The following is a 55,147-nucleotide window of genomic DNA, read 5'->3' as shown; positions in this document are numbered from 1 at the left end:
ATTGGTAGCGGGTTGCGCACTGGCCAGCATCTTGAGCTTGCAAATGGCAAAGGCCAGAACACCAGCCACAAGAACCACTCCGAACGAGACACTCAAGTAGGTTGCGACGCCCTGCCAGACAGATGCGCCCAGAAAGACCATGCGCCCAATAGCGGAAAGAATTCCGATGATACTGCCAAGAAAGATTACTATCAGCGCCATTCCCATGCACTCTCATAAGTGGTTCGATCATGGAAGCAGTAAAATTGGGCGGAGATGTGGCGCGCATTGGGCAAAGCCGCGTTGCGCTGAATTTTGCTTATCAGCTTCCGCGAAACCGGCAGGAAAACTCTCAACACCGTGAAATCAGGGGCGGATAAGCCTGACGCCTTCAGGCATTTGCCTCGCTACTCAGCTTTGTCGCAGCAAGCAGCCCCTCAAGGACCGCTTCTTCGCAGCTACGGGCCATCTGACAATCACCGACTGATAAAACGGAACCTGAATATTCCGACAGTGTTTCCTCAAGCTCGACATTTGGGCGATGCCCCATTGCAAGAACCAGAGTGTCCACATCTTCCAGAACGATCGCAGATCCACTCGCGGTGTGCTGAAAAAAGGCGCTGTCCGCATCGCGACCGAACACCCTTGCATAAGGTATGATTTCGACGCCAAGCGCGTGCAGACGTGCAACTGTTGCGTCACGCACGTAGGATTGCAGCCCCTCGCCCGCGTGCAGCCCGTTGACGGCAAGCCTGACGTGACACCCGGCCTGGGCCAGCATCTCGGCCACGCCCAGACCGATCCAGTCCCCTTTCCAATCCGCGACTACAACACGGCTGCCGGGGTTGACCTCGTTGGTCAGAACCTGCCAGGCGGTACAGGTTTGGCCCTCACCATCATCATGAAAGTTCTCCGGCCAATACGGTTCCGCACCGGTGGCCAGGATCACGGCATCCGGCGCTTCGGCCCGAACAAACTCTGCATCCACGCGGATACCCGTTCTGACCCGCGCGCCCGAGTTTCCAAGCTCTCGTTCCAGATTGGTGATGATACCACCGAATTCTGCCCGGTGCGGTATCAGCTGCGCCAGCCGAACCTGCCCGCCCAGATGCCGCTCGGCCTCGTACAGTGTTACATCGTGACCGCGCAGGGCCGCCGCTGCCGCCGCCTTCATTCCGCCCGGGCCACCGCCGATGACCATCACCTTTTTTGGGCTGGGCGCGGCACTGACGGTGGAGTATTCCAGTTCCCTCCCGCTTTCGGGATGCTGGATGCAGGATATCGCATGCCCCTTGTGAAAGTGTCCAATGCACGCCTGATTGCAGCCGATGCAGGCGCGGATCTCGTCAGAATGGCCTGACTGCGCCTTGGATGGCATCTGAGGATCGCAGATCATCGCGCGCGTCATGCCACACATGTCCGCCGCACCGGACGACAGGATGCCCTCGGCTTCCTGCGGCTGGTTGATGCGCCCGGTCACGATCACCGGCAAATCGACCGCGGCCTTCACCCGGGCCGAAAACGGCGCAACATAACCGGGTTCGTAGAACATCGGCGGTACGATATGCACCGCTCCACCCAATGTTGCCGACGTTCCATCGACAACCGATACATAGTCGATCTGATCCGCAGCTGCCCGGATCGTGCCTAGGGAAATCTCGGCGTCGGATCCATCTTCGTACTGCTCGTCGCCAGAGATACGCAGACCGACGACAAAATCCGCGCTGGTTGCAGCGCGCGCACTTGCAATGGCTTCGGTCAGGAACCGGCGGCGGTTTTCTTCGGTTCCGCCCCAACGGTCCGTACGCCGGTTCACGTTGGGGTTCAGGAATTGCGCAGGCAGGTATCCGTGGCTTGCGACGATTTCGACACCATCAGCCCCGGCCCGCTCCATCCGGGCGGCGGCTGCGCCGTAACCCGCGATCACCTCTTCGACCATCTCGCTGGTCATGGCGCGCGGGATCACATGGAACCGTTCGCTGGGGGATACCGATGGCGCCCAGGCGACCGGGGCTGTACCGTCCAGACTTTCGGTCATTTCCCGCCCGGGATGAAACAACTGCACAAACAGCTTTGCACCTTCGGCATGCACCGCGTTGGCCAGACGGGCGAACCCCTCGATACAGTCATCGTCCGTACCCATCAGGACATGGCTGGTATAGCGGGCACTTTCGTGAACCCCGACAACCTGCGTCACGATCAGCCCGACACCACCTGCCGCGCGGGCGCGGTGATATGCAATCAGCCTGTCATTGACCTTGCCATCGGTGGGCATGGTCGTGTCATGGCCGGTCGATACGATCCGGTTGCGAATGCGGGTCGCGCTGATGTTCAGCGGTGTGAACAGATGCGGAAAGGGCTGGCTCATGCTGGCGTACTATTCTTTCAGGTTTCGGATCGAACGTCCCGCGCCATTCGGGCGGGGCAAATGGGCGTGTTCCTTCTCCAACTTCTTCAACGCTTCGGCAACATGCGGAAGCGGTTCGCAAACCTGCCGGCTGCGCAGATCGACATGAAGGATCATCATCTCCACGGTGGCCGACAGCACTCCATCGGGGCCCAGAATGCGGTGAAACAGGTGCGTTTTCCTGCCGCTGCCATGCAGCACCTGCGTCTGCACCGTGATCATGTCGCCCTCGTGCAGCTCGGCCAGATACCGAATGTGGGTTTCCCCGGTGAAATGGCTGTTGCCGTTTGCGATATATTCGGCGGTCACACCACAGCTTTCCGTCAACGCGTCCGCCGCGTTTGAAGCCACCTCGATATAATGCGCCTCGTTCATATGGCCGTTGGCATCGGTCCAGCTTGGCGGGATCACACGTTGCGCGGTTACCGGCAGATCGGCGCTCTGGGGAATTGGCAGATGGGTTTCCTGTATGCGGATCGTCCGGCCCGCGCCGCAGTTTCGGTGCTTCAACGCCCGGATAAGAGCCACCAGATTGGCATCGCGGGCCTTTTCCATTTCCCGAATGCTAAGATGCCCGGATTGCGCATCGGACTGGTCCGCCACGCGCGCCACAAGCGCCTCGTCAAGGTCGGGGACATCCATCAAATGGGTCAACGGCTCTTTCAGTGAGGGTCCGAACTGCGCCAAAAAATGGCGCATCCCTGCCTCTCCTCCGGCAAGACGATAGGTGTCGAACTGCCCCATCTGCGCCCATCTCAGGCCAAAACCATAAAGGATCGCTTCGTCGATCTGCCCGGTGGTGGCAACTCCGTCTTTCACCATCCACAGCGTTTCGCGCCAGACAGCTTCCTGCAGGCGATTGCCAATAAAGCCATCCACCTCACGGCCCATCACCAGCGGATGCATCCCTATCGAACGCAAGGTGTCGGCCGCACGGGTTTTCAGTATGTCCGGAGTGATATCCGACCCGACGATTTCCACCAGTGGCATCAGGTAGACCGGGTTGAACGGATGCGCGACGATCAGGCGTTCTGGCCGCTTCAGCAGGTCCTGCAAGCGACTGGGCCGATAGCCTGACGTCGAAGAGGCCAGCACCGTTTCCGGACCAAGATGAGGTTCGATTTCGGCATAAAGCGACTGCTTGATTTCCAGCCGTTCGGGCGCGCTTTCCTGCACCCAGTCCGCGTTTGCAACTGCCTCGGCCAGAGTAGGCGCGAAGGTAAGTTTGCCCTCGGGCGGCAAGGGGCGGTCATACAGCGCAGGCAAGCTGGCACGGGCGTTGTCCAGCACTTCGGCAAGTTTGCGTGGTGCATCCGGCGAGGGGTCGAAAACAGAAACGTCGTGACCGTTCAGCAGAAACCGGGCAGCCCAGCCACCACCGATGACGCCGACACCAACAATCGCGACCTTCATTCCGCCGCCTCTTGCGCGGTGCGCTGCGCGGGAACAATCAGGGCATCCACTGCCATCGCCCCTGTCGGTGTCACCATCACGGGGTTCACGTCGATTTCAGATATCTGGCTGGCAAGGGCCGCACAGGCGACGGAAAAGGCACTCAGAGCTCTGGCCGCGCCTGCCATATCGCTGGGTGCTTCGCCCCTGACCCCGTCGATCAGTCGCGAGATACGCAGTTTGCGGATCATCGCCTCGGCCTTGTCTGCGCCAAACGGGGCCCGCGCAAACTGGCGCTCGTCGAACAGCTCGACCAGTGTGCCTCCGGGCGCGACCATGACCAGCGGTCCAAAATCCGGATCCATCACGCAGCCAAAGGCAAGCTCCACGCCTTTTTCAGCCTGCCTCTGCACAACCACGCGCGGGCCCAGACGGGTTGAGAGGCGGGCATAGGCCGCATCCAGATCAGTAGCATTCCAAAGGTTCAGGACCACACCACCCAGATCGCTTTTGTGGTCAATTCCCGCTTCGGCAGTCTTCAGCACTACCGGATACCCCAGTTCCGCCCCCGCTTCGGCAACGGCACCTGCATCCTGACAAATCCTGCTGGTGGCACCGGGCACGCCGAAACGCGCCAGCACCTCAAGGCTTGCGGCCTCATCAAGATGGTCGGGCAGATCGCAATCACTCTCTGGTACCTCCGGCACCTCGGCCAATGCCCCACGCCGTGCATCCGCCCAGTTCTGAAACGCCCGAACGGCCTGCATCGCGTTTTCCGCCCCGTTCAGACAGGGAACGCCCAGCTCCGCCAGTTCGTCTCCGATCCCGCGGTTATGGGTCTGACCGAAACTTGCATAGAAAAAGACCGGTTTTTCGGTGCGATCAACCAGCCGTTTGGCATGGGTCAGCAAATCAGGTTCATAAACATAGTCATCGCGCAGGTCGGCCTCAAAGCCCAGCATCGACACTTCGGGCGCGGTGGCCAGAATATCCAGTCCTCGGTCAAAGACCTTGGGAAACTCATCAGTCAGGTCCGCAGCGCAATCAAGCGGGTTTGAGGGCTCCAGTTCCGGCGGCAGGGCATCGCGCAGCCGGGCGCGCGTCGTGTCGCTGAGCCGGGCCAAAGGTGTGCCGGTTTCCTCGGCCAGATCAACCTGCATTTCCCGCAGACCCCCGCTATCCGTCACCAGCCCTGCCCCGCCCGGTCCGGGGATGCGCCCTGTCGAACACAAAAGCGCGGTGTTCATCAAGGCATCCACCGACGAGACCGAGATCGCATCGCATTCCTCGAACACCGCCTCGTAGGCCGTGTGGCTGCCCGCCAGTGCCCCGGTATGCGAACGGGCCAGCCGCGCGCTTTCCTCGGTCCGGCCAACCTTGCAGATCACCACCGGCTTGCCCGCATCACGCGCGCGTTTCAGGCTTTGGACCAAACCTTCGGGGTTGCGTGCACTTTCCATGAAAACTGCGATGGCCTTTGTCGTATCCCGGCCTGCGGCATAATCGATGTATTCGTCTACAGTCGCGCCGATCTCCTGCCCGGGTGAGGCGACAAGATCAAAACGAAACCGGGGGTCGTTCATTCCCAGCACGGTGAATACACTGCCGGAATGGGCAATCAGTGAAATTCCTCCGGGTTTCATGTGATCCGCAGGATAGAAACTGCCCGTCAGCCCTGTCCGGATGTTGAGAACCCCCATGCCAGCCCCGCCGCAAATCGGCAGACCGGCCTCTGCGGCAATATCCCTGAGCCGGGCCAGAATCGAGGTGCCATCCGGCGTTTCTCCGTGGCACGCATCGAACAAAACCGCTGATTTCACGCCAAGGTCGATGGCGTCCACCAACGCAGCCTCAAGGTTCGGACCGCCAATGCCAAGAACGGCCAAATCCGGTACGTGATCCAGATCACGGATCGAGGTCACAGCCCTGCGCCCCTGAATTTCACCCCCGCGCGGATTGATAAAGTCGATCCGCCCGGAAAAGCCACCGGACAAGGTGGCCTTTGCCAGCCGCTCACCAAATGAACCGGGCCGGGCAGACGCGCCCACCACGGCCATCGATCGGGCCTCGAATAATGGGGATAACCGATGCGTCATGTTCTCAGCCCTTGAAACTCGGATCACGCTTTTCGGCAAAGGCGACAGAACCTTCAGTGAAATCGTCCGACTGGATCATCCGTTCGTATAGCGGCATGTCGCTGCGCCCGACCCAGGCGCGGCGGACGGCAGCATGGCTTTCCTCGACTGAGCGGTGCCCATACCTGCGCATGTATTCCTTGAGCGCCCCGGCCACCAATGGTGCGCCCTGCGCAATTGTTTCAGCGACCCCGCGCGCATGTGGCAGCAACTGATCCACTGGCACCACATCCCGCACAAGACCCCAGTGCTTGGCCTCGTCCGCATACATCTTGCGCCCCGTCAGGATCAGATCCATCGCGACATTCCATGGAATGCGGTGATGCAGCTTCTGGATCGCACCACCATCGGGCAGGAAACCGCGCTGCATCTCGGGCAGCCAGAAATAGGCATCCTCTGCACAGATGATCACATCGCCACCCAGCGCCAGCTCGAACCCGCCGCCAATTGCGCCACCGGCCAGGGCCACGACCACGGGTTTGTAAAGATCGAAAAACTCCGGCAACCCACCCAGCCCGCCGGGGCCAAGGTCAAAGCCGTTTTCGTCGTCAGCACTTTCACCGGCTGCAAACGCCTTAAGATCCCAGCCCGCCGAAAAAATGTTCTTGTCATTGCCGAGGCTGGACAGCAGCCCGACGCGCAGATCCTCGTTATCATTCAGTCGCTTGAACGCAGCGTACATCTGCGTGCTGAGATCAAGGTTGATCGCGTTCACCGGCGGCCGATTCATCGCAACCTCCAGAACGTGCTTATGTTCAGTTACCTGAATCAGCCCGGTCATGACTTCCTCCTGCAATCATGATGAGACGGCAGAATCCGACCTGCCATCCGCCTAATTTCCTTGATTTCTGTAGAGAACCAGCATGATTGATAGGGGGAAAGAGATCATTATATCATGAAGGGAATTCATGATGCAGTATTGGAAGACCATCCCACCGCTGAAGGCGCTGCTGGCGGTCGAGGCCACGGCGCGCCTGCGCAGTTTCACACGCGCCGGGGAAGAACTGAACACAAGCCAATCGGCCGTAAGCCATGCGGTTACGGTGGCCGAGAGTTTCGTTGAAACGAAACTGTTCGACCGCTCTGCCCGTCCGATCAGCCTGACCCGCGAGGGGCGCGAATATGTCGCCTCTCTCACCGGCTGTCTGGCGCAACTCTCTGCCGAGACGGAATCGCTGCGCAGCCGTCAAACCGGCAATATCCTGACGATTTCCTGCAATCTTGCCTACGGAAACTACTGGCTTTTGCCGCGGCTTAAAAACTTCCACGAAACGCATCCGGACATACAGGTCAACATGGTGACGGCCTATCACGGGATGGCGACTCTTGATCCGGGCATTGATGTGGCGATCAGATTCGGCATGGGCGACTGGCCGGGTTTACAGGCGCATCTGTTGTTCAGGGAACAGATTCTGCCCGTGGCCTCGCCCGGATACCGGGACCGGTCAGAGACGGTTTCCAGCCCTGCGGATCTGATCGGCCATACGTTGCTGCATGCCCATTCCAATGACAAATCATGGTACGACTGGCCGCAATGGTTCGAACATTTCGGCACCAAACCAAAGGGGTCGCTATTAGGACCGACCTTCGACAACCACCTGCTGATGATGCAGGCCGCGCTCAGCGGGCGCGGTGTCGCGCTGGGTTGGATCGGAACAGCCACCGATTTCCTCAGAGAAGGCCAGCTGGTTCCGTTGCTCGATACGCCCATTGCGCTACAGCAAGGATTGTTTGCAGTAGTCCGGGACCAGCAGAACGCAAATGTTGCGGCTTTTCTGAATTGGATATGCCAACACACAAACGAACAGTTCAAAACCCTGTCAGCTCAGTTTTGGTCCGATCAGGTCAGTTAGGTCAACGCGCAGGTGGTCCGCTGTCCGGCCTCATCACCTGCCGGGCCACAGCACACTGATCGGGTCTGTACAGCAGGCGTTGTCCCCGCATAATGTCGCCCGGAATGCGCATTCGGAGACGCCCCCATGAAAGTTGCCACCGCCGCCTACCCGCTCGACTGGCTCGACAGCTGGGCGCAGTACGAAGACAAGCTGAACGCCTGGGTGTCTGAAGCCGCCGGGAATGGCGCTGACCTTCTGGTGTTCCCCGAATACGGTGCGATGGAACTGTCGACGCTGGACGGTGCAGACGTTGCCGGGGATCTGGAGCGGTCGATTCACGCCGTTTCCGACCGGATGGAAGATGTACAAAACGTACATAAGCGCCTCGCAGCCGAGTACAAATTGCACATTTTGGGTGCATCAGCGCCCGTCAACACAGGTCAGGGCCGTCCGGTGAACCGGGCCGACCTCTACACCCCTAATGGTGGCCACGACCATCAGGACAAACAGATCATGACCCGGTTCGAGCGTGAGGACTGGGACATCGCCCCCGGCGGTCCGCTCAAGCTGTTCGATACCGATCTGGGCAAGATCGGTATCCTGATCTGTTATGACAGCGAGTTTCCCCTGCTGGGCCGCGCATTAAGCGAAGCGGATCTGATCCTTGTGCCCTCGTGCACCGAGGCTCTGTCGGGATATTGGCGTGTTCGCATTGGCGCCATGTCGAGAGCGCTGGAAAATCAATGTGTTACCGTCATGTCATCGCTCGTGGGCAGCAACGACTGGTCCGAAGCGGTGGATATGAACACGGGCGTGGGCGGGGTTTTCGGGCCTCCTGACACCGGGTTTCCTGAAACCGGTGTTCTGGCCGAGGGCACACTGAACCAGCCCGGCTGGACCTATGCCGATATCGATCTGAAGGCAATTGCTCATGTCCGTGCGGATGGCAGGGTATTGAACCGCACCCACTGGGCCGAGCAGGATCCCCGCGCCCAATCCGTCACAATGTGTTGCCTTTAGGCAATTCCACCCTTGAAATAAGGCCAAAATAGGCTCATTTAAGCGCACATACTGCAGATTCTGCAGGTGCAACGTAATGATGGAGACAACATGGCCAAGGAAGATACGCTCGAATTTCCCGGTGTCGTGAAGGAACTCCTGCCTAATGCGACGTTTCGGGTCGAGCTGGAAAACGGCCATGAGATCATCGCACACACGGCAGGCAAGATGCGCAAGAACCGCATCCGTGTTCTGGCCGGCGACAAGGTTCAGGTCGAGATGACCCCTTATGATCTGACCAAGGGTCGGATCAACTACCGCTTCAAGTAACGCCAGTCACATGGCGTTTATCCTCGGATCGGGCAGCCCGCGGCGGCTGGACCTGCTGGCTCAGCTTGGCGTGCAGCCCGATGCGGTTCGTCCCCCCGATATCGACGAAACGCCGCTGAAAGGCGAGTTGCCGCGCCCGTATTGCCTTCGCATTGCGCGCGAAAAAGTTCAGGCTGTTCAGGCAGATAGCGATGACATCGTGCTTTGCGCCGACACAACCGTGGCACTGGGGCGCCGCATCCTGGGAAAGCCTGCGGATGCAGCCGAAGCAGCCGAGTTCCTTTATGCATTGTCCGGACGCCGCCACAGGGTGATCACAGCCGTCGCCGTCCGGCGCGGTGACCGGGTGTATGAGCGCGACGTCGTGAGTCAGGTCAAGGTCAAACGGCTATCGGATTCCGAGATCAACGCCTATCTTGCGACCAAAGACTGGCAAGGCAAAGCAGGCGCTTATGCCATACAGGGACCCGCCGGGGCCCTTATTCCCTGGATAAGCGGATCGTTCACAGGCATCGTCGGCTTGCCACTTTCAGAGACGGCGTCACTTTTGCAGGCGGTACGGTATCCGCTGTATCAGGAGGCTTCATGAAAGGTCGAACCATCGTCCTGGATCACATTCAGGGTCGCGAGGCCGCTGCCCTGATGGTTGATGGAAAACTGCACGATTTTCTGATTGCCGGAGATGCCCCGCCTCCCGGCACTATCTATCGCGCCCGTGCCGACCGTCCGGTCAAAGGTCAGGGCGGAATGTTCCTCTCGACACCGGATGGCCCGGCATTTCTGCGTCAGGTCAAAGGCTTGGCTCCGGGCGCATCGCTGTTGGTTCAGGTCACGGGCTATCCCGAGCCGGGCAAGGCAATTCCGGTTACTGCCCGCCTGCTATTCAAAAGCCGCTATGCAATCGTGACACCGGATGCACCGGGCCTGAACATATCACGCAGCATTCACGACGATGAAGAACGTGACAGATTACTTGAAATCGCGCACGATCACATGAGCGACTGCGCACATGGCCTCATACTGCGGTCCTGTTGTCAGAATGCGGATGCCGACGAGGTCGCCGAGGACATCTCTGCGATGCGGGCTCTGGCCGATCAGGTTCTGAATGATGCGGGAACTGAACCCGAAGTGCTGAGCGAGGGCGACGGCCCGCACGTTCTGGCCTGGCGCGACTGGACTGAACCTGCGGAAATCGCGACCAAGGCTGGCGACTTTGAAGTGCACGGCGTTCTGGACGCGCTTGAAACTGCCCAGAGTCAAGATGAGCCCCTGCCCGGCGGCGGGCTGTTACACATCCAGCCAACTCGCGCACTGGTGGCCGTCGATGTGAACACCAAGGGTGATACGTCTCTGGCAGCCGGTACCAAGGCCAATTTCGCATGTGCCAAGGCTTTGCCTCGCGCATTGCGAATCCGCGGACTTGGTGGCCAGATCACGCTCGATCTGGCCCCGATGCCCAAGAAAGATCGCCGGGGGTTCGAGTCTACGCTGCGCGCGGCCTTCCGAAGCGATCCCGAAGAGACGATACTTGCCGGTTGGACCCCTTTGGGCCATTTCGAATTGCAGCGAAAACGCGGGCGGGTTCCGCTGGTCGAGGCACTGAAATGAGCTGCCCGATCTGCGAAGAAGCGACGGACAATAAGTACCGCCCGTTCTGCTCGAAACGCTGCGCGGATATCGATCTGGCAAAGTGGCTGAACGGCTCGTATGCGGTTCCGTCGCAGCGAGAAGACGATACCGATACCATAGAAAACCCCGAGGCTGGCGGATCGGATCGACCGCACTAAAAAAATGTCAAAAAGCCTCTGGACACTGCGTGGTGCAAGTCATAGAACGCGTCCACCCAACGGCAAACGCCGTTCCCGTGCCCGGGTAGCTCAGGGGTAGAGCAGTGGATTGAAAATCCTCGTGTCGGTGGTTCGATTCCGCCCCCGGGCACCACATACATTTTATATCCAATTGATTGCTATGCTAAATCCAGATCGCAAGCGAAGTATATCCACCTAAATATCCACCCACTAGTCTAAGCTGCTCGCGTTCATGTCTATAGCGCGGCGGCAGCTTTCGGACAATTTGGCACGATTTCCCGGACAACTCGACGTGAACATTTGGTCGGCTCGGCCACACAACCGACATTCGCTGCAAGCGAGTGATCTGTTATGGCGCGGCGCGGCTATTGGCAGACAGAGGCGGGGTTATTGGCAGTGGCTATGCGCGGGGCGCAAAAGCAAGATGACCACTTAGCCGCCATTCGCTGCGTTTGTAGCATCCAGCACATCGAACGGCAGCATTGAGCAACAAAGCATACCCTGCAATTGTTTGTCGCTGCAAAATCTCTCTGTTCCAATCTTCAACAGACAATAAGAGTCTGCGGGCCCCGCAAACTACCGCTTCTTATTGGTGTTCGTAACTGCGTTCCAATCTTCCGGTGGCGGATTCTCCAATAAAACTTGGGCGCGGGACATCATGACCACCGAGGTGGGATCTCCGTTTCGTTCTTGATCAGCGGCCTTAAAAGCACCAACAGCTTTTTCAAACTGCCCTGCTCGATAATGTGCAAGGCCTTGTTCGTAGGGTTCAATCCACGCAAGCGATCCGTCAATCCCATCCGCCATCGCGATCAGTTCGTAGACCACCAACTCCTTTGTGCGCCCAAATACTGTTAACGTGTCTAGTTCGCGCACCAAGATCTTATTAGCCGCTTGGCGTCGGGTTTCTGGACCAATCAGGATCAATGTGTCGTAATCCTTGTTGGCTCCCTCTAATCGGCTGGCAACGTTCACCACATCGCCAATTGCAGTGTAATTCAAACGCTGCTCTGACCCAATGTTGCCGACCAGAGCTTCGCCACTATTTATCCCGATCCTGACGCGCAGGGGGTTACCAGAGTCGTCTTCAATTCCGGCCTCCTCTACAGCGGCGACAAGGTCCAGTGCCGCGCGACAGGCGTTTTCGGCGTGGTTGGTATCCTTGCGCGGCGCGCCCCAGAAGGCCATCACAGCATCGCCCATGAATTTGTCGATAGTTCCCCCATTACGAGCGATGGCCGCAGAGGACGCGTTGAAGAAAGGCTCCATCATTTGGACGATTTTGGGGCCAAGTTTTTCAGACAGACCTGTGAAACCCGTGACATCGCAAAATAGCACGGAAATCTGCTTTATGTCTCCGCCCGGCTGAGTCTTGATGCCCTCGGCAACTAGCATGCGCACCAAATCGGTAGGTACATACTTGCGGAATGCTGATAGACCTGCAGCCATACTTGCGGTCGCAGCAGAGAGGTTTTCAAGCTCAGAGAGTTTGGAGGGCCTGCGCGAAATGCGTTCGACGTCAAAGCGTTCTATTTTGCTCAGGTCTTCGGCGATATATGCCAACGGATTTGCGACGACTGTGCGAACCAACCAGATAGCCAATCCGGCGGCAACAACAACCACACCGATCAGAATATAGATCAGGTTTATCAGCGTCTTGTCGATCTCCGAAAGAAAGGCAGCTTCGGGGGTGACAGTGGCAACGCGCCAGCCGTAGAACCCCAATGGCGTCAGAGCAACCGCGTAGGGCACACCATCGATGACAACACGCTTAGACAACGAACCGGAGGCGTTCGCTGTGGGGTCACCCAACAGCTTTTCACCGGCGATCTTGGCGACCTCATAAAGCTTACCCTCACCCATGCGTGCGGGTGTGACCTCATCTGCTTCCGCATCGGGTACCGCGATCACTTTACCATCGGCATCCAGAACAAACGCTGCGCCGAACTCGCCGGGCGTAAGAGTCGCCAGAAAGCGCGAAAGTCGATCCGTTTCGATCGCCACGGCCAGAACGCCCTGCCGCTCTCGGTTGACGTCTATCGGACCAGCAAATGTGTAGACAGTTTTGTTACTCTCCGGGAGGTCGCGTGCTTCAATCCATCCCGTGGACTCAAGGCCCATATAGTTTTTGAACCACGCATGTTCGCGTGGATCGTAGGATGTTTCGGTAAAGGTTCGCTCTTCGAACTGGATGTCTCCTGGAATGAAGATATAGCGATCCTTTCGCAACATCCTTTCACGGATATCCTTGTCGATTTCAATCATCTCAAGCCCGCCGTCACCTAAACGATGTGACGCGAAAAAGTTCCCATCGGGCCAACCGAAGAAAATCCATGAAATATTCGGTTGTGCCTGCAATTGGGATAAAAACACGAACTCTCTCTTGTCGGCTTGTCTCGTCGCGATAACGTTCTGGACAAATATCGTGCGTACGGCTGCCCAGGCGGCTTCAGCCGACCTGAGCGTTACGCCCACCTCGATACGAACGGTGTTTGCAATTTGACTGTTGATCTCGGCTGCGAGCATGCGGCTATTGTCGTGCGCTGTTTTCCACCACAGGGAGTGAACTATAACCGTCGACACGCCGATGGACATAGCAACTAGTATTGATACAGCGATGCCTACACTAATTCGCACTAAAACTCCGCAAGTAGCGACATGTGCTTTAGTATTGAGTTGAGACAGTTCGAAGAGCAAAGCTTACTTCGCTTTAATGCTGAAAACTCACGCAACTGTTAAATTCAACAAAAAGATCTGCTTGTGAAGCGATAACCGGAGCAAGTATTCGGCTTTAGTTAATTGCCCACACCGAAACAAGAAAATACACATGAAGCTGTTGCAACGTTTCGACCATTGACCTTCGCGGCTTTAGCGCCTGTTTGGCGAGCGGGACCACAAAGCGGACCTTCGCTGCGATTGCAGCACCGACCATCACTAATGGCAGCTTTTTCTGCGAAGCGGACATTGATCCAGACTGAGTAAGAGCGGTTGGGAATGCTGACGAGCTTGTTTGATGGCGCCATGGCGAACTCATCCAAGCAGTTCTCGTATCTCACCATTTTCGAGTACGGCACTATCACGAGGATCGCGCATGGCTGTTTCCAGCATTGCACGAGCCAGTTCTTCGGAGGTCACTCCGATTGTCGGCATAAGCCTTTGGAGCGGCTTGAAGACATAATCTGCTGGTTTCCAACTGCTCCTCGGCCCGGAAGGCGCAATGTAACCCGGACGGAAAGCGAACCTCCGTTCGAGGACGGAGGCGAACAGTGCGCTCTCTGCCTCGCCCTTGATCTTCAATGCAAACGACATGCCGCCACCGTCGGGTCGAGCACCTTGGGCCGAAAACAAACAGAACGTGGCATTTGGGGAGACCTTTTCGCAGGCGAAGAGCAAAGCACGTAACCATTCAACGGTGATTTCCTCGTATTCCGCACGGCTGACGCGCGAGGAATAGGTGGCTAGGCAATGGAAGACCGTATCGATACCAATCAAGTGAGTTTCGATTGCCTGAGCATCGCCGAACGATGAGAAATTTGTTTCGCTCAGCTTGACGTGATCTCGGCCCGACGGTCTGCGCCCAAGCGACACAACCTCTTGCGTGCTATCCTCGTTCAGTAAGGCAGAGAGAACCGATGACCCCACCATCCCGGTCGCACCGGTCAGCAGAACCCGCTCAAGTGGTCGCGTTGTCTTTTCAGATGGATTGGGCACGACGTTCTGCCTCAGCCTTCAAGCCGCGATTGAAGGCCTTGTAGCCGCCCACGTACATCTTTGCCAAACGACCGCCCATCAGGAACGTGATGCCCCCCATAATCTCGTCGGATTGCACGAAGCGGGTTGTCCCATCTTCTAGAGGCTCGACCTGGAAATGATGGTTGTCGCGAATGCCGCCTGGTCCCTTCTCGGCCCAATAGAACTGCGTTCCGTCCACGACTGTGATTGTGTGATCCAACGTAGTCAGATTCTCCTTTGACGCATCAAGTTGAAAGTCGACGGTGATCTTCGAACCGTCCTTGATCTCACCCTTGATACCGACGAGAAACGCAGCCCAGTTCCCGTAGTTGGCCGTGTCAGTCAGTACCGACCATACCACCTCTGGCGGCGCATCGATCACGATGTCGGTGTGAATCCTGTGATGCGAGAAGCTCACCTTTTTCGATGATCCGTTTTCCATGGCTTTCTTCCTTACGTCTCAGGCACTGATTGGCGACGGGCCATCCCTGCCCTGAACTGTGATCCTCCCGAACCGATCCCGCATGCGCTTGGATCGGAAGAGATAGATCGAGATGATGATGTAGTTGATGCACTCCTGAATAAAGTTCCGGTAGCGATCCGGGCTTTCCAGCATATCGAATGTCTGTACCGCACACATGGTGGCAAGCGCGGTGAACATGACCAGCATGACAATCGGCGTGAAGCTCCAGCGCAGGGCGTATCCCAAGAGAAACAAAGCGCCGGAGGCGGTGATCAATATCCAATGAAGAGTCTGCATGCCCACTGGGAAGGTTTCGTTTTGCAGCGGCATGAGCGGGGCCAGTCCGGTGAAATACTCAAGTAAGCCAAGCAGTCCCCAGCCGAGCATGACAACCGATGCCAGCACGATCAGATACTCGAAGCCTTGCGAGATACGGTCCATGATTGTCGTCATCGCCGTCACCCCAACATCCGCATCATGAACCGATCGAACATGCGGTCGCTCAGGATGCGACGGAAGAAAATGGCCTGCCTGACGCCGACACCGGCGGCGTAGCGGGTTTTGGGCTTCGGAGCCTGGATTGCACCAACGATGACGTTGGCAATCACGCTGGGGGAAGAGGCCGTGCCTTTCTCCACGCCCATGTTGCGGAACCAATCCGCCATCTTGTTCGCAATGGCGCTATATGGGCCGTTGCCAGAGGTCTCCAGTAGCGGATCGATGAACCCGCTCGTGATCTCCGTATCGATGGCACCTGGCCGAACGACGGCAACGTCGATCCCGAATTGCGAGGTCTCCGTTCGGAGGCAATCGCTGAACCCTTCGAGGGCAAATTTACTTGAGACGTACCAGGCTGCCAAAGGTGCGTGCACCTTGCCCTCGCCGGACGACACATTGATGATTTTGCCCCACCCCTGCTGGCGCATATGCGGCAGGACCAATTGGGTCAGGCGGCCAAGCCCGAAGAAATTGACGTCGAACTGATAGCGAGCCTTGTCGATGTCCGTTTCCTCGACCGACCCATAGACAGACAGGCCGGCATTGTTGACGAGGATGTCGACGCCGCCATGGTCGCGCTCGATCTGTTCGACTACAGCGACAACGTCCTCCTCCTTGGTCACGTCCATCTTGATCGGGATGCATCCAAGCGCTTTCAGGTCGTCCATGATCTCGACCCGGCGCGCAACTGGATAGACCACATGCCCTTTCTTGACGAGCGCTTCTGCGGTGGCCTTGCCGATACCGCTGGACGCGCCGGTCACAAGGGCAACTCTCTTTTCATTGTTGTTCATGGCTTCGCCCTCAAACAGCAAATGTTTGACCGGTCATCTTTTCCGAGAGCAACCAGAGACGCTTGGCCACATCATGATCGTCGCAGATCGGATTGCGGATCGCGACGCCGGTCACCCCGCTCATCTCCTCAGGGCCCGTAGGTCCGTAGTAATCCCCACCCTCGACCTCCTCAGACAGGGCGGCGAACAGAGACGGTTTGGCAGCGTCTTCGTTGGAATGCAGCAGTTGTTCGACTTGCGCCTTCATCGCCTCACGCGAGGCGTCATCTAGGTCCTGGAACAGGCCGGAATCGGAACCGCCCGGGTGCACCGTCAGCGACTTCAGAACCTTGCTGGACGCCCGAAGGTGGCGGTCCAGCTCGTCGCCGAACAAAAGGCAGGCAAGCTTCGACTGTCCATAGGCCAAACCAGGGTCTTGGCCACAGGTCAGATCATCGAAGTGAATGCTCGCGCCCTTGTGCGCAATGCTCGACAGCGAAACGATCCGCGATGCTGGGTTATCCGTGATCAGGTCGATCAGAAGAGCGGTGAGAAGGAAATGCCCGAGATGGTTGGTGGCGAATTGGAGATCGACGCCTTCCACGTTTGATTGCACTGAGTAAAGCAGAATACCTGCGTTGTTTATCAGCACGTCGAGTTTTGCATAGCGGGCACGAAACGCCTCAGCAAAAGCACGGACCGAAGCGAGATCGCTCAGGTCCAGCAAGATGATGTCGAGTGATGCAGATGGAACTCGCGCGAGGACCCCCACTTTGGCAGCTTCGGCTTTATCCTGGCTACGGCAGGCCATGACGACGTGAAAATCGGCCTTGGCCATGCCGACAGATGTTTCAAATCCAATGCCGTTGCTTGCACCGGTGACGATAGCGATTCTTCGAGATTGTGCAGACATATCAGCTCCTGACGGGTTGACAGCTGGTGTATGATTGTCATCATATTGACACTCAGCGTTCATTTGTCAATATGTAAATCATGGAAGATCGCTACGCATACATCATCGAGGCCGCGAAAGGCCTGTTTCTCCGCTACGGGGTGAAGCGAACCGGCATGAACGATATTGCCGAGGCCGCGGGCATTTCTCGCCAGACACTCTACAAAGCATTTGCCAATAAGGATGAAGTGTTACAGGCTACGATACGGTCCCTGGCGGACAAGGTTGTCCTGGATATCGAGGCCGGACTGGACAAGGTCTCCGGTCTTGGCGCGCAACTGGATCTCATTTTCAAACACACCGTCATTGAGCACTATGACTTCCTGCAGTCCTCGCCCAATGCCGAGGACATCATTGCGGGCGTGACAGCCTCCAGTCAGGAAGAGCTTGAGGCAGGCGCACAGAGAAACACCGAGATCATTGCAGGTGTTCTGGAACCCTTCTCCGGAAGTATCGAGAAGTGCGATCTGACCGTCAGCCAGTTTGCCGATTTCGTTCAACGATCAGCGACAGCCGCAAAATACGCCGCCAAGAGCAGAAGGCACCTGCTCGAGCTTCTGGCGGCGCTTCGAGCGTCCGCACTAATGGTAACGGGCGCCGATTAAGGCGCATAAAGCGACCCACACTAGTGTCGTGGGATGTTATGGTAGATTTTACCAGTCAATGTCGGGTTGTCGTGTGAGAGGGCATGGCGGATCGGAGGATCAGTCATGGAACCTGCACCAAACTTACCAGCAATACGTGCACTTCGCCCAGCCTGGAACAAAGGCCGCATAGTCGGCCAAAAGAGACCGCTGAAGCCTAAGCATGTCTGGGCAATTCGCGTACGGCTTGAATTGGCCGAAAACCATCGAGACCTTGCTCTGTTCAATATGGCGATCGACAGCAAACTGCGCGGTTGTGATTTGGTCAAAATGAAGGTCGCCGATGTCATGGCATCGGGGCAGATCAAAGAGCGTGCTTCGGTTCTGCAAAGCAAGACGCAGAAGCCAGTACGGTTCGAAATCTCCGAAGGCACACGTGCATCTGTTGAGAAATGGATGGAAGACGAGCTTATGGTCGGCTCAGAGTACCTCTGGCCAGGTCGGTTTCATGAGCACTTGTACATCTCTACACGGGAATATGCGCGGATCGTCCGGGACTGGGTTACATCGATCGGGCTCGAGGCAAGTGCCTACGGTACGCACTCAGTGAGGCGAACGAAGGTTACTCATATCTACAAGAAAACTGGGAACTTACGAGCCGTTCAGCTTATACTCGGCCACACAAAGATGGACAGCACCGTCCGATACCTTGGTGTGGAACTCGAGGATGCCCTGGCTATCACCGAAGCCATTGAAATCTAGGTCGTGGGGCCGTCCAAGAGGGGCGGCCCATAGTGGACTCTCAGCACACTTTCTCAATGCTGCGGTTGCAGCCTGCATTGCGGACGTTCGTAGTCGTTGCAATATCCAAGGGACTATGCATCGTGTCGCAATGACCTTGCGCTCTGCAACGCCAGCGTTTCGATGATAGCACGTGACTGCGGGCATTCAGACAGACTAGGTCGCGTAATGAAGTAAACATCTTTACAGGTAGTTCTTAGTCTTCGATCCAATCGAGAAGGTGAGATCTCTACAGATTTCGCCTTGGAATATATTTGGAGATCAGGCCTATTTGGATTTCAATGCCTAACAACGGTTGGGAGAGGTCAGATGCCGAAAGCTACACTATTTTCTGACTGGGCCGTCTGGATCAGAGTCGCTGCTGCATTCGTGCTTGTGTTTTGTACCTCTGTTAAGGCTGCCGGAGAGGCGGATGTCGCAGCCTCTGAGAATCAAAAATTCGTTTCGTATGATGAAAATTGGGCCGAAGTCGAATCGATCTTGAACGCCCGCTGTGTCGTCTGCCACAGCTGCTATGACGCACCATGCCAGCTGAAACTCACGTCGCCGGAGGGGCTGTTGCGCGGTGCGAGCAAACAAGCTGTTTACCACACTAAGCGATTGAATGACGCACGACCCACCCGGCTTGGTGTTGATGCTAAAACCCCCGCCGAGTGGCGAGCGCTTGGGTTCTTTTCGGTTGTTCGCGATCCCGGGCAACCTGCAGCTTCTCTGAGCTTGCTTGAACGATACCTTGACCTTTCACATCAGAACCCATTGCCGGAAAACGCGCCTGTTCCAGATGAGCTTGGTCTAGCCATTGATCGCCCTCTCGTCTGTCCTACGTCACAGGAGTTCAGGGCGTTTCGCAATGACCATCCACTAGCAGGCATGCCATATGCGACAGCGCCGCTTAGCGACACTGAGTATCAGACATTGACGTCCTGGGCGCGCGGCGGCGCGACAGTTTCTTTATTACCGGCTGAAATTCCTGAAGAAATCAAGCGGCAGATCGCAGATTGGGAATCGTTCTTGAACAGCGATGACATTCGAAGCCGTTTGATGAGCCGGTATCTTTATGAGCACCTGTTTCTGGCACGGCTACACTTTCTGGGGGATACTTCTAGGCGGTTCTTTCAACTCGTACGTTCGACCACGCCGCAAGGTGAAGCCATCGACATCATCGCGACACGACGCCCGTTCGACGACCCAGGCGACAAGCCGTTTTTCTACCGTTTGCAGCTGGTCGAAGAGACCATCGTACACAAAGAACACCTTGTATACGAACTTGGGCCTGAGCGTATGGCGCGATACGAGGAACTGTTTCTCACCCCGAACTGGAGCCTGTCAGACTTACCCGATTACGGAGACGCGGAAGGCGGTAATCCGTTCAGCACGTTTGGGCAGATGCCGGCCAAGGGCCGCTATCAGTTTCTTTTGGACGATGCGCTGTTTTTCGTCCGCAGTTTCATACGTGGTCCAGTCTGCCACGGGCAGACTGCCGTCGATGTGATCGAAGACCGGTTCTGGGTCAGCTTCCTGGATCCAGATTTGGATTTGTCGATGACCGATCCGAGCTATCTTGAAGATGGAGCCGATTTTCTGGAATTGCCGGTTTCGCAAGTCAACCAAGGTACACTAGGAGATTTGCAGGCGTTTTCGCACGAAAACCAGGTCAAATACCTTGAGTTTCGCGATGCAAAATACCGAAATAGCCCGGTGCACCAAACCGGTTTCGGGTATGAGGCCATCTGGGATGGCAACGGCACCAATCCGAATGCGCTAATCACTGTTTTCCGACATTTTGATAACGCTTCCGCAATGACTGGATTTCATGGCGGGATTCCTGAAACAGCCTGGGTTATCGACTATCCGATTTTTGAACGTATCTTTTACAATCTGGTGGCGGCATATGATGTCTTCGGGCGCGTCGAACATCAGTTGGCAACACGGTTGTACATGGACGAACTGCGTATGGAAAGTGAGGATATCTTTCTCAATTTCATGCCAAGAGACGTCCGCCTGCAGATGCACAGGAACTGGTACCAAGGCTCTCTTGCTGAAATTCATACATACTGGCATCGACGCCGTGTCGATGACGACGTTCCTACGGGTATTGATTATGTATCAACTCAGCCCAAACAGGAATTCCATATGACATTGCTGAACCGTGGCGAAGGGCTGTGGTCAGTTTCAGATCCAATTAACAGGTGTTCGGACGGGAGTTGTTCCCGATTTAGGGATCAAGATACCGCTTCTATACTTCGTGATCTGGCAAACCAGACTGGTGACTGGATAAAGTTCTTGCCTGACCTTTCCATTCTGGTGATTGAACAGCAGGGTGGGATGACAGATATTTTCACGCTTGTGCACGACAAGGCGCATTACAATGTAGCTTTCTTATTTGATGAAAAGGCGCGCCGGGAACCGGACGCGGACGTTTTGACAATCGTTCCTGATTTGATCGGAAGCTATCCCAATTTTTACTTCAAGGTACAGCCGGTCCAGTTGGGCATGTTCATTGATACCTTAAAGTCTATTCGAAATCCGAACGATTATTTGGAGTTTGTGGCGGAATATGGTGTGCGCCGGACGAGCAAGGATTTCTGGCCGTTAAGCGACCGGATTCATGAATCTTTCTTCAGTCGACACCCGGTTCAAGCGGGTATCCTAGACCTGAACAGGTATATAGATCCAAATTCGGACGATACGCCAAACTGAGTCTGTGGCTTTGATTGCCATAAAGATTTGTTAACTTGGCGTGTCACCATTCGACGCCTAAATTCTAAGACATGCGTTACCTTGCACATATTCGCCCGGCCTACAGCCGAGCCGAGCGTGTCAGCGACGGAATTGTGCATATTTTAGGCGTAACATCGGCGCTTGTTGCGGTCCCGGCGCTCATTTCGATGACCCTCATGAATCGCGCCGACTTCACTGCTGTTCTGGGTGTTTCAATCTACGGTACCACCCTTCTGTTGATGTTGTCCTTTTCTGCCCTGTACAACATGGTAGAAAGTGAAAGATGGTCTGAGCTTCTCTGCCGTCTCGACCACTCTGGCATTTACGTCAAAATTGCGGGCACTTATACACCGTTCATTCTGCTATCAGGCACTCCGGCCACCGGGCTCCTCATTGGACTGTGGTCATCGGCAACGCTTGGATCAGTTCTGAAAATGACGGATCCCATTCGGTTTCGATGGTTTGGGCTTGTGTTGTATCTGGTGATGGGCTGGGCGATCGTCTGGACAAACCACTCTATGCTTGCCGAACTCTCGCACACTGTTCTGACGCTAATGATTGCTGGCGGTTTGGCTTACACTTTTGGTGTCGGGTTTTATCTCGCGTACCACCTGCCGTTCCACAACACGATCTGGCACGTGTTGGTATTGACCGGAAGCGCCCTGTTCTTCGTTGCTGTGACCGTCCATGTTTTGCACATGCCCCATGTCACGCGCTAGTTTTTCGTTAGTTTATTTTTTTGAACGGCAACGTTATAGCTTGGGCGGACTTAATAGAGCGCCGCTTTCAGGCTCAGAGCAGATCTCGGATGCGTCACAACGCTCGATTGAGCTAAACGCGTGACCAAATTCGATCACGGCCCATTGCTGGCATCCAGCAGCCAACCGAAACGCTGCTACCGCACCCGTTTTCCGGAAATTCGCCGCGGGTACAAAACCTCGAAATCAGCGGACCCACTTTTTGCGGGACGACGCCTACTATTACTATTGGTTTAACTGTTCAACCGAACCGACGCCTGACTTCTCCGCTCGCAGAATTGTGCGCTTTATCAACGCTGTCACCTGGTCCGGTGTTTCAATCGAGGAGGAATGGCCTGCCCCCTTGAACACGACCAATTCTGAGTTTGCGATTGCACGGTGCATTCGGTCAGATTTTTCTGGGACCGTTGCTGCATCTTCGTCACCAACGCCGATACCAACAGGAATCTCTATCTTTCTAAGCAATTCGGTGCAGCCTTCCCGGTTGATCACCCCACTGACAGCGCGTGTAATCCCGATCCGATGGTTGCTCGTGATGGCCTTTGACCACCTCATCCTTTCTTCAGCTCGTTTAGGATCGTTGAGGAATGTGCGCCCGAACATTATGGGCATGACCTGATTGATGGCGACCCACAACCCGATCCAACGCGCTACAAAGTTCAGCAATCGATATTTGGCGGCGTTTTTTGGCTCTTCCGGATCGGCGCTGGTTTCGAGCAGTGTCAGCGATTTAAGAGGACTTGGTTCTCGGGACGCCAATCTCATGCCCACAAATCCGCCCATGCTTAGGCCGACAAAATGGCAAGGTGCCGCGTCCAGGATCCTGATCAGTTCTGTGGCGTCGGACGTCAGTGTGTCGATATCATAACCATCTTCAGTCACACTGCTTTGACCCTGGCCCCTGTGGTCGTAGGTGATGCAACGAAAGCGGTCCCTCAATTGCGCCACCTGTTTTTCGAACATGGTCCCGCTAAACAGAAGGCCATGAGCGAACACGACCGGCTCGCCACCACCACCAGTATCTTCGAAATGAAGCTCTACTCCGTTCAGGTTGACCGTCGGCATGAATTCCCTCGATTATCAAGAGGATCAATTTTAGCACAATTCCGACGCCAATGCATGATACTCAAGCTGACTGCCGCTGGTGTCTCGAAACTGATATCGGATGCATTGCTGCGCACCCCTTCCCCTCCACAACTGAGTATCGCGGCCCAAAGCGGACATTTCTTAAGCAGCGCTCCGCTGAGTTGCAGCTTCCCCAAAGCGGCCCTTCGGCAAGCCCCGTCTTATGCCCCCTCTTCATAGCGCTTACGTTCTGCATCCGTCGCATTGCGCCACTCCGCGCGAAGTAGGTCCATTCGCCGAGGAATACTGTCTTCGAGGACCTCCGCCTCAATGATCCGTTCTGTCCGAAAGTAACGAAAGCCTTCTCGCATCTCGCACCATGCGGCGATGATGCGGCTGGTGTCCCGATAACCCAACAGTATGGGCCAGATCACACGACGGGTCTTTTGGCCTGAATTGTCCGAATACTTCAAGGCTATCTTCTTGCGGCGCCGAATGGCCAGACGAATGACCGCGGCGCCGAGTACTTCATCCGGCTGAGCGACAGGTGCGACGCTTACGACCGGCTGAAGGAAAGACGTCCGGTACTTGTCAGGTGCGACAGCTTTCAGCTTGGTGATCAGCTTCTCAGCCGCCAGCGCAAGCTCGGGTTCGCCTCGGGTCTGGACCCACAGCACGCCAAGTGTAACGGCCTCTATCTCGTCCGGGGTCAGCATCAGCGGTGGCATATGAAAGCCGGGCTCCAACACATAGCCGACCCCGGCCTCGCCATTGATTGGTACACCCTGACCGATCAGCGCAGCAACATCGCGATACACCGTGCGCTTGGTCACGCCCAGTTCTTCGCCAATGGACTGGGCAGAGATCGGCCCTTTGGCACGTCTCAGGATCTCGATGACTTCAAATAGCCTGTCGCCGCGCCTCATGTGATCTCCTTTCGATGAAACAGATCATACTGACACAATGCTGACAACACGCTGTCAGCATAGGCGCTGTAGAAGCAGGAAAGACATCAAAAAAGGAGATCGGAAAATGAGACATTTCGTTGCTCTAACCCTCACCGCTGTTATGCCAACAGCACTCGTCGCGGATTCGGCGGAGCAGCGGGGAACCGCGCCGATCATGGCCATGGGCGCCTATGTGCCGACCGAAAACATTGAGGAATCGGAGGCCTTCTACCGTGCCCTGTTCGACAGTGAACCGATAATCGGGCTACCTGAATTCGTGGCGTTCGACGTGGCTGGTGGCTGGTTCGCGATCGTGTCACGGGACAAGTACGCACCGGAGTCCGAGGCAGGTTCGGGCGCGGTTCCCTACCTGCAATCCGCCGATCTGGAAGTCATGCACGCTCGCTCCACCGCCGCCGGTGTGACCGCGCCGGAGGTCATTGAAGAGCCGGGCATCCACTTGCTCAAGATCACCGACCCCAACGGTCAGCTGATCGAGTTCTTCAGACTGACCGGTCAGTGAAGTTCACAATACTCAGCGCAATCTCAAAGGACATCGCCCCATGCAGATGAACTATTTCGTCGTCGGTACCAACGACATGGCCGCCGCAACCCACTTCTATGACCAGCTTTTTGGTCAATTGGGCGTGGAACGCATCTCGCCCACCGACAGAATGACCTACTGGCTCGGACCTGGCTTTGCCTTTGCAGCCGCCATACCGTTCGACGAAAACCCCGCCACGAATGGCAACGGAACCATGATCGGCTTCAGCGTCGGGTCGGCTGAAGAGGTCGAAAGGCTGCACGCATTGGCCATCGAGCTTGGTGGCATGAACGAAGGCGAACCAAACCAACGTGGACCGCGCTTCTCGGCCTACGTCAGGGATCTGGACAGCAACAAGATTTGCCTTTCCGCCTGAGGCAGGTCGTAAACGCACTTTCCGATTGAAAGGAGAAGACTTTGAAACTTATTCTTTTGGGTGCGAATGGGCGGACAGGCAAGCTTGTGCTCGAAGCTGTGCTCGCAAAAGATATAGACGTCACAGCAGTCGTTCGTTCTGCAGACAAAGCACCCGATCTCCAACACAAAAGACTGCAAGTGATGGCAGGTGATCCCTGTGACCCTGTGTTCCTCACATCAGTGTTTCGCAACCATGACGCCGTTATTTCAGCGTTGGGCGATCGGCTGCCTTCGAAAGTCGCGACATCGGTGTACTACTGATCTGCGGTCGCCATCGTCGAAGCTGCGTCCGTGACGGGCCTCAAACGGGCTCTGGTGACCTCGACGGCTTTGCTATTTCCCGACCAAACGCTGCTGGGAAAGCTCCTTCTTTTCGTTGTGCCGAACGTTGCGCGCAGCGCCGATCGCATGGAGGATATATTGAAGAGGTCTGGCCTAGACTGGACCTCGGTCCGCGCGGGATTCCTCAATGACGCCAGCGTGGCGACATACCGTGCCCAAAGAGATACTCTCCCCGACAACGGAACAACAGTTTCCCGGTTGGCACTTGCGCAATTCCTGATCGATGCCATTTCGGACTCTGAGACCCAAGGGGTGGCATACGGCGTGCCGCAAACGAACACATGACAAAAATAACCTTCACGCGCCTACCCGAGATTGCGGTCGAGGATATTGCGGAACATATGTCCGATCCAGCTATTGCTCTGCACATGCCTTTGCTCCAAGGCAACTGGGATGAGCGGCGCACAGCTGACTTCGTGGCAATGAAGGAAGCCAAGTGGGCGCAGGACGGGTTGGGCCATTGGGCAGTCCTGGCGGACGGCGCGTATGTGGGATGGGGCGGCTTTCAACGCGAAGGTCCTGACTGGGACTTCGGCCTCGTGCTGAAACCCTCGGCCTTCGGGTTGGGGATGAGGATAACCGCTCAAGCGCTGGAGTTTGCGCACTACGAAGATCGTATCCCATCCGTGACGCTCCTGCTTCCTCCTAGCCGCACAAAATTGGGGGCTTTGAAGCGCATGGGCGCAGAGTTTGAGGGCGAGATGACATACGATGGATCGCTGTTCCGAAAGTACCGCCTTGTAACCAGAGCCCCTTGAGACCGGCCCTGAGCGGACCTTGGAGATGCACTGGTAATGCTGCGGTTGCGTTCACTTATCTGCCATTCGCTGCACTCGCGAATTAAACCGCAGTGCAAATTCGCTCAACGCGTTTTGGAGCAATCAAGTTAGTTACAATTAGCCAGGGGAAAAACCATCAATCGGAGTGCCGATCCGGCAGCCCAGCAGCACGTAAATCATCAATAAAGCCGTCAGGGATGCTTTGATCTAAGAACTTTCCGCTGAGACTGTGTCGTTGATCCTCAATCGTGTAGTCAGGTTGGTTTTCCAGTAACTTGTCTATCGAGTCTTTGGCTTCCTCAAGACGCCCCAAACGTACGTACAGTGCCGCCTGCGTACGGCGTGCCAGGTTAGGTATGTTTGTCATAAGATCGATCGCTTCTAATCCAGCTTCATATTCACCGGTGAAATATAGCGCCCAGGCCAGACTCCAAAGATACCAATCTGGATGATGGGGATTCAGGCGGATTGCGGTTTGGAGTCTTTCGACAGACTCATTCGCGCGGCCAAGATAAACTAGCGTTTCGACGGAGCCCGCCAATACACCTGCCGAGTTGGGGTTGAGCGCAATGGCCCGGTTGTACTCTTTTTCGGCTTGCTCAAGGTCGTTGGCCTGCATGAACGTGTGAGCGAGAACCCAGTGCGCCAAAGAACTGTCAGGATCAAGCTCTACAGCTTTTCGAGCCGCCGCGAAGGCGAGGCCGAGGGCTTGTTCTCGCGGTCGGTCGGCACACCATCCCCAGCGATCACAATTGATATGCACCCAGGCGAGGCTGAAATACGCAACCGAATAAGCCGGATCCAGCTCGATAGCTTCTTCAGCCAGCCGCTTGGCTTCTTGATTGCCTGCCGGCGTGAACTTGAAGCGTTCCGCGCGGCTCAGATAAACAAGTTCATACGCCCCTGGGCTTTGGGTGGGTTGACGCATCAACCGATCGTACTCGGCGAGGTCGATGTTTTGCTCCAGGGTCGCAACGATCGTACGGGTGATTTCATCCTGCAGCACAAAGATATCCACCATTTCGCGATCATACGTGTCAGTCCAAATCGCATTCCCGGCCGTTGCGTCTATGAGGGTCGCATTCACTCGTAACTTGTCACCTGACTTTTGCTGACTGCCTTCCAGTACATAGCGCACGCCCAGTTCTTTTGCGATATCGCGAATGTCTGCCGACTTGTCTCTATAGAAGAAGCTTGAGTTTCGAGCGATTACAAAGAACTCAGGAAACCTGGAAAGTTTGGCAATGATCTCTTCACTGATGGCATCGCTGAGGTAACCCTTGTCGGCGCCCTGGCTCAGGTCACTGAATGGCAACACCGCAATAGATGGCTTTTCCGGCAGCGGATGTTGCATTTCTGCTGCCTTCACCGGCTGAAAATCCGGTGCAGTGAAGTGCCACACGACGAGTCCAACAACAAGAATGAGAGCAACGCCAACCGCCCGCGCGGCGACCGGAATTCGGTTTGGCTTCGCGATCTTGACAGAAGATACAAGCTTCATCGCCTTGTCATTCAGTTCCACGTTAAAGACTGGTATAGGCTGCTCAATATTCTTGACGTCCACTCCGCCCAAATCCTCGAAATCCAGATCCAGTTTTCCGCGAACCTGACTATAGACGTTGCGGTGAACACAAACTCCGCCGGCTTGAGCAAGGCCTTCGATCCTTGCGGCAAGGTTTACACCGTCTCCGAAAATGTCCCCGCCTTCATCGATCACGTCGCCAACGTTTATTCCGATGCGAAATTCAATTCGGTCACCAGCGGGAATACCCGAGTTCCTTTCGGACATGCCGAATTGTATTTCGACAGCAAAATGAACCGCATCCACAACGCTGGTAAATTCCATCAACGCCCCGTCGCCCATCAGTTTGATGGTTCGCCCTCTGTACTGAACGGTTTTGGGGTCAATTAGTTCAGCACGATGCGTTTTGAGAACTCTTAGTGTTCCAGCCTCGTCTTTTGCCATAAGGCGGGAATAGCCAACTACATCGATAGCAAGTATGACCGTGAGTCTACGTTTCACCAAATGCTCCCCCCCTAAGGGAGGTTAGGGAAGAACGATAATAATTTCCACATGGATCAACTATGTTCAAACTGAGGAATTGCCCGGCTTCAAAGCATGTGTTCGGCCCAAAGCGGACACACAGAGGACATTCCAGATGCTGCATTCGCGACCCGCATAGCCGCCGTTCGCTGCACCTGCTCATATCCCATTCCGGCCGAGGGTTCGTTCGCGGACGAAGCAGACATCGAGCGACTAGCAAATCACATAGGTCACGACGCCTGTATACAGCACCACCAAAAGGCGAATGACATTGGAGTTGGTTTTGAGATACTTGAATGGCGATCTTCATTTCATAGAGTAAATGCTACGAAAGCCCCTGCCCGCCTCAACCCAAGTTCTTCTAAAAAGATCCCACCTTTTGTCATTTACAAATTATTACATTCATTTTATTGATTGTGTATGTATGAAAAAGCATTTTCTCGACGCAGATTCTTGTACGGTGCCGCTTGTATCACAGCGCTTGGAGCGCAATCCAAAGTCGCTTGGGCAGAGCTACAACTCGGTTCTTCGGCTCGGATTGCAACCATTTCAGACGGGTACCTGTCATTGCCTCCGGAAATGGTCTTCGGCGCCATGCCGAAGGAAGAACTCAGGCAACTTCTGGAAAGCTACAAGGCGGACGCGACCAAGTACGAGCCAGAGTGCAATGTGGCGCTTTATCGAGATGATCAAAACACGGTGCTGTTCGATGTGGGAGCTGGGCCCGATTTCATGCCAACATCTGGCAAGCTTCTGGAAACTCTTGAAACTATCGACCTGTCGCCCGAAGACATTTCGCACGTGATCTTCACCCATGCGCACCCGGATCACATCTGGGGCGTTTTAGATGACTTCGACGACCTTCTGTTCCCAAACGCGACGCATCACTTTGGCCGCAATGAGTGGGACTATTGGTGGAACCCTTCGACCGTGGGTTCGATAGGGGAAGATCGCGCTGCGTTCGCTGTAGGCGCGAAGCGGCGTATGGCAGCAATTGAGGATCAGGTCGCGTTCATTGACGACGGGCAAGAGATCCTTCCCGGTATTGCCGCACGCGCAAGCTTTGGACACACGCCCGGTCACATGGCGTTTGAAATTCGCAGCGGCAGTGAATCCGTGATGGTTGTCGGCGACGCGTTGGGAAATCCACACGTAGCCTTTGAACGCCCCGACTGGTCCAGCGGCACGGATCAGGATCCACAGGTGGCCGCAGCAGCTCGGAATTCGCTGCTGGATCAGATTTCCCACGAGCAAATGAAAATAATTGGCTTCCACCTGCCGAATGGTGGAATCGGCCGGGTCGAGAAGACTGGGTCTGCTTATAAGTTCATTGGAGAACCATAATGATGCGATCGCTGGCGATTTTCTTGGCCCTGGCCACACCAGCTTGGGCAAGCGAGGATATTGCAGACCAATACCCGCAAAGTGTGCTGTATTCCAAACCGGTCGAATACATCCCCAACGTCTATTCCGCCATTGGCGCAACCGCTCCACCGACCTACGAAAACTCTGGTCACAACAATAATCTCAGCTTCATCGTAACCGGAGAGGGCGTGATCGTCATTAACGGCGGCGCGGCTTATGTGCTTGCCGAAGCGCTTCACCAGGAAATTCAGGCAATCACGGATCAACCGGTTAAGCTTGTCTTCAACGAGAATGGTCAGGGGCACGCGATGCTTGGCAACGCTTACTGGTCTGACCTCGGTGTTCCAATCATCGCACATTCGGACGCAGCTGCTGAATTCGAGGAATATGGCCCTCAAATTCTGGAGGGAATGCAGCGATACAATCAGGACAAGGCAGAAAAAACCGTCCTGGCTGGCCCAACCGAGACATTCGATGATGAATACGTTGTTGAGATGGGTGAATTCCGGATTGAGGCAAAATACCTCGGGCCCGCCCATAGTCCTGGAGATATCTCGATCTGGCTGCCGAACCAAAGCCTTGTCATCGCGGGTGACATGGCGTTTCACGAGCGCATGCTGCCAATCTTTCAGGAGACTTATACTGCGGATTGGCTTGAAACCTGGGACAACGAGTTCGAAGCTTTGGGAGCCACGTATGTCATCCCCGGACACGGTCATCCGACGAACATGGATCAGGTGCGCCGTTATACACGCGACTACCTGATCTATCTGCGCGGCAAGATTCAAGAGCATATGGATGCCGGCGGCGATCTCGCAGAGGCTTACTATGTTGATCAGTCAGCGTATGCCCATTTGGACACATTTGAGGAACTGGCGACAAAAAACGCCGGGCGCGTTTTTGAGCAGATGGAATTCGAGTAACTCAGAAAATTTGAGGAACAGGTATTCGCCTCAATAACCTGTGCGTGCTGATCGCTCCAACCCACATGAAGAAAACGGCAAGCCATGCCGTCAATGACAGGGCGGACCCTCCCGAAAGCCCTGCGCCGACGGCGCAACCTCCGGCCAGCATGGCTCCAAACCCCATGAGAACAGCTCCAACGAGGTAGCGTTCCATCGGAGTATCAGGGCCAAACCGTTCTATCTTCCACTCCCCTGCAGTTAAGGCTGAGACTGCGGCGCCAATTGCTACGCCTGGAACAAGGCCGATACCAAAAGACAACACGACGTTTCTTTCCGCGACCAGCGCCATTAGTGTATCCGTGGCCGGTCCGGTAAATGTGACTGACGACACGGGCACGACGTCAAAAGATGCTTGCGCGATCGCAAATGTCATCAACCAGCCGAGCGCCACCGCCACACCAACGCCTGCGGCTGTTATGATCCTGATAGGCGCGACGCTCCGGTGGAATGCGAATGCAATTGCCGACACCAATCCCAACGCTGCAACGGCTGTATAAGCAACTGGCGAAAATCCAAATATTTCTGAAAGATCTCTCGAGGCGCCTCCTGAGACAGTCCAGATCCCGGAAAGCAATTCTCGGACGGGACTAAGAACGCCCGTGTAAGCAGCCTGAGCCACTAAGGTTAAAACCAATCCTGTAATCAGGGCGCGCAGATTACCGCAGGAGGCCAATACCAACAGGCGAGATGCACACCCACGCGCCAAAACCATGCCAACGCCGAACATCGCCCCGCCAATTATTGCGCCGCTAAGGCTGCCCCTCGACGCGATCGCGCGTGTCTCGGAAAGGTTTAAAAACTCAAACGAGACAAGCGCCTGTACTAAGGTGAGCGCCGCGGTGAAGGCGATCAGCCAAACCGCCAGGCGGGGACCAAGCTCGCCTTTCGCAACTTCGACAGCCGACGCTCGCAAACAAAAATGAGAATTCTGGGCCGTCACGCCGAACAGGATACCGACGAGCACTCCGGCAAATGCCAAAGCGCCAGGGTCTCCGAACAAATCGATGAGCCTCTCCATCAACAGAAACTCTCACTTCGTTGCTTGCGCGTCCTTGTCTTCGGTCAAGTTGTCATTGTCACTGCGCAGCCATTGGCCTGCGGGCCAATTGACATTGCGTCCATAACTCACCCAAGGCAGATACCAGTCGATCCACGTCTTCTGTGGAATGCACAGGGGAAGGCGTAATCCGCAGACGTTCCGTTCCCTTGGGGACGGTTGGATAGTTGATCGGCTGGATGTAAATTCCGTAGTCACGCATTAGCACGTCAGAGATGAAGCGACACTTGACCGGATCGCCGACCGTGACCGGAATGATGTGACTTGGGTTTGGTGTATGCGGAATGCCCAAATCGTCCAGCCTGTCCCGAACCTCGCGCACGCGCTGCTGGTGCAAATGTCGTTCCGAATTGCTTTGCTTCAGGTGCCGAACCGAAGCGGCAGCTCCTGCGGCCACAGCAGGAGGCAATGCAGTGGTAAAGATAAACCCACTGGCAAAGGATCGGACAAAATCGACAAGCTCTGTCGACGCGGCGATGTATCCGCCAACTACGCCGAATGCTTTGCCCAAAGTCCCCTCGATGACGGTTAGCCTTTCCATCAGGCCTTCGCGTTCGGCAATGCCTCCGCCGCGCGGTCCATAAAGCCCTACGGCGTGAACCTCATCCAAATAGGTCATCGCGCTATAGCGATCGGCCAGATCACAGATCTCGGCAATTGGTGCAATATCGCCATCCATGGAATAGACGCTTTCGAACGCAATAAGCTTCGGTGCATCGGCCGGCAGTTCAGCAAGGTGCCTTTCAAGGTCAGCTAAATCGTTGTGTTTCCAGATACGCTTCTGGCACCGACTGTGACGAATTCCCTCGATCATCGAGGCGTGGTTCAACTCGTCAGACAAGACTGTGATGCCAGGAATGCGAGACGCCAGAGTTCCCAGTGCGGCCCAGTTCGAAACGTAACCGGACGTAAACAGCAACGCAGCGTCCTTGCCATGCAAGTCAGCAAGCTCTTGCTCCAGCAAAACATGCTGGTGGGTCGTTCCAGAGATATTACGCGTTCCTCCCGCCCCGGCACCAACCTCATCAATCACCTTGTGCATTGCTGCAATAACATTGGGGTGCTGACCCATCCCCAGATAATCATTTGAGCACCACACAGTGACTTTCTCGGGGCCATTTTCCGCGTAGCTACGCGCTGTCGGAAACGCGCCACGCTGCCTTTCGAGATCCGCAAAGACCCGATAGTTCCCTTCCTCCTGAAGCTGGTCGAGTTGACCACGAAAAAACTGCTGATAGTTCATTTCAGTTCCCAACGGCTTCTTCTACGATCCCGGACAACAGGGTCTGAACCTTTTGCATTGGTCCATCAGGATAGCTTCGGTATCCAACCATCACGCCATCGTCGTCTTCGGCTACAAAAACCCCATAGGGGCAGAAGCCAATATTCATCGGGTCTGCTTCCATCACTTCACGCGAGATTTTTGCCGAGCAGAAGATGAAGATGTCTGCAGCTGCAAATATCTGTTTGTCGCTACCGACATCAGTGCCTGTTCGATTCAACATGTCGCCGACGTGGCTTATATAGTCGATGACCAGTCCCTGTCCCACAATCGCGGACTCGACGGCGAACGTTGCATCATCAAAACTGCCGTCGAAGGGTATAGTGATAATCTCTTCTGCCAGCCCTTGGCTCGCCAGAACTGTGGAAAACGCGGCTGCCGCAATAAAGTGTTTCATGGTTTTAGTCCTCCTCCTGAACCGCATTTCTCAGATTGATCATCGGGGTCTTTGACACCGGTCAAAGCCCCCGATTGCCTCAACCAAACATGTCCGACGTGATACCGGCGTACCAACCCAGTGACTCTTCATAAGTCGCTTTTCTCAAATCGGCATCTTCACCGGTTTGACTGATAAAGCCATCGACTTTCGCGATCTTTTCTGGCGTCGCCTCATAGGTTGCGCCAACCTTAACGCCATCATCGGTATCGATCAGCGACCAGCATGTGTTCGAGAACTTGGCCGGGAATACTTTAGATCCGGTCAACGCACCTCGTACCGCATTCGCACATACTTTCGCCTGGCTGTTTGCCGAAAAACCGGATTTCGGCATGTCACCCTGCTGGCTGGCATCACCAAGAACATAAACGTCCGGATCGGCTTTGGAGGACATGTCCGCGGCGTTCACTGGTGCCCAGTTGCCGTCGGTTACTCCCGCCATTTCCGCAATGCGGCCGGCTTTCATCGCTGGGATTACATTGCAGACATCGACCTTTGTCTCTTCGCCGTCGATGGTCACCGTCATTGCATCCGGGTTTACGGATACATTGCCACCGCCGAAATCTTCGCCGATCCAGTCAACCATTCCTTCATAGTTGTTTCCCCAGCCTTCTTGGAACAAAGCCATTTTCGAGAATTTCGGCTTCGGATCGGCCACAATGATCTTTGCTGTTGGGTTGTTTGCCTTCAGCACATGAGCGACCATCGAAACCCGTTCATACGGCCCGGGCGGGCAACGGTACGGGTTAGGAGGCGCGACCATCGCGAAGGTACCACCTTCGGGCATCGCCATGATCTGGGCTTTTAGCAGCTCGGTCTGGGAACCAGCCCTGTACGCATGCGGCATCTTGTTTTGCGCCAAGACGTCCCAGCCCTCAACCGCACCATCAACAAAGTCGATACCCGGGCTAAGGATCAGTTTGTCATACGGAACTGATCCGCCGCCGGCCAAAGAAACCGTCTTGGCATCGCGATCAACCCCTGTGGCCCAATCATGCACGACGTTGATGCCGTAGTTTGCAGCAAGCGTGCCATAGCTGTGGGCGATGTCCGAAAGCTCCTGAAAACCTCCCAGATACAGGTTTGAGAAGAAACAGGTGTAATAGGTCCGCGACGGCTCAATCAGCGTCACGTCGATCTCACCTTTGCTGTCCTTCGCTATGTAACGCGCGGCAGTCGCACCGCCCGCACCTCCGCCGACAACCACTACGCGGGGCTTGCCTTGAGCCAGCACCATGGGAGCAGATAGACCCGCGGCCACTACCCCGGCGGCTCCAAGAAATACTCGTCTATTGAGTGTCATCGCGTTTCCTCCCCTTACACACTGTCAGTCTGGATTATTGAAGTATGCGGCCAATGCCGCGATTTCGTCATTGCTCAGCCGCCCAGCGATCATTTGCATGACCGGATGTGGCCGCTGTTTGTCCTTGTAAGCGTGCATAGCGACTACGAAGTCTTCGTCAGGCCAATACACAATCGAAGGAATGCCCTCATCGCCTCCTTCGATCTGGTGGCATGTCGTACATTCGCTGCTGAGATATGCGCCGTACTCAGGATCTCCTTGAATCGCCAGGATCGTGGGATCAATCGAATGATCAGTGCCTTTTGCGGTTGGATCCGCTTCCGGGATATCCCGAGGATTGTCGGAAAACTCCCGCAAATAGGCGATCACGTTGGCGCGGTCTTGCGGGTCTTTCAAACCGCGAAAACTCATCCTCGTGCCTGACGCAAATGAGCGTGGGTTTTCGATGTAGGCGGACAGAGTGTCAGCGTGCCATTCCAGACCCGAGCTACCTGCACGCACAAGGCTCTTGGAGTATTTGAACCCGTCGAGGCCTGCTGCTTTCCGACCAAAAACACCGTTCAGATGCGGCCCGATTTTATTTTCGGCTCCTTCTCCAACCTGATGACAACCTTTGCATTTGGCAAACACCACTTTCCCGGCGTCAGCATCACCAAGGTCATCTGCCGCGTGGGTCGATGGAGCGAACGCAACCAAAAGCGTTGCGCAGGTTAGAATGCACGACCACCGCACGATCAGCTTCCGAAAGACTTGAGGTAGACGATCACGGCTTCAATATCGTCCGGTTTCTTTAGACCCGCAAATGACATGCGCGTGCCTTTAATGTAGTCCTTGGGTTTTGTCAGGAAGGCCGCCATTTCTTCTTCGGTCCAAACAAGACCAGCCTCGGCCGCGGCTTTCATAGCCTTGGAGTATTTGAACCCTTCAACCGACCCTGCGTTGGCCCCGATAACCCCGTTCAGCGCCGGCCCCGTACTATCCTTTGCACCGTCACCAACCTGATGGCAGGATTTACACTTCTTAAAAACTTTTTCTCCGGCGGCGAATAGTTCTGTAGTCTGATCAGCCTCTTCGATTTCTTGAACGGCCGGTGCCGCGGTGGCCCCTTCCTCAGGCTTTGGCGCTGCGGTCGGAATAAACGACGGCCCTTCTGCCGTAAACGTGGGCAACCCGTCAGCGCTTGCGTCGTTCATGACCGAGTTCGAACCGCCCTCCGGAGGAGTCTCAACCAGAAAAACAGAGCGCATCGTAACAGCGGTCTCTGTCTTGCAATTTTCCATGCAAGGCTCGTCGCGCCATTCCGCGTATTCCGTTTCGGGTCGAACGTCGACGACAAAGCCGTCCATATTGTACATCTTGAAATCGGCGAAGTTTTCGTTGTTGAGCTCGAAATCGTCGTCCACCAGATCATTGGAATAAAGGATGTAGGCGACAATTGCGTATGTCTCGTCCGCTGTCAGTGTGCCCGCTTCACCAAATGGCATTGAGCGGGAAATGTAATCCCAAGCGGTCGACAAATGCGGCCAATAGGACCCAACGGTTTTTACCGGATCTTCATCTGCAAGCGTATCGAAACCACCTGCCAGAACAGGCCAATTGTCGGCACCTTCGGCAAACTCGCCGTGACAAGACGCGCAACGGTCGACAAACACTTCCTCTCCGGTCCAGACGTCGCCCGATCCAACCGGCAAACCGCGCCCGTCGGGCAAGACGTCAACGTCCCAGGCCGCGATCTCTTCCTCCAGTGCATGACGTCCAAGCCCATAAGTGCCATCGTGGCTGGGCGCGGGTGCGGTTAAGTTCGTACCATTTGCAATCCGTTCCTCAGCGGCAGCTCGAATTTCTTCAACTTTCAGCTCCAGTTCAGCAGCTCGGTTGGCTTCTGCTTGCGCATTTTCTTGGGCTACTGCTGCATGCGTTTCAACCTGACCAATCCGTGTTTCTAAAGTTTCTATCTTCGATTGGCCGTAATTCCGGTTCGCGATAGCCACTGCCGCCGCAAGCACCAACGCCGTGCCGCCGAATACAGGCAGGAAAACATGACTAAGAGACTTCGACATTCTCAGCGATCCCTTCTGCGCTCACGTACCAAGTCTGGATACAGTTGTTGTGGTAGACCGAGTTTTCTCCGCGCTTTTCGCGCAGTTGGTCTTTGGTCGGCTGCACATAGCCAGTCTCGTCTATCGCCCGGGCCTGTAACAACATTGGTGCTCCGTCCCAATTCGTATCGAGATAGAAACGCGTCAAAGCCTTGCTGTCGCCCTGCTTGCCAAGACGCGCCGTCTCCCAGGTGATCCCACCGTCCTTAGACACATCGACCCGCGTAATTTGTCCGTGACCTGACCAGGCAAGTCCGGAAATGACTAGGGGGCCCGGTCCGTGTTTAATCGGCATTTGCGGACTGGGTGATGTAATGACGGATTTTGCATCCATCACCCAAGTCCATTTCTGGGCTGTGCCATCGGCGTAGACATCGGTGTATTTTGATGTTTCTTCGCGGCTTTCGACCGCCATATCGACGACCTCGATGCGGCGCAGCCACTTGACCCACATGTTACCTTCCCACCCCGGAACAACCAGTCGCACGGGGTATCCATGTTCCATGCGCAGTGCTTCTCCATTTGCCTTGAAAGCCACCAGCACGTCATCCAGCGCTTTTTCCATCGGGATGGAGCGGCCATTGGATGAGGCGTCTGCGCCTTCAACATAGACCCATTTGTCCGGTGAGACATCCGCACCTGCTTCCTGCAACAGCGTGCGCAGCGGAACGCCGGTGTATTCCATATTGTGAATCATGCCGTGGGTAAATTGGACGCCGTTAAGTTGCGCCCCCGCCCACTCCATACCGGTGTTCGCAGCGCATTCGCAGAAATACACATGATTTTCGCGCGGGAAACGCTCAATGTCTTCGTAAGTAAACACAAGCGGGCGATCGACGAGCCCGTTGATCATCAGGCGATAGTCTTCCTTGCGCAGCTCGATAGCGCCCGAATGGTGACGTTCAAAGGCGCATCCTTGCGGAGTGATTGTGCCATCGAGCGCATGGATCGGTGTGAAGTTGATCGACGAAATCGGAGAGGCGGTCAGCCATTCCACGTTGCGCCGAACGACATGGGATTCGAAGCTGATTGGCATGCCATAAGGAGACTCATCGACACCGGCACCCGTGTAAGATGCCCAATCCTGAAGCTCCGTTATAAGTGGGTCGGGCGTGTCTGCCACTGCCGCACCCGCAACTGACCCTGCGGCGACCGCAGCACTGCCTTTCAGGAAGGCCCGGCGGGACGGTTTGAACGCGTCATCCATATCTCTTAGGTCTCCATCGGTTTCTTAAGCGCCGACAACATCGACACTGGTGTTCTCTTGCACCGTGACGGTGCCAAGGTTGCGAATATGGTTTTCGACGACATCCCAGATCGGCGGACCCTCAGTACCTTCGTTGACACTGGCCCAACCAGCCACGACATAGTTTTTCGATGGATCAATCACTTCACCCGTTTTGAGCAAAGTCATTTCGCTAATCCGCTGCCCTTGTGGTTTGGTCACATCGATGCGGTAGCCAAGCCCACCGACGCGAACCATATCACCGCCCTGCTGGTAATAGGGGTCTGGGTTAAACAGATTGTCACCGACATCCTCGAGGATCACATGGATGAATTCGCCAGTCATTTCTGTGCGATAGGCATTTGGATACGACATCGATGTGACGTTCCAAATGTCCTCGCGCGTAATTTCCTGCCCAGGCAGGATTGAGGGTCCCCAACGGACGCCAGGCGACATCGCGATGTCTGCCTCACGCTCATTGATCAGGGCATCGCAGATCAGATCATCCCAAGTGCCGTTAAAGTTGCCGCGGCGGTAGAGCAACGAGTCCGTTTTGCCGATCACTTCACTTAGCGCCGCCTCATAAGGTGCGCGCTGATCGTTTATCAGGCCAGTGATCGCTGGATCTGGAGCGATAACGTCAGAGAAGATTGGGATCAGCTTGTGCTTCAGCCCCATCATCTGACCGTCCCGCACGTCCAGATCCACACGGCTGACGAATTTGCCGTTCGAGCCAGACGCTATGATATGCGTTTTACCCACCAGAACGGGCTCGGGCAGCGCGTCATGAGTGTGCCCGCTAAGGATCACGTCAATCCCCTGAACCCGACCTGCCATCTTCTTATCCACGTCAAAGCCGTTATGGCTTAGGACGACAACGACATCGGCTCCGGCATCGCGAACCTCATCAACCATGGCCTGCATGTTTTCATCCCGAATACCGAATGAATATTCTGGGAACATCCAGCCTGGGTTCGCGATAGGCATGTAAGGAAACGCTTGCCCGATAACAGCGACCTTTGCACCGCCCCGTTCAAAGAACTTATAGGGTTGGAACAATTCTACAGGTTCGTCCCACTCGGCATCAAAGATGTTTTGACCCAAGGCCGCAAAGGGCAAACCTTCGACGATTTCATTAACTCTATCGCTGCCCAACGTGAATTCCCAATGGAAGGTCATAGCATCAGGTTTGAGCGCATTCATGACATTGACCATGTCCTGACCGGCCGTCTGATAGCAGGTGTAGGAACCGTGCCAAGTATCGCCTCCGTCCAATAGAAGGGCATCGGGGCGGTCAGCACGTATGGCGTTGATGACGGTTGAGACACGGTCCAATCCACCGACCCGACCGTAGGTCCTGGCCAGCGCAGAGAAATCATTGTAAGTCAGCGCATAGGCTGACGGGCTTCCATCTTCGATCCCGTAGGCCTTGCGGAACGCCGCCCCTGTGACATGCGGCATCTGTCCTCGCGCATCGCCAATGCCCAGATTTATTTCTGGTTCACGAAAATAGATCGGATTGAGTTGCGCGTGAATATCGGTGACATGGATCAAGCTGATATTGCCGAAGGTCCCGAACTCCAGAAGTTGATCCTGTGTCAGGCTTTGCTGCGCAGCTAGTCTGGCCCAGTTGCCGAACCCGAACGCTCCGTAAATAGCCGAGGCAGCCATTGAAACCTGCAAGAAGTCACGTCGAGAAATCATCTATCAGCTTTCCTGTTACACATATAAATGTGTGAATGTTAATTGCATGAAAAACCCGCGCAGGACATTGCCCACGCGGATCGTTCGTTATTGACGTACTGCAGGAGTTTCGACTGAAAGTCCGTTGCCGCGAGACGCAACGTAGAGCTCAAGCGCGCGAAACTCATCCGATCCTTCGGCAAAAGTTTCCGCCCGCGTATCGCGAATACAACCGCGGAAACGATTGTGGCGCGAGATCAGCTTGGCCTGTTTCAGACGATATGTCGGGAACCCGTTGATCATACCTTGGCTAAGGTGGTCCGCTCGGATCATATTGCCCCAGTTTTCTTCATGACAATTGGCACAGCTTAGCTCCAGCTGGCCATAACGGGTGTAGTACATTTCTTTACCCTGTTCCCAGAACGGGGCAGCATCGCCATCAATAGCGACGTTCATTGGCAAACCGCGTGACTGCAGACCGATTAAGGCGACCATGCCCTGCATATCGCCCCCGGACCATTTCCAGGCATCGGCTTCCATGTGGTCCGTACGGCACTTGTTGATCAGATCTTCCATGACGACCAGCTTACCAGTTTCGGCATCCACCTTTGGCATGGACGCCTGCAATCCCTTGAAGCTTTCCACCCCATCGTGGCATGAGGCACAGCTCTCGCCAGCGGCACCGTCAACGGTCTCGAAGAGATCGGCGGCCTGATCGACGAAGATCATTGCAGGATTGTCGAAGTCATCAATTTGAAGCGCTTGCGTTTCATCCGTGCGAAAATGCCAACCCGAATAGATCGTGTCCAAATTTTCCAGATGTGCCGGAGCTTCAGTGACCGAGGTCATGTCCAGCTCATCATTGATCACAAGATTCTCTTCGTCAGGACCGGCCATTGCCGCCACTGGGAAAACCAGAAATGCCGCGATCGCCGTTAGTGCCTTGGTATTCATTGCGTTCCTCCCTTAGTGGACCAGCGCCAGAATTTGCAACCAGCGCTGACCTTCCTTAGTGGTCGAGCCGTTAGGCAATCTCGATCGTTTTCTTCTCGTCGTAGACAGAGCCATCGTCATCGTACCAGGTGAAAATAAACTCACCGGCTTCTGGCACGGTTGCTTCAAACTGGAAGTACGGATTGGTCGAAATGGCAGGCTCCATAGTTACATCAACCACCGTTTCTCCATTGAACTCGCAGGTGAACCGATTGATGATCGAACGCGGGATGACGTTGCCTTCTTTATCCTTACGCTGGCCGCTTTCCATCTTGTGGCTGATCAGTGTCTTGATCGTTATGGTTTCACCAGCAGCGGCTGTTTTTGGAACCTTGACGCGGGGTTTTACACCGGATGCCATTGGTTAATCTCCTGTTCTTCAGGGCGCGCGGCGGTCAGCCGCCGCAGCCGCCGATTGTCACTTTCACGGTCGCGGACGCTTTGGCAAAACTGCCATCTGCCATCTTCGCCACAGCAATGACATCCTGCGTTCCGGCAAGACGGATGCGGGTTGAAGCGGCTTGTTCAGCTGCCAAAGGGCCGAAATTGAATGTCGCGACACCCGGTTCGGGGTTGCCTGCAGCCACGATCAGAATTGCAGCGGCACCCGGGGCACTCACTTCGATAGGTACAGTATTTCCGTTTTCTGCGATTTCCGGAGCAGTCAACGTAACACCGCCATCAGCCATATCTGCCCCGCCTGTAAATGCCGCGATGGCATCTTCAGCAGCTGCATTTGCCTGAAGCGGCATAATTGTCAGGAACGCGGCGCCCAGCCCAAGGGCCAGTGTCTCGCGGCGAGAGAGTTCCATTTTCAATCTCCTTTGATTCTTCGAATATCCGCGCCAGAAAGCGCAGTTATTCTTCTTTCAGGGTCGCAAGAAACGCGACCACGTCCTCGATTTCTTGTGCTGTCAGGATCGACGTCAAAGGCGCGGTTGGGGCTTTTCCGGTATAGGCGTCGCCCGGGCGGATATAGCCATCATCCTTGTAGAACGCAGGCATCACCGTGCCTTCGAATGTCATCTTTGCATTTGCGACCAATCCGCGAAGTTCTGCTTCGGTCCAACGATCACCGGCGCCATCCAGCATCGGGCCAACTTCGCCATGGAACGGGATGTCGGCCAAAGCCGAAACCGCGTGGCATGCCACGCAATTGCCTTTTGACTTGTCGCCAACGATCAGCGCGCCATTTTCCGCATCACCATTAGCGCCAGTCAAAGAGACTTCGATAGCACCATAGTCGTCATAGGTTACGTCTTTCGGGTCTGTATCTGCCGCATATGCAGCAACACCCGTCATTGCGCAGACCAATGTTAAGAGTCTCAGCTTCATGATCCCTCCCATTTGCTAACACGCCGGCGGCGCTTTGCGACCCAAAGCATTTGTGTACCGTAGTCGACGAGTACCGCCTGTCGCAACATTAAATTCATCATAATGAATTTTTTTATTTGTAACGACAGCACTCAATCTTGAGAAACATTGTTTCGCTCCTGAATTCGCCGGGCATGATACCGTTGGAAATCTTCACCATTATCAAGTTCGTATCGTTTCTCGTCGATCCAGGTGAATAGATCTAAGGTTGTTCCCTTGGAGAAAGCTCCCGGCATCACAGCGACCGCAGCGTCAATGGCTGTGGCAGCCTCGGGCACCTCTTCCGGCAGAAAAACAAGTGTCGGGGTAAACAGAATCCCCCATTTGCGCATCAGCGCTCGTTGCTCATTCTCTTCCCCGTCAAAGTCGGTGGCCGCGGTGCTGCCATGCAAATCCAATTGGACGACAAAGAAATTCTCTTCGATAAATGCCGCCAGGTCAGGCTGGGTGAACACCTCTTCATGCATCTTTTTGCAGTAGATGCAGCCCTGTTGTTCAATAAACAACACCATCCGTTTGCCCTCGCTTGAGGCCTCTTCAAGATCCTCTCGGAGGTCTTTGAATGTGTCGCGCATCCACGGCGTTTTATGCAAACCGTCGTCGCCCAGTTCAGCGGCGAAAAGTGTCCCGCCTATAAGGCATGCGATCAATACCGACAAAACTCGATTCATGTCTTCCTCCCGAATTAACCAATGGCTGCGAGCCAAGGCATATGGTCGAGCATCCATTGTGCGATGTGGTTGATGGAGTTTGTTGCGATGAGAGCACCAAAGAGCACCAGAAAACCACCCATGGCTTTTTCGATGAGGGGCAAGTGCTTTCTGAATTGCGCCATCCATTTCATGAAGGGGCGAACCAGAAAGGCCGCCAGAACAAATGGTGCGGTCATTCCAACCCCATAGACGAACAGCAGCACCGCTCCACGCCAAGCCGTTTCGGTTCCGGCCGCTGTAAACAGAATCGCAGCGAGGACCGGCCCGACGCAGGGCGTCCAACCAAAAGCAAATGCCAAGCCCAGAACATAAGCCCCAATCAGGCTAACGCTTGATGTCTCACCGACGTCCGCACGAAATTGTCGATACAGGAACCCGATGCGAATAAACCCCAAGAAATGCAGGCCCATCGCAATGATGATTGCCGCGGCGATCCAACGCAGGATGTCGAAATACTCTCGTACCAGTTGCCCGAAAATCGACGCAGTCGCTCCAAGTGCCATGAAGATCGTAATGATACCAGCCGCAAATGCCATTGCAGAAAGCGTTGCCTTGCGACGAACGCCGGCGGAAAGTGTTGACCCCGAAGAGATTTGATCAATCCCGACGCCCGCGAGATAACTGAGGTAAAACGGAACAATAGGTAGGATGCAGGGCGACAGGAACGACAACAGCCCTGCGACTAAAGCTCCTGCAAATGTAATGTCGAGCATGGTCAAACCCGTCCTGACGCGCTATCATTCACACATTCAAAATAATAAAGATATATCGCTGCGGTCAATCGGAGCTTGAGATGCGCCACCTACTTCTGCTTTTGCTTGCGATCACCTTGCTAGTTTCTCCCGTGGTTTCACGAGCAGAGATGACGCTTCTGATGGCCGAAGAAAATGGGTGTATATGGTGCGCACGTTGGGATGCCGAAATTTCGGAGACCTACCCCAAGACACCAGAAGGACATGCCGCTCCACTTCAGCGCATCGATATCCACGCAGCTATGCCTGATGGTATCGCCTTAGAGCGGCCTCTTTACTACACGCCCACCTTTGTTCTGCTGGACAATGGCCAAGAGGTCGGCCGGATCGAAGGTTATCCCGGCGAAGATTTTTTCTGGGGGTTGCTGGGCGTTTTACTGCGTGACGCGGGGGTACCGATTGAGACCTCTGGATAAACTGTGTCGCATTACATAAACTGTTATGAATGCGTGAAGCTATGAAAGCGAGGCGATCTAGTTGGACAAATCTTCGAAACTGCCTGTGTTCTCTACGGACATGTGCGCCGAAGACATGGACAGAATGATGGAAAATGCTCAGACGGCGTCAAGTTTTCTCAAGGCAATTAGCCATGAAGGGCGCTTGATGATCTTGTGCTATCTGTCCTCGGGTGAAAAATCTGTCACGCAGATGGAAGAAATGCTCTCGGCACGTCAGGCTGCCGTGTCTCAGCAACTATCCCGCTTGCGCTTTGAGGGCTTGGTCAAGACGCGACGCGAGGGGAAAACGATCTACTACAGATTGGCGGATGATCGATCGACACAGATCCTGGAAGTCGTCTACGATCTATTCTGCAGGGAGAAGTAGAAGCCGCCAAAAATAACCGCCAGCTTTGGGAGGAGACTGGCAATGTTCGAAGCATTGGGAGACGCCAACACCGTTGCCCTGATCGGTTTGATCGGTGGCATTGTGTTGGGCTTGGCCGCACGTATTGGCCGTTTTTGCACGTTGGGTGCAATCGAAGATTACCTTTACGCAGATGATGACCGGCGTCTGCGCATGTGGGCAATTGCGATCGGCGTTGCAATTGTCGGTAGCCACTCAGCCATGGCTTTAGGGTGGTTGGACGCTGTTGGAACAAGGTATCTTGCACAGACCTGGAACCCACTTGGGTCGATCGTGGGTGGCCTCATGTTCGGTTACGGAATGGCCATCAGCGGAAACTGCGGCTATGGCGCGCTGGCAAGGCTTGGGGGCGGCGACCTTCGATCATTCGTCATCGTTTTGATTATGGGTCTATCTGCTTACGTTGTCATGTCCGGGCCCTTGGCGTATTTCCGCGTTTGGGTCTTTCCCGAGGAAATGGATCTTAGTGGCCCCCAGAGCATTAGCTTCCTTGCCGAACAACTGACCTCTGTCCCAGCTTGGCTCATTGGCTCCGTTATTGGCGTTGCGTTGGTGATTTTCGCCTTGGCAAACCAGCGCTTCCGCCGCACTCCCGCACAGGTGTTTTGGGGATCTGTAGTTGGACTGGCGATTGTATCAGGATGGCTCGGCACGAATTGGGTTGCGACGCACGGTTTCGATGGTGAGCCAGTTCAAACCCATACCTTCGCTGCACCCCTTGGCGACACAATATTCTACCTTATGACGGCCTCTGGAAACACTTTGTCTTTTGCCGTCGGATCAGTCTCCGGCGTTCTCATTGGCGCCTTTTTGGGATCTTGGTCTAAAGGCCATTTCCGGTGGGAAGCATGCGAAGATCCACGTGAACTTAAGCGGCAAATGCTGGGCGCGGCAATTATGGGTCCGGGAGCGATCATCGCGGTTGGTTGCAGCGTCGGACAAGGCATTTCTGCCTTCTCACTTTTGGCCTACAGCGCGCCTGTAACATTCGCTGCCACCTTCGCCGGTGCAGCGCTTGGATTAAAACAACTCGTGTCTGGACTGTCCTTCATAGCTGAGCGTTGAGGTCTCAGTTCAAATAGGAATTCAGGTGTGTAGCACGGTTTCGGCGGTTCTCTTTTGTTCAGAATCCGATCGCCTTTGATGGCACATATGGGTACGAGGCGCTCATTCAACAAATAGGCTCATACATCCGCTATGCGGACCAAAGCGCTCGTTCAGATCACGTTAACAAACCAAGCTGATCTTGGTCACTCGCTCGCTTCTGCAATGAGCGTTGTCCACGCATCGTTCTGGGACAAGAAAACCCTGCCGTTCAGGCCGTCGACAATATGAGACCGTTTGAGTCTGTCCGTAACAGGACCCTTAACTTCGGACAGGTGTAGGCCAACGCCAAGCTCCTTAAGGCGGTGATTGATCGCCCCGAGAGTTTCCAGCGCTGAGTAGTCCACTTCGTTAACGGCGGAGAACATCAAAACAACATGTTTGACCTTCGTCCGCTCGGCAAGGCGACTGAAGATCAGTTCTTCCAAAAAGCCGGCGTTTACAAAGCAAAGGCTCTCGTCAATGCGCAGCGTCAACACTTTAGGTGCGGTTTCGACATCGTGGCGCAGGACATTTCGAAAGTGCTCTGTCCCGGGCACGCGGCCCACTTCCGCAACATGCGGTCGAGACGTCTTGTACAAATGCAAAAGTATTGAAATCACCACTCCAGACGCGACGCCGACTTCGACACCCAGACTGAGCGTCAGCAAAACCGTTGAAGATACCGCAATGAAGTCCGCACGGGAATAGTCCCATGTTCTGCGCAATATTGAAAAATCAACGAGGCTCAGAACCGCCACAATGATTGTGGCGGCCAACGTAGCGTTTGGCAGGAAGTACACCAATGGTGTCAACGCCAAGGCGGCGATCGCTAGGCCAAGCGCAGTATAGGCGCCAGCAGCAGGAGTTTCAGCGCCGGCATCGAAATTGACGACTGATCGCGCAAATCCCCCCGTGACTGGGTAGCCTCCGGTGAACGCTGCGCCTATATTGGCTGCGCCCAGTCCAATGAGTTCCTGGTCCGGATCAATCCGTTGACGTTTCTTGGCAGCCAAAGTTTGCGCGACTGAGACGGATTCGACAAAGCCAATCACTGAAATCAGAATCGCCGGAACCAACAGCGCTGCAAGCAAGTCGGGCGCAAATACTGGCAATGTAAGCGGCGGCAGGCTTTGCGGGACTTCCCCAACGATTTTCACACCCATTTCGACAAGATCTAAAGCCCAAACCGCAACCGTAGTGGCAACTACGGCGGCAACAGGTCCCGCCTTCGTTAAAATATCAGCAAGCGCCGCCGGAGCACCCACCCTCAATAATCCGGGTTTTAACCATCGGCGGGCCCAAAAAAGGAAGGCCGTCGCGCTGAGGCCGATAACGAGCGTAACCCAATTCACCTCATGCAAGTGCGCAGCAATCGATGCGAGGATCTCGAGCAATGTATGTCCGTGGGCATTCACACCCAAAATGTGCTTGAGTTGGCTGGCGGCGATCAAGATCCCAGATGCTGTGATAAACCCCGCAATCACCGGGTGGCTCAAAAAATTAGCCAGGAAGCCCAGCCGCAAGAACCCCAAAAGCAACAGGAAACTGCCAGAAAGAAATGCAAGGGTCAGTGCCGCAACCGCGTAGCCTGCCGTGCCTTGTTCAGCAACCTGACTGACCGCTGACGCTGTTAACAGTGAGACAACGGCAACCGGGCCAACCGCTAAGGCGCGACTGGTTCCAAATATTGCGTAAAGAAGAATTGGCGCGATGGATGCATACAACCCCGCTTCTGGAGGCAATCCAGCCAGGAGCGCGTAGGCCAAGGATTGGGGTATCAGCATGATGGTGACGATCACCGCCGCCATCAGATCGTTAGAAAGCTCTGCCCGTCCATAGCTGCGAGCCCAACTCAGAACCGGCAGATATTGCGCCGCCCGCATCATCACCTCCCGCTACGCCGCAGTATGTCGTGGTTCGTGCCACAGCGTTGCAGCGCGCTGACCGCTTCGGCAGTAGCCAAGGACAGGCTCGGGCAGCTCTGCCAACGCCTTAGAAAATGCAATGTGGTTCGCTTCTGTTGCGCCGGAGGGTTTGACCGGCACATAGCGAGCTTGAAGACCTTGCGCCTTGGCGCATTCTTGGATCTTGCCAAAGGTAGGCTGACCCTTTTGTTCACCGTCAGGGCGCGCACAGATCAGCGAGCGAAATCCAAGCGTTTTGACTTCCGCCAAGTCATCGGTCTCCAATTGATCGCAAGTACTGAAGTTGTCGGAAATTTGGGTGATTTCCATCGCTCTCATCCTTTCAAAATCAGAGTTTGTTGACCGGAACCTTGAGCTTGGGGTTGCCGTCCACGTCCGTTGGCACCTCACCCGCACGCATATTTACCTGAAGTGATGGGATGATCAGCTTCGGCATTGCCAGCTGAGCATCTCGTTCTGTCCGGAACTTGACGAACTCTTCTTTTGATTTGCCACCACCAACATGGATATTGTGGGCTTTCTCATCGCCGACAGTTGTTGCCCAGGCGATGTCTCGCCCGTTTGGTCCGTAGTCATGACACATGAAAAGTCGTGTTTCGTCCGGCAAGATCAGGACTTTTTGAATGCTATGGTAAAGCGTTGCTGCATCGCCGCCGGGAAAATCTGCGCGCGCCGATCCCCCATCCGGCATGAACAAAGTATCGCCCACAAAAGCCGCATCTCCTGCGACATGTACCATGCAAGCCGGCGTATGGCCGGGAGTGTACATTGTGAACACCTGCATATTGCCAACCATGTACGTATCGCCGTCTTCGAAAAGCTGATCGAACTGGCTGCCATCACGCTGGAACTCGGTACCTTCGTTGAAGACCTTTCCAAACGTGTCCTGCACAATCATGATTTTTGAACCAATGCCGATTTTTCCCCCAAGCTTTTCTTGGATATACGGCGCTGCACTCAAATGATCGGCGTGAACATGGGTCTCAATGATCCATTCCAAGTTCAGATTTTGGCTTACGATCTGGTTGATGAGCTCGTCTGCGTGATCGTAAGTAATGCGCCCCGCCGCGTAGTCAATGTCCATTACGCTATCGACAATGGCACATGAGTTCGAGGTTGGATCCTTCACAATATAGCTGATGGTGTTCGTCGCCTCATCGAAGAAGGCCCGAACGGCCGGCTTGATGTTCATGTTCACGGGATACGTCATCTGATTGTACTCTTGAGAGGTTGAGGGAAATCGGTGACTACGTCGCCGACTGAACAGGGCGCCCGAAAAGGAGCCTGCGCAGTACAAACCCGGCAAGAACGGCAACTAGAAAGAGAGCGACTTCCCAACGCCCGGTGCCAAGTGCCGGTATAGCAGCGCCGGGGCAGAAACCTGCAATTCCCCAACCGATGCCGAAGAGAGCCGAACCACCAACCAATCGCTTGTCTACGGCCATCGCGCTTGGGATCTGAAAACGCCCGCCAAAGAGCGGCGTTGTTTGCCGCCAGGCGAATCTGTAGCCGAAAAAAGTGACCAGGAGCGCACCACCCATAACAAAGGTGAGGCTAGGATCCCACGTCCCGGCAATATCGAAGAAATTCAGAACTTTGGCCGGATCCATCATGCCCGACACAGCGATACCAACGCCAAAGATCAGGCCAGTAAACAAAGCAAAAACAAGTTTCATTGCATTACACTCCAAAGACATGACGGATCAGGAAGACTGTGATTGCAGCTGTGACCATGAAGGTCGGCACTGCGACCAAAGAGCGAACAGACAGCCGAGATAGTCCGCAAACACCATGCCCTGAAGTGCAGCCAGACCCGAGACTGGCGCCCAGGCCGACGATCACACCACCGGTCACGATCATAGTCGGGCTGACAGGTACCGTGAGTTCAGGCATTGCACCGGTCGCAGCATAGATCAGGCCCGGTGCGAGCATCATTCCCACAACTAAGGCTGTTCGCCAGGCGAATTCCTCGCGGTTTTCTGGAAATGCCAAGCCGGACAATATGCCCGTTGCACCCATGATACGTCCTAGTCCAAGCATCAAAAGCACGGAACCAAGTCCAATTGCGAGCCCGCCTCCAAATGAGGCGATCGGTGTAAACGCTGTTACCATCAGGCGTCTCCGGTTGTTCATGTTGCAACCTGATTACCGGCCGGCACCTTACTCTTCAGTGACAATGTCACTTAACTCAAAGAATTCATGCGCTGCTCGCCAAACGCTCCAATTGAGGTTTGTTCTGTAGGGTGATCCGCCCTCTCGTCTGAAGGATAAGTCCGCGCTTTTGAAAATCGTTCAGTATGCGTGAAACAACCTCACGCGCTGTCCCTAACTCGTTTGCCAAAGCCTGATGCGTCGCCGGAATTTCGGAATGGCCTTCTCCTAGCGCCAAAAGGCGCTCTGCCAGTCGAACGTCCATTCTGCCAAAGGCGACATCGTCGACCACGCGCAGAAGATCAATCAACCGACGAGAATAAGCCGAGAAAACGAAACCGCGAAAACTGTCTTCTTCAGCAGCGAGCCTATCAAAAGAGGTTTTTGGTAATGTGATGGCCGTAACGTCGGTCTCGGCAATACCCTCAGCATTATACGCTTCCTCGGACAGCATGCAGGCGGTGGTCAGCACGCAGCTCTCTCCAGCCTCAACGCGATACAGCACGATTTCTCGCCCGGCATCAGAGCTTTGGGAAACGCGTATGCGGCCGGCATGCAAAAAGATCAGACTGTCCGGGATGTTGTCGGGTCCAAAAACTTGCTGGCCCTGCTTATATGATACCACGCGTGCTTCATGTAGAAGCTTATCCCTGACCCGCCGAGGTAGGTTTCTCGTGCCAAGAAAGCTTTCGGTCCAATCTCCGACAAATGACTTCAATTTATGTCCTATGCCCTGTGCGTTTGGTTCACTGGTTCCCTACAAAGATGCGGTGGCACGCGATCTGGATCAATGTCTCTCTTCGCTTTTCAGACCAGCTAGATCCGAGCATCGCCCAACATTGGTCAGCCGACTGGCTATTAACGCACGGCTCAGCTCTTTGGCCGCTTCGGGTTCACAGCAGACGTTCGCCAAATGCCTCAAACAGGAACTTGTTGAGACACTCGTTGGCCAGAGATTTCTGCCTTGCTTCAGCGATCAAGTTTTGAAGAATATTGGGTGCTGCGAAGAGCAGCGGCTTTCCATAGACCTCTCGCGCTACATCCCAGTTAGTGGGGCGCTGTGTTAGCCTAAAGCCCCCCATCACAGTCTTTTTCTTGCTCAAATGTCTACGCAAGCGCGACTGATCAATCTGAGGAAGTGCCGTGCCTCTTCTGACATTCATAAAGCACGCGCCCTCTTGCTTCCGGCAAAAGAATGAATGGATTGCCGCGACAAGAACCACGTCCATAAAAAAGAATGGACGAAGTTGTTTGATTAGGGTGCTTCGAGTGGCCTGAATGCTCGAAAGGACTGCCCTCGCGTCAAAGTAGTTCCAAAGCCGCCTTCTCAAATGCGCGGGATATGATCTCGGTGTGGAACAGCTCATTTTCCCAGCTGTATGTGCAAGTAAAGGGCAAGATGCAGGCCAAGCCAGGGGAAAGCGCCGTCGAGATCGGCCCGTTAAACCTTGAGGCTTACAAGATCTTCGAAAAAGAGACTTTTGACGCCTCCGTCCCAGTACCGAGGCTGGAGACGCGACAAGTGATTTCAAATAAACTCAAATAAATTCAAATAATACTATGTAATCGTTCATTAGGTGCTATGGTCAAGCCATGAACTCACTCACCAGGATAACAAAAGGGATCAGTGTCGCCTTTAAGGATGGCAGAGTGAAGGGTCTTCTTGCTTTCACAACTGGCATGATCTTATGGGCGTCGGTGTTTTATCACTTCGTCGAAGGTTGGAGTTGGCTCGACTCCGTGTATTTCTCTGTTGTCACAATTTCGACAGTCGGGTTTGGTGACTTCTCTCCTGAAACCGCTGCAGGGAAGGTTTTTACAATGGTATACATCATTGTGGGGCTTGGTATCTTCGTGACAGCAGCGACTACAGTGGCTGATACAATTCTATCTCAGGATGACAAAAAGTCGAAAAAATAGACGGTACCCAATTGAACTAAAAGCGGGCGTTTTCGAAAGCAACGCCTTGATCAATGGCTCAAGCCTCCTTTTTAATACCTATAAATTACAACATACTACGCGATCCTTTCCAAAAAAATCACACATCTTGTTTTTTGAGTGTAACATTCAGAAAACAATGGAGGGATGGTATGGAAAAGACTCAGGACGCGAAGATTGTCGATCTCGCAATTCGTTTGTTGTTTCTCGGACTATTCCTTTACAGCGCATTGGTAATGATCGCCCCGCTCGCAAGTGTGGTGATCTGGGCGACGATCCTTTGTGTGGCACTTTATCCGGTTTTTGATTGGCTGCAGTCTAAGCTGGGGGGACGAAAAAAACTTGCAGCGACAATACTGGTTCTCTTGGGCCTTGTGTTGACATTGGGGCCCGTCGCAACAGCCGTTTCTGGCGCCGCTGAATTGGGTTCTGAGTTTGCCGAACAGGCCGATAGAGGAGAATTGAAAATCCCGCCAGCCCCTGACGGCATCAAAGAGCTGCCGCTAGTCGGGGAAAAAATCGCTGACGTCTGGGGAATGTTTGAACGAAACCTGGACGGTGCGCTTGCAAAATATGGGGCGCAAATACTGGAGATCACCAAGTCTCTGTTTGGAAAAGTATTGGGCATTGGAATAGGACTATTGGGCCTTGCGCTTTCCGTTTTGATTATGGGCGCCCTGTTCAGCCCCGGACCGAACCTTGTGCAAGGCCTTCAACGATTTGCCAATCGTGTCTTCGCCCCACGCGGCGGTGAGTTCGTAACATTGGCAGGCGCAACGATCCGCAACGTCACCAAGGGCGTGATCGGCGTCGCCGCCATACAAGCTGTCGTTGTTTGGCTACTGTTGGTATTGTTCGGCGTTAACTCGGCTGCGACGCTGGCATTCATTTGCCTGATATTATCGATCATCCAGATTGGCCCCGGCTTGGTTCTATTACCGGTGATTATCTACGCATGGAGTTCGATGTCAGGTGGTGCTGCCTTGGTCTTCACCATACTGGCTGTCCCGGTGACGATCATGGACAGCTTCCTGCGTCCCGTTTTCATCTCGAAGGGCCTTGAGACGCCAATGCTTGTGATCCTAATCGGGGTCCTCGGCGGCATGATGGCCTATGGTTTGATCGGTATTTTCATGGGGCCCGTTCTGTTCGCTGTCTTCTACGAACTGTTCAAGGTCTGGATCGATGCCCCCACGGAGTCGAAAGACGCTGCTGATGGAGCAGCTACATGAGAAAGACAATTTGGACGACGCTGGCCATCATACTTTTCTTTCTGGTCTGGTACCTTGTCGCGGACCGAAAAACCCCATTCACCGGAAACGCCAGAGTAAAGGCCATTGCTACCCAAATCGTTCCGCAGGTCACTGGTACTGTAACTGAGGTTCTTGTCCAAAATGGTCAGGTCGTCTCAGCTGGAGATGTTCTGGTTCGGATCGATCCCAGACCCTATGAAATTGATCGCGACAAGGCCGAAGCCGACCTGGAAGCAGCTACCCAAGAGGTAGGCGCATCCTCGGCAGAGGTCAGCGCGGCCCAAGCCAAACTGGCTAGAGCTCAGAGCGACCTCGACACGATGCGCATACAGACCGAACGTGTCTTTGCGTTGGAAAAGAAGGGCTTGATTGCCGTCTCAAAGGCCGATGATGCGCGCGGGCAATTGGCAGAGTCCGAAGCCAATTTCGAGAACGCCCAAGCGGACTTGGAAAAAGCCAAGCAAAGGCTTGGCGATGACGGAATCGAAAACCCGAAAATCCAGCGAGCTCTGGCGGCTTTGGCAGATGCCGAACTTAATCTGGAGTGGACAGAACTACGTGCTCCGGCAACAGGTGTCGTATCCAACCTACTGATCGCCCCCGGGACGTATGCAAGGTCTGGCCAAGATCTTTTGACGTTCCTAGATGCGACAGACATCTGGATTGAGGCCTATTTCACCGAAAATAACCTCGGCAGGGCGTCGGTTGGCTCTCCTGTCGATGTGGTGCTGGATATGCATCCAGGTCAGATTATTCCCGGTGTAATCGAAAGTTTCAGCGCAGCAGTTTCGCTGAGCGGCGGGGACGAACCCGGCCAATTGGCAAGCGCACCCAGTACCAAAGGTTTTTTACGCGAACCCGAACGGTTCCCGGTACGGATAATTCTGCCCGGTTACGAGGCTGGCAATGCCGAGGATGATCTTCGCTTTCAGTTGAACGGACAAGCGGACGTTATCATGTATCTCAGCGACAGTTCTTTGCTAAACACTGTCGGTCGCGCCTACATCCGCTTGGTTTCGATCTTTTCCTATGCGTACTGAAGACAAGCGCTCTGTCGCGCGGTTGACGCTGGGCGTGACGGGTGTGTTTTCGTTGGGTTTGTTTTTTGGTTGGCCACTTGCGGTTGTAGGCGCAGTGTTCACCGCGCTTTTCCTTCAAGCGCCCGCGGCGCTTCCTTTGGCTGCATTTGGCAAACTTTTCGTCTTCTCGATTGGACTGATGTTTATTTCGTTTCTGCTGTCATCGGTGTTCGCGCCATATCCTGTTGTGTTTCTCATTCTGGTGGCGCTCGGGATCATCCTGTCGTTCACTTGGTCGGTCTCTGGCGCCGGAGTTTTGCCGGGTGTCATAGCACTAATGGGCGCTTTGATGATCCCGAACCTCGTGCTGCAGTCTCAAGATCTGGCTTTGGTACTTGTGTTTTGGATTCCGATGAACCTGCTGTTTGCAGGTTTCGTATCAACGTTGATGTTTGTCCTGATACCTGTTGAACCCCAAACACCTGTCGAGAAAAAAACAGCAGCTTCGCCCGACTTCGATCCGTACCGCCGGATTATCAGAATGTCACTTGTTACAGTTCCGTTTGCCATGGCGTTCTTCGTGTCTGGCGCATCGGCGCTTTTGGTTTTGTTTTTTGTGGCACTTCTAAGTCAGCAACTTGCGGCAATGCCGGCCATGGGGAAAACCGTGGCCAAATCGATGTTGACCGCGAACCTACTTGGGGCTGCGGTGTCTATCATTTGCTATGAAATAAACGTAATAGCCCCCGTTTTTTTGACGCCCGTCGTGTTATGCTTTTTCTTTTGCCTAACGCTCGGCGCGCTCGGAAAATCGCAGGTACCTCTCGCCGCCGCCGCCGGATCTGCCATTACAACAGCATTGATCGTTTATGGCGGGTCCGTTGCACCCTTTTCCGACGAGGCAGACGTGAAAAGCATTACGCGCGTGTTACAAGTTGCAAGCGCGGCGATCTTTGTAATTATCGCATATGTCGTAGTGGACGAGTTCTTGCCGGAAAAGAAACGCCAAGCTCCATCCGAAGCCTAGCGCAAATTTCCTGGACAGTCTTTTCCAAAAGAATGTTCCGAGATTTTGCTGTTCGAAATCACCTACTGCGACACTGATTGGTGGCCTGCAGTGAACATCCAAATTAGGAAATGGGGAGCGACGAATTCGCTGCGCAGTTGTATCTGTTCTTTGCTGTGTAGCGTAGCACCGAGCGTAGGAGCTCTAAACACAAGAAGCCCCGCGTTGTGCGAGGTTAAGTGTTTATAACTGACTGATAATATTGGTTGCGGGAGCAGGATTTGAACCTGCGACCTTCAGGTTATGAGCCTGACGAGCTACCGGGCTGCTCCATCCCGCGACACTTTTTAAGA

58 protein-coding genes, 2 tRNA genes and 1 pseudogene (1 of these 61 cut by a window edge) are annotated in these 55,147 nt (G+C 54.8%); 25 read left to right on the top strand and 36 right to left on the bottom strand.

The window, feature by feature from the left end:
* The 5 genes from ACR0NA_RS19515 to ACR0NA_RS19495 all read right to left on the bottom strand — a co-directional run.
* A protein-coding gene (locus ACR0NA_RS19515) for a hypothetical protein (protein ID WP_480731869.1) crosses the window boundary here: on the bottom strand, positions 1 to 201 show its 5' portion. Its footprint begins 18 nt before the window's first position; the window shows 201 of its 219 coding nt (coding positions 1-201); its start codon is at positions 199 to 201; its stop codon lies beyond the left edge, outside the window.
* A 169-nt stretch (positions 202 to 370) separates the two neighbouring features.
* A complete protein-coding gene (locus ACR0NA_RS19510; protein WP_480731867.1) occupies positions 371 to 2,347 on the bottom strand; it encodes an oxidoreductase in 1,977 nt (658 codons plus the stop codon).
* 9 nt (positions 2,348 to 2,356) lie between these two features.
* Complete coding sequence (locus ACR0NA_RS19505) at positions 2,357 to 3,799, bottom strand: carnitine 3-dehydrogenase (protein ID WP_480731865.1); 1,443 nt, start codon at positions 3,797 to 3,799, stop codon at positions 2,357 to 2,359.
* A complete protein-coding gene (locus tag ACR0NA_RS19500; protein ID WP_480731863.1) occupies positions 3,796 to 5,874 on the bottom strand; it encodes an acetate--CoA ligase family protein in 2,079 nt (692 codons plus the stop codon). The genes ACR0NA_RS19505 and ACR0NA_RS19500 overlap by 4 nt, the downstream gene beginning before the upstream one ends.
* Before the next feature lie 4 nt (positions 5,875 to 5,878).
* Positions 5,879 to 6,694: an enoyl-CoA hydratase-related protein gene (locus ACR0NA_RS19495; RefSeq protein ID WP_480731861.1), complete on the bottom strand. Its 816-nt coding sequence runs from the start codon at positions 6,692 to 6,694 to the stop codon at positions 5,879 to 5,881.
* 130 nt (positions 6,695 to 6,824) lie between these two features.
* On the opposite strand from ACR0NA_RS19495, the gene ACR0NA_RS19490 reads away from it, so the two are divergent.
* The 7 genes from ACR0NA_RS19490 to ACR0NA_RS19460 all read left to right on the top strand — a co-directional run bounded on the left by ACR0NA_RS19490 (position 6,825) and on the right by ACR0NA_RS19460 (position 11,018).
* The gene (locus ACR0NA_RS19490; RefSeq protein WP_480731859.1) at positions 6,825 to 7,766 is read left to right on the top strand and encodes a LysR substrate-binding domain-containing protein; all 942 of its coding nucleotides are present in this window, start codon (positions 6,825 to 6,827) and stop codon (positions 7,764 to 7,766) included.
* 126 nt (positions 7,767 to 7,892) lie between these two features.
* The gene (locus ACR0NA_RS19485; protein WP_480731857.1) at positions 7,893 to 8,768 is read left to right on the top strand and encodes a carbon-nitrogen hydrolase family protein; all 876 of its coding nucleotides are present in this window, start codon (positions 7,893 to 7,895) and stop codon (positions 8,766 to 8,768) included.
* 90 nt (positions 8,769 to 8,858) lie between these two features.
* Positions 8,859 to 9,077 (top strand): translation initiation factor IF-1, encoded by a 219-nt coding sequence (gene infA / locus ACR0NA_RS19480; RefSeq protein ID WP_005978431.1) that lies wholly within the window; start codon positions 8,859 to 8,861, stop codon positions 9,075 to 9,077.
* 10 nt (positions 9,078 to 9,087) lie between these two features.
* Positions 9,088 to 9,666 (top strand): Maf family protein, encoded by a 579-nt coding sequence (locus tag ACR0NA_RS19475; RefSeq protein WP_480731855.1) that lies wholly within the window; start codon positions 9,088 to 9,090, stop codon positions 9,664 to 9,666.
* The gene (locus tag ACR0NA_RS19470; RefSeq protein ID WP_480731853.1) at positions 9,663 to 10,685 is read left to right on the top strand and encodes a ribonuclease E/G; all 1,023 of its coding nucleotides are present in this window, start codon (positions 9,663 to 9,665) and stop codon (positions 10,683 to 10,685) included. Before ACR0NA_RS19475 ends, ACR0NA_RS19470 begins: the two co-directional genes overlap by 4 nt.
* Positions 10,682 to 10,864 carry a DNA gyrase inhibitor YacG gene (locus ACR0NA_RS19465; RefSeq protein WP_480731851.1) on the top strand — a complete coding sequence of 61 codons (183 nt, stop codon included), beginning with the start codon at positions 10,682 to 10,684 and terminating at the stop codon, positions 10,862 to 10,864. The genes ACR0NA_RS19470 and ACR0NA_RS19465 overlap by 4 nt, the downstream gene beginning before the upstream one ends.
* A 79-nt stretch (positions 10,865 to 10,943) precedes the next feature.
* Positions 10,944 to 11,018: transfer RNA gene (locus ACR0NA_RS19460), tRNA-Phe, on the top strand.
* Positions 11,019 to 11,461: 443 nt separating this feature from the next.
* Here the strand turns inward: ACR0NA_RS19460 and ACR0NA_RS19455 are convergent.
* The 6 genes from ACR0NA_RS19455 to ACR0NA_RS19430 form a co-directional block, all read right to left on the bottom strand.
* The gene (locus tag ACR0NA_RS19455) at positions 11,462 to 13,411 is read right to left on the bottom strand and encodes an adenylate/guanylate cyclase domain-containing protein (protein ID WP_480731849.1); all 1,950 of its coding nucleotides are present in this window, start codon (positions 13,409 to 13,411) and stop codon (positions 11,462 to 11,464) included.
* Positions 13,412 to 13,915: 504 nt separating this feature from the next.
* On the bottom strand, positions 13,916 to 14,596 hold the full coding sequence (locus ACR0NA_RS19450; protein ID WP_480731847.1) for an NAD-dependent epimerase/dehydratase family protein: 681 nt from the start codon (positions 14,594 to 14,596) through the stop codon (positions 13,916 to 13,918).
* The gene (locus ACR0NA_RS19445; RefSeq protein WP_480731845.1) at positions 14,580 to 15,059 is read right to left on the bottom strand and encodes an SRPBCC family protein; all 480 of its coding nucleotides are present in this window, start codon (positions 15,057 to 15,059) and stop codon (positions 14,580 to 14,582) included. The genes ACR0NA_RS19450 and ACR0NA_RS19445 overlap by 17 nt, the downstream gene beginning before the upstream one ends.
* 18 nt (positions 15,060 to 15,077) lie before the next feature.
* Entirely contained in the window at positions 15,078 to 15,533 is a 456-nt protein-coding gene (locus ACR0NA_RS19440) for a hypothetical protein (protein WP_480731843.1), read from the bottom strand.
* A gap of 5 nt (positions 15,534 to 15,538) precedes the next feature.
* On the bottom strand, positions 15,539 to 16,372 hold the full coding sequence (locus ACR0NA_RS19435) for an oxidoreductase (protein WP_480731842.1): 834 nt from the start codon (positions 16,370 to 16,372) through the stop codon (positions 15,539 to 15,541).
* A gap of 10 nt (positions 16,373 to 16,382) precedes the next feature.
* On the bottom strand, positions 16,383 to 17,264 hold the full coding sequence (locus ACR0NA_RS19430; RefSeq protein ID WP_480731839.1) for an oxidoreductase: 882 nt from the start codon (positions 17,262 to 17,264) through the stop codon (positions 16,383 to 16,385).
* Between the two features lie 80 nt (positions 17,265 to 17,344).
* Between ACR0NA_RS19430 and ACR0NA_RS19425 the strand changes: the two genes are divergently transcribed.
* The 4 genes from ACR0NA_RS19425 to trhA all read left to right on the top strand — a co-directional run bounded on the left by ACR0NA_RS19425 (position 17,345) and on the right by trhA (position 22,128).
* A complete protein-coding gene (locus ACR0NA_RS19425; protein ID WP_480452707.1) occupies positions 17,345 to 17,908 on the top strand; it encodes a TetR/AcrR family transcriptional regulator in 564 nt (187 codons plus the stop codon).
* A gap of 105 nt (positions 17,909 to 18,013) precedes the next feature.
* Complete coding sequence (locus ACR0NA_RS19420) at positions 18,014 to 18,649, top strand: tyrosine-type recombinase/integrase (protein WP_480731837.1); 636 nt, start codon at positions 18,014 to 18,016, stop codon at positions 18,647 to 18,649.
* 348 nt (positions 18,650 to 18,997) lie between these two features.
* A complete protein-coding gene (locus tag ACR0NA_RS19415; RefSeq protein WP_480731835.1) occupies positions 18,998 to 21,388 on the top strand; it encodes a fatty acid cis/trans isomerase in 2,391 nt (796 codons plus the stop codon).
* Between the two features lie 71 nt (positions 21,389 to 21,459).
* The gene (gene trhA / locus ACR0NA_RS19410) at positions 21,460 to 22,128 is read left to right on the top strand and encodes a PAQR family membrane homeostasis protein TrhA (protein WP_480731833.1); all 669 of its coding nucleotides are present in this window, start codon (positions 21,460 to 21,462) and stop codon (positions 22,126 to 22,128) included.
* 264 nt (positions 22,129 to 22,392) lie between these two features.
* On the opposite strand, the gene ACR0NA_RS19405 is transcribed toward trhA, so the two are convergent.
* Both ACR0NA_RS19405 and ACR0NA_RS19400 read right to left on the bottom strand, forming a co-directional pair.
* Positions 22,393 to 23,232, bottom strand: coding sequence for an alpha/beta fold hydrolase (locus ACR0NA_RS19405; RefSeq protein WP_480731831.1), 840 nt, complete (start codon positions 23,230 to 23,232; stop codon positions 22,393 to 22,395).
* A 221-nt stretch (positions 23,233 to 23,453) separates the two neighbouring features.
* Positions 23,454 to 24,158: a helix-turn-helix transcriptional regulator gene (locus ACR0NA_RS19400; protein ID WP_480731829.1), complete on the bottom strand. Its 705-nt coding sequence runs from the start codon at positions 24,156 to 24,158 to the stop codon at positions 23,454 to 23,456.
* Positions 24,159 to 24,264: 106 nt separating this feature from the next.
* On the opposite strand from ACR0NA_RS19400, the gene ACR0NA_RS19395 reads away from it, so the two are divergent.
* The 4 genes and pseudogenes from ACR0NA_RS19395 to ACR0NA_RS19380 all read left to right on the top strand — a co-directional run bounded on the left by ACR0NA_RS19395 (position 24,265) and on the right by ACR0NA_RS19380 (position 26,240).
* Positions 24,265 to 24,702 carry a VOC family protein gene (locus ACR0NA_RS19395; protein ID WP_480731827.1) on the top strand — a complete coding sequence of 146 codons (438 nt, stop codon included), beginning with the start codon at positions 24,265 to 24,267 and terminating at the stop codon, positions 24,700 to 24,702.
* Positions 24,703 to 24,742: 40 nt separating this feature from the next.
* Entirely contained in the window at positions 24,743 to 25,099 is a 357-nt protein-coding gene (locus ACR0NA_RS19390; protein ID WP_480731825.1) for a VOC family protein, read from the top strand.
* 41 nt (positions 25,100 to 25,140) lie between these two features.
* A pseudogene (locus tag ACR0NA_RS19385) lies at positions 25,141 to 25,767 on the top strand (NAD(P)-dependent oxidoreductase).
* Positions 25,764 to 26,240 carry a GNAT family N-acetyltransferase gene (locus ACR0NA_RS19380; RefSeq protein ID WP_480731823.1) on the top strand — a complete coding sequence of 159 codons (477 nt, stop codon included), beginning with the start codon at positions 25,764 to 25,766 and terminating at the stop codon, positions 26,238 to 26,240. Before ACR0NA_RS19385 ends, ACR0NA_RS19380 begins: the two are co-directional and overlap by 4 nt.
* Before the next feature lie 157 nt (positions 26,241 to 26,397).
* On the opposite strand, the gene ACR0NA_RS19375 is transcribed toward ACR0NA_RS19380, so the two are convergent.
* Positions 26,398 to 28,284 carry an adenylate/guanylate cyclase domain-containing protein gene (locus ACR0NA_RS19375; RefSeq protein WP_480731821.1) on the bottom strand — a complete coding sequence of 629 codons (1,887 nt, stop codon included), beginning with the start codon at positions 28,282 to 28,284 and terminating at the stop codon, positions 26,398 to 26,400.
* A gap of 474 nt (positions 28,285 to 28,758) precedes the next feature.
* Here ACR0NA_RS19375 and ACR0NA_RS19370 point away from each other — a divergent pair, with 474 nt between their 5' ends.
* Positions 28,759 to 29,649, top strand: coding sequence for an MBL fold metallo-hydrolase (locus ACR0NA_RS19370; protein ID WP_480731819.1), 891 nt, complete (start codon positions 28,759 to 28,761; stop codon positions 29,647 to 29,649).
* Positions 29,649 to 30,593, top strand: a complete 945-nt coding sequence (locus ACR0NA_RS19365) for an MBL fold metallo-hydrolase (protein WP_480731817.1) — start codon at positions 29,649 to 29,651, stop codon at positions 30,591 to 30,593. The genes ACR0NA_RS19370 and ACR0NA_RS19365 overlap by 1 nt, the downstream gene beginning before the upstream one ends.
* Before the next feature lies 1 nt (position 30,594).
* Here ACR0NA_RS19365 and ACR0NA_RS19360 read toward each other — a convergent pair whose 3' ends face one another.
* The 14 genes from ACR0NA_RS19360 to ACR0NA_RS19295 form a co-directional block, all read right to left on the bottom strand.
* Positions 30,595 to 31,653, bottom strand: a complete 1,059-nt coding sequence (locus tag ACR0NA_RS19360; RefSeq protein ID WP_480731980.1) for a YeeE/YedE family protein — start codon at positions 31,651 to 31,653, stop codon at positions 30,595 to 30,597.
* A gap of 58 nt (positions 31,654 to 31,711) precedes the next feature.
* Entirely contained in the window at positions 31,712 to 32,935 is a 1,224-nt protein-coding gene (gene hemA, locus ACR0NA_RS19355; RefSeq protein ID WP_480731815.1) for a 5-aminolevulinate synthase, read from the bottom strand.
* Position 32,936: 1 nt separating this feature from the next.
* Positions 32,937 to 33,371, bottom strand: coding sequence for a DUF302 domain-containing protein (locus ACR0NA_RS19350; protein WP_480731812.1), 435 nt, complete (start codon positions 33,369 to 33,371; stop codon positions 32,937 to 32,939).
* 79 nt (positions 33,372 to 33,450) lie between these two features.
* Positions 33,451 to 34,713: an FCSD flavin-binding domain-containing protein gene (locus ACR0NA_RS19345; protein WP_480731810.1), complete on the bottom strand. Its 1,263-nt coding sequence runs from the start codon at positions 34,711 to 34,713 to the stop codon at positions 33,451 to 33,453.
* Between the two features lie 24 nt (positions 34,714 to 34,737).
* Positions 34,738 to 35,445, bottom strand: a complete 708-nt coding sequence (locus ACR0NA_RS19340; RefSeq protein WP_480731808.1) for a c-type cytochrome — start codon at positions 35,443 to 35,445, stop codon at positions 34,738 to 34,740.
* Positions 35,446 to 35,447: 2 nt separating this feature from the next.
* Positions 35,448 to 36,773 (bottom strand): c-type cytochrome, encoded by a 1,326-nt coding sequence (locus tag ACR0NA_RS19335; RefSeq protein ID WP_480731806.1) that lies wholly within the window; start codon positions 36,771 to 36,773, stop codon positions 35,448 to 35,450.
* On the bottom strand, positions 36,757 to 38,019 hold the full coding sequence (soxC, locus tag ACR0NA_RS19330; protein WP_480731804.1) for a sulfite dehydrogenase: 1,263 nt from the start codon (positions 38,017 to 38,019) through the stop codon (positions 36,757 to 36,759). The genes ACR0NA_RS19335 and soxC overlap by 17 nt, the downstream gene beginning before the upstream one ends.
* Positions 38,020 to 38,043: 24 nt before the next feature.
* Positions 38,044 to 39,741: a thiosulfohydrolase SoxB gene (soxB, locus tag ACR0NA_RS19325; RefSeq protein WP_480731802.1), complete on the bottom strand. Its 1,698-nt coding sequence runs from the start codon at positions 39,739 to 39,741 to the stop codon at positions 38,044 to 38,046.
* An 87-nt stretch (positions 39,742 to 39,828) separates the two neighbouring features.
* Positions 39,829 to 40,674 carry a sulfur oxidation c-type cytochrome SoxA gene (soxA, locus tag ACR0NA_RS19320; protein WP_480731800.1) on the bottom strand — a complete coding sequence of 282 codons (846 nt, stop codon included), beginning with the start codon at positions 40,672 to 40,674 and terminating at the stop codon, positions 39,829 to 39,831.
* Between the two features lie 70 nt (positions 40,675 to 40,744).
* Positions 40,745 to 41,074, bottom strand: a complete 330-nt coding sequence (gene soxZ / locus ACR0NA_RS19315) for a thiosulfate oxidation carrier complex protein SoxZ (RefSeq protein ID WP_480731798.1) — start codon at positions 41,072 to 41,074, stop codon at positions 40,745 to 40,747.
* Positions 41,075 to 41,108: 34 nt separating this feature from the next.
* Positions 41,109 to 41,525 (bottom strand): thiosulfate oxidation carrier protein SoxY, encoded by a 417-nt coding sequence (gene soxY / locus ACR0NA_RS19310; RefSeq protein ID WP_170655480.1) that lies wholly within the window; start codon positions 41,523 to 41,525, stop codon positions 41,109 to 41,111.
* A 46-nt stretch (positions 41,526 to 41,571) separates the two neighbouring features.
* Positions 41,572 to 42,048 (bottom strand): sulfur oxidation c-type cytochrome SoxX, encoded by a 477-nt coding sequence (gene soxX / locus ACR0NA_RS19305; RefSeq protein ID WP_480449556.1) that lies wholly within the window; start codon positions 42,046 to 42,048, stop codon positions 41,572 to 41,574.
* A 131-nt stretch (positions 42,049 to 42,179) separates the two neighbouring features.
* The gene (locus ACR0NA_RS19300; RefSeq protein ID WP_480731796.1) at positions 42,180 to 42,758 is read right to left on the bottom strand and encodes a thioredoxin family protein; all 579 of its coding nucleotides are present in this window, start codon (positions 42,756 to 42,758) and stop codon (positions 42,180 to 42,182) included.
* Between the two features lie 14 nt (positions 42,759 to 42,772).
* Positions 42,773 to 43,513 (bottom strand): cytochrome c biogenesis CcdA family protein, encoded by a 741-nt coding sequence (locus ACR0NA_RS19295; RefSeq protein ID WP_480731793.1) that lies wholly within the window; start codon positions 43,511 to 43,513, stop codon positions 42,773 to 42,775.
* Positions 43,514 to 43,593: 80 nt separating this feature from the next.
* Here ACR0NA_RS19295 and ACR0NA_RS19290 point away from each other — a divergent pair, with 80 nt between their 5' ends.
* From ACR0NA_RS19290 to ACR0NA_RS19280, 3 genes are all read left to right on the top strand, one after another.
* A complete protein-coding gene (locus ACR0NA_RS19290) occupies positions 43,594 to 43,968 on the top strand; it encodes a hypothetical protein (RefSeq protein WP_480731791.1) in 375 nt (124 codons plus the stop codon).
* A 100-nt stretch (positions 43,969 to 44,068) separates the two neighbouring features.
* Positions 44,069 to 44,377: an ArsR/SmtB family transcription factor gene (locus ACR0NA_RS19285; RefSeq protein WP_170543314.1), complete on the top strand. Its 309-nt coding sequence runs from the start codon at positions 44,069 to 44,071 to the stop codon at positions 44,375 to 44,377.
* A 42-nt stretch (positions 44,378 to 44,419) separates the two neighbouring features.
* Complete coding sequence (locus ACR0NA_RS19280) at positions 44,420 to 45,481, top strand: YeeE/YedE family protein (RefSeq protein WP_480731789.1); 1,062 nt, start codon at positions 44,420 to 44,422, stop codon at positions 45,479 to 45,481.
* A 185-nt stretch (positions 45,482 to 45,666) separates the two neighbouring features.
* On the opposite strand, the gene ACR0NA_RS19275 is transcribed toward ACR0NA_RS19280, so the two are convergent.
* The 7 genes from ACR0NA_RS19275 to ACR0NA_RS19245 form a co-directional block, all read right to left on the bottom strand.
* Positions 45,667 to 47,385, bottom strand: a complete 1,719-nt coding sequence (locus tag ACR0NA_RS19275) for a SulP family inorganic anion transporter (protein ID WP_480731787.1) — start codon at positions 47,383 to 47,385, stop codon at positions 45,667 to 45,669.
* Positions 47,386 to 47,397: 12 nt separating this feature from the next.
* Positions 47,398 to 47,736 carry a protein tyrosine phosphatase family protein gene (locus tag ACR0NA_RS19270; protein WP_480731785.1) on the bottom strand — a complete coding sequence of 113 codons (339 nt, stop codon included), beginning with the start codon at positions 47,734 to 47,736 and terminating at the stop codon, positions 47,398 to 47,400.
* A 19-nt stretch (positions 47,737 to 47,755) separates the two neighbouring features.
* The gene (locus ACR0NA_RS19265) at positions 47,756 to 48,637 is read right to left on the bottom strand and encodes an MBL fold metallo-hydrolase (protein ID WP_480731783.1); all 882 of its coding nucleotides are present in this window, start codon (positions 48,635 to 48,637) and stop codon (positions 47,756 to 47,758) included.
* 37 nt (positions 48,638 to 48,674) lie between these two features.
* Complete coding sequence (locus tag ACR0NA_RS19260; protein WP_480731781.1) at positions 48,675 to 49,103, bottom strand: DUF6691 family protein; 429 nt, start codon at positions 49,101 to 49,103, stop codon at positions 48,675 to 48,677.
* 4 nt (positions 49,104 to 49,107) lie between these two features.
* Entirely contained in the window at positions 49,108 to 49,539 is a 432-nt protein-coding gene (locus tag ACR0NA_RS19255; RefSeq protein WP_480731779.1) for a YeeE/YedE family protein, read from the bottom strand.
* Positions 49,540 to 49,624: 85 nt separating this feature from the next.
* Positions 49,625 to 50,296 carry a Crp/Fnr family transcriptional regulator gene (locus ACR0NA_RS19250; protein WP_480731777.1) on the bottom strand — a complete coding sequence of 224 codons (672 nt, stop codon included), beginning with the start codon at positions 50,294 to 50,296 and terminating at the stop codon, positions 49,625 to 49,627.
* Positions 50,297 to 50,471: 175 nt separating this feature from the next.
* Complete coding sequence (locus ACR0NA_RS19245) at positions 50,472 to 50,807, bottom strand: hypothetical protein (RefSeq protein ID WP_480731775.1); 336 nt, start codon at positions 50,805 to 50,807, stop codon at positions 50,472 to 50,474.
* 113 nt (positions 50,808 to 50,920) lie between these two features.
* Here ACR0NA_RS19245 and ACR0NA_RS19240 point away from each other — a divergent pair, with 113 nt between their 5' ends.
* From ACR0NA_RS19240 to ACR0NA_RS19220, 5 genes are all read left to right on the top strand, one after another.
* Positions 50,921 to 51,124: a hypothetical protein gene (locus ACR0NA_RS19240; RefSeq protein WP_480731773.1), complete on the top strand. Its 204-nt coding sequence runs from the start codon at positions 50,921 to 50,923 to the stop codon at positions 51,122 to 51,124.
* A gap of 47 nt (positions 51,125 to 51,171) precedes the next feature.
* Positions 51,172 to 51,498, top strand: coding sequence for a potassium channel family protein (locus ACR0NA_RS19235; protein ID WP_480731771.1), 327 nt, complete (start codon positions 51,172 to 51,174; stop codon positions 51,496 to 51,498).
* A gap of 170 nt (positions 51,499 to 51,668) precedes the next feature.
* Positions 51,669 to 52,748, top strand: coding sequence for an AI-2E family transporter (locus ACR0NA_RS19230; RefSeq protein WP_480731769.1), 1,080 nt, complete (start codon positions 51,669 to 51,671; stop codon positions 52,746 to 52,748).
* On the top strand, positions 52,745 to 53,809 hold the full coding sequence (locus ACR0NA_RS19225) for an HlyD family secretion protein (RefSeq protein WP_170651246.1): 1,065 nt from the start codon (positions 52,745 to 52,747) through the stop codon (positions 53,807 to 53,809). The genes ACR0NA_RS19230 and ACR0NA_RS19225 overlap by 4 nt, the downstream gene beginning before the upstream one ends.
* On the top strand, positions 53,799 to 54,815 hold the full coding sequence (locus ACR0NA_RS19220; protein ID WP_480731767.1) for a hypothetical protein: 1,017 nt from the start codon (positions 53,799 to 53,801) through the stop codon (positions 54,813 to 54,815). Before ACR0NA_RS19225 ends, ACR0NA_RS19220 begins: the two co-directional genes overlap by 11 nt.
* A gap of 242 nt (positions 54,816 to 55,057) precedes the next feature.
* Here ACR0NA_RS19220 and ACR0NA_RS19215 read toward each other — a convergent pair.
* Positions 55,058 to 55,134: transfer RNA gene (locus ACR0NA_RS19215), tRNA-Met, on the bottom strand.
* Between the last annotated feature and the right edge of the window lie 13 nt (positions 55,135 to 55,147).

It is taken from the genome of Ruegeria sp. C11 (assembly GCF_056537725.1).
This window is presented reverse-complemented; position numbering and strand designations above follow the sequence as displayed.

What these genes read in the sequence shown, in the direction of transcription:
- ACR0NA_RS19510 (WP_480731867.1), bottom strand. Translation starts at nt 2,347, where the DNA reads ATGAGCCAGCCCTTTCCGCATCTGTTCACACCGCTGAACATCAGCGCG.
- ACR0NA_RS19505 (WP_480731865.1), bottom strand. Translation starts at nt 3,799, where the DNA reads ATGAAGGTCGCGATTGTTGGTGTCGGCGTCATCGGTGGTGGCTGGGCT.
- ACR0NA_RS19500 (WP_480731863.1), bottom strand. Translation starts at nt 5,874, where the DNA reads ATGACGCATCGGTTATCCCCATTATTCGAGGCCCGATCGATGGCCGTG.
- ACR0NA_RS19495 (WP_480731861.1), bottom strand. Translation starts at nt 6,694, where the DNA reads ATGACCGGGCTGATTCAGGTAACTGAACATAAGCACGTTCTGGAGGTT.
- ACR0NA_RS19490 (WP_480731859.1), top strand. Translation starts at nt 6,825, where the DNA reads ATGCAGTATTGGAAGACCATCCCACCGCTGAAGGCGCTGCTGGCGGTC.
- ACR0NA_RS19485 (WP_480731857.1), top strand. Translation starts at nt 7,893, where the DNA reads ATGAAAGTTGCCACCGCCGCCTACCCGCTCGACTGGCTCGACAGCTGG.
- infA (WP_005978431.1), top strand. Translation starts at nt 8,859, where the DNA reads ATGGCCAAGGAAGATACGCTCGAATTTCCCGGTGTCGTGAAGGAACTC.
- ACR0NA_RS19475 (WP_480731855.1), top strand. Translation starts at nt 9,088, where the DNA reads ATGGCGTTTATCCTCGGATCGGGCAGCCCGCGGCGGCTGGACCTGCTG.
- ACR0NA_RS19470 (WP_480731853.1), top strand. Translation starts at nt 9,663, where the DNA reads ATGAAAGGTCGAACCATCGTCCTGGATCACATTCAGGGTCGCGAGGCC.
- ACR0NA_RS19465 (WP_480731851.1), top strand. Translation starts at nt 10,682, where the DNA reads ATGAGCTGCCCGATCTGCGAAGAAGCGACGGACAATAAGTACCGCCCG.
- ACR0NA_RS19455 (WP_480731849.1), bottom strand. Translation starts at nt 13,411, where the DNA reads ATGCTCGCAGCCGAGATCAACAGTCAAATTGCAAACACCGTTCGTATC.
- ACR0NA_RS19445 (WP_480731845.1), bottom strand. Translation starts at nt 15,059, where the DNA reads ATGGAAAACGGATCATCGAAAAAGGTGAGCTTCTCGCATCACAGGATT.
- ACR0NA_RS19440 (WP_480731843.1), bottom strand. Translation starts at nt 15,533, where the DNA reads ATGACGACAATCATGGACCGTATCTCGCAAGGCTTCGAGTATCTGATC.
- ACR0NA_RS19435 (WP_480731842.1), bottom strand. Translation starts at nt 16,372, where the DNA reads ATGAACAACAATGAAAAGAGAGTTGCCCTTGTGACCGGCGCGTCCAGC.
- ACR0NA_RS19430 (WP_480731839.1), bottom strand. Translation starts at nt 17,264, where the DNA reads ATGTCTGCACAATCTCGAAGAATCGCTATCGTCACCGGTGCAAGCAAC.
- ACR0NA_RS19425 (WP_480452707.1), top strand. Translation starts at nt 17,345, where the DNA reads ATGGAAGATCGCTACGCATACATCATCGAGGCCGCGAAAGGCCTGTTT.
- ACR0NA_RS19420 (WP_480731837.1), top strand. Translation starts at nt 18,014, where the DNA reads ATGGAACCTGCACCAAACTTACCAGCAATACGTGCACTTCGCCCAGCC.
- ACR0NA_RS19415 (WP_480731835.1), top strand. Translation starts at nt 18,998, where the DNA reads ATGCCGAAAGCTACACTATTTTCTGACTGGGCCGTCTGGATCAGAGTC.
- trhA (WP_480731833.1), top strand. Translation starts at nt 21,460, where the DNA reads ATGCGTTACCTTGCACATATTCGCCCGGCCTACAGCCGAGCCGAGCGT.
- ACR0NA_RS19405 (WP_480731831.1), bottom strand. Translation starts at nt 23,232, where the DNA reads ATGCCGACGGTCAACCTGAACGGAGTAGAGCTTCATTTCGAAGATACT.
- ACR0NA_RS19400 (WP_480731829.1), bottom strand. Translation starts at nt 24,158, where the DNA reads ATGAGGCGCGGCGACAGGCTATTTGAAGTCATCGAGATCCTGAGACGT.
- ACR0NA_RS19395 (WP_480731827.1), top strand. Translation starts at nt 24,265, where the DNA reads ATGAGACATTTCGTTGCTCTAACCCTCACCGCTGTTATGCCAACAGCA.
- ACR0NA_RS19390 (WP_480731825.1), top strand. Translation starts at nt 24,743, where the DNA reads ATGCAGATGAACTATTTCGTCGTCGGTACCAACGACATGGCCGCCGCA.
- ACR0NA_RS19380 (WP_480731823.1), top strand. Translation starts at nt 25,764, where the DNA reads ATGACAAAAATAACCTTCACGCGCCTACCCGAGATTGCGGTCGAGGAT.
- ACR0NA_RS19365 (WP_480731817.1), top strand. Translation starts at nt 29,649, where the DNA reads ATGATGCGATCGCTGGCGATTTTCTTGGCCCTGGCCACACCAGCTTGG.
- ACR0NA_RS19360 (WP_480731980.1), bottom strand. Translation starts at nt 31,653, where the DNA reads ATGGAGAGGCTCATCGATTTGTTCGGAGACCCTGGCGCTTTGGCATTT.
- hemA (WP_480731815.1), bottom strand. Translation starts at nt 32,935, where the DNA reads ATGAACTATCAGCAGTTTTTTCGTGGTCAACTCGACCAGCTTCAGGAG.
- ACR0NA_RS19350 (WP_480731812.1), bottom strand. Translation starts at nt 33,371, where the DNA reads ATGAAACACTTTATTGCGGCAGCCGCGTTTTCCACAGTTCTGGCGAGC.
- ACR0NA_RS19345 (WP_480731810.1), bottom strand. Translation starts at nt 34,713, where the DNA reads ATGACACTCAATAGACGAGTATTTCTTGGAGCCGCCGGGGTAGTGGCC.
- ACR0NA_RS19335 (WP_480731806.1), bottom strand. Translation starts at nt 36,773, where the DNA reads ATGTCGAAGTCTCTTAGTCATGTTTTCCTGCCTGTATTCGGCGGCACG.
- soxC (WP_480731804.1), bottom strand. Translation starts at nt 38,019, where the DNA reads ATGGATGACGCGTTCAAACCGTCCCGCCGGGCCTTCCTGAAAGGCAGT.
- soxB (WP_480731802.1), bottom strand. Translation starts at nt 39,741, where the DNA reads ATGATTTCTCGACGTGACTTCTTGCAGGTTTCAATGGCTGCCTCGGCT.
- soxA (WP_480731800.1), bottom strand. Translation starts at nt 40,674, where the DNA reads ATGAATACCAAGGCACTAACGGCGATCGCGGCATTTCTGGTTTTCCCA.
- soxZ (WP_480731798.1), bottom strand. Translation starts at nt 41,074, where the DNA reads ATGGCATCCGGTGTAAAACCCCGCGTCAAGGTTCCAAAAACAGCCGCT.
- soxY (WP_170655480.1), bottom strand. Translation starts at nt 41,525, where the DNA reads ATGGAACTCTCTCGCCGCGAGACACTGGCCCTTGGGCTGGGCGCCGCG.
- soxX (WP_480449556.1), bottom strand. Translation starts at nt 42,048, where the DNA reads ATGAAGCTGAGACTCTTAACATTGGTCTGCGCAATGACGGGTGTTGCT.
- ACR0NA_RS19300 (WP_480731796.1), bottom strand. Translation starts at nt 42,758, where the DNA reads ATGAATCGAGTTTTGTCGGTATTGATCGCATGCCTTATAGGCGGGACA.
- ACR0NA_RS19295 (WP_480731793.1), bottom strand. Translation starts at nt 43,513, where the DNA reads ATGCTCGACATTACATTTGCAGGAGCTTTAGTCGCAGGGCTGTTGTCG.
- ACR0NA_RS19290 (WP_480731791.1), top strand. Translation starts at nt 43,594, where the DNA reads ATGCGCCACCTACTTCTGCTTTTGCTTGCGATCACCTTGCTAGTTTCT.
- ACR0NA_RS19285 (WP_170543314.1), top strand. Translation starts at nt 44,069, where the DNA reads ATGTGCGCCGAAGACATGGACAGAATGATGGAAAATGCTCAGACGGCG.
- ACR0NA_RS19280 (WP_480731789.1), top strand. Translation starts at nt 44,420, where the DNA reads ATGTTCGAAGCATTGGGAGACGCCAACACCGTTGCCCTGATCGGTTTG.
- ACR0NA_RS19275 (WP_480731787.1), bottom strand. Translation starts at nt 47,385, where the DNA reads ATGCGGGCGGCGCAATATCTGCCGGTTCTGAGTTGGGCTCGCAGCTAT.
- ACR0NA_RS19270 (WP_480731785.1), bottom strand. Translation starts at nt 47,736, where the DNA reads ATGGAAATCACCCAAATTTCCGACAACTTCAGTACTTGCGATCAATTG.
- ACR0NA_RS19265 (WP_480731783.1), bottom strand. Translation starts at nt 48,637, where the DNA reads ATGACGTATCCCGTGAACATGAACATCAAGCCGGCCGTTCGGGCCTTC.
- ACR0NA_RS19260 (WP_480731781.1), bottom strand. Translation starts at nt 49,103, where the DNA reads ATGAAACTTGTTTTTGCTTTGTTTACTGGCCTGATCTTTGGCGTTGGT.
- ACR0NA_RS19255 (WP_480731779.1), bottom strand. Translation starts at nt 49,539, where the DNA reads ATGGTAACAGCGTTTACACCGATCGCCTCATTTGGAGGCGGGCTCGCA.
- ACR0NA_RS19245 (WP_480731775.1), bottom strand. Translation starts at nt 50,807, where the DNA reads ATGGACGTGGTTCTTGTCGCGGCAATCCATTCATTCTTTTGCCGGAAG.
- ACR0NA_RS19240 (WP_480731773.1), top strand. Translation starts at nt 50,921, where the DNA reads ATGATCTCGGTGTGGAACAGCTCATTTTCCCAGCTGTATGTGCAAGTA.
- ACR0NA_RS19235 (WP_480731771.1), top strand. Translation starts at nt 51,172, where the DNA reads ATGAACTCACTCACCAGGATAACAAAAGGGATCAGTGTCGCCTTTAAG.
- ACR0NA_RS19230 (WP_480731769.1), top strand. Translation starts at nt 51,669, where the DNA reads ATGGAAAAGACTCAGGACGCGAAGATTGTCGATCTCGCAATTCGTTTG.
- ACR0NA_RS19225 (WP_170651246.1), top strand. Translation starts at nt 52,745, where the DNA reads ATGAGAAAGACAATTTGGACGACGCTGGCCATCATACTTTTCTTTCTG.
- ACR0NA_RS19220 (WP_480731767.1), top strand. Translation starts at nt 53,799, where the DNA reads ATGCGTACTGAAGACAAGCGCTCTGTCGCGCGGTTGACGCTGGGCGTG.